Annotated in this window: 51 protein-coding genes, 1 tRNA gene and 2 pseudogenes (2 of these 54 cut by a window edge); 21 read left to right on the top strand and 33 right to left on the bottom strand. The window is 72.1% G+C overall.

The features are described from left to right. The 3 genes from SACE_RS17380 to SACE_RS17370 all read right to left on the bottom strand — a co-directional run. On the bottom strand, positions 1-435 hold the 5' portion of the coding sequence (locus SACE_RS17380; protein ID WP_011874075.1) for an acyl-CoA-like ligand-binding transcription factor. The gene continues 186 nt to the left of window position 1, outside the view; the window shows 435 of its 621 coding nt (coding positions 1-435); the start codon lies at positions 433-435; its stop codon lies beyond the left edge, outside the window. Positions 436-537: 102 nt separating this feature from the next. After that, positions 538-1,374 (bottom strand): nitroreductase/quinone reductase family protein, encoded by an 837-nt coding sequence (locus tag SACE_RS17375; RefSeq protein ID WP_009949050.1) that lies wholly within the window; start codon positions 1,372-1,374, stop codon positions 538-540. Positions 1,375-1,958: 584 nt separating this feature from the next. Beyond that, the gene (locus tag SACE_RS17370) at positions 1,959-2,696 is read right to left on the bottom strand and encodes a TetR family transcriptional regulator (protein WP_011874074.1); all 738 of its coding nucleotides are present in this window, start codon (positions 2,694-2,696) and stop codon (positions 1,959-1,961) included. A gap of 156 nt (positions 2,697-2,852) precedes the next feature. On the opposite strand from SACE_RS17370, the gene SACE_RS17365 reads away from it, so the two are divergent. From SACE_RS17365 to SACE_RS17355, 3 genes are all read left to right on the top strand, one after another. Further along, positions 2,853-4,010 (top strand): acyl-CoA dehydrogenase, encoded by a 1,158-nt coding sequence (locus SACE_RS17365; RefSeq protein ID WP_011874073.1) that lies wholly within the window; start codon positions 2,853-2,855, stop codon positions 4,008-4,010. A gap of 288 nt (positions 4,011-4,298) precedes the next feature. Then, the gene (locus tag SACE_RS17360; protein WP_143538315.1) at positions 4,299-5,483 is read left to right on the top strand and encodes an IS30 family transposase; all 1,185 of its coding nucleotides are present in this window, start codon (positions 4,299-4,301) and stop codon (positions 5,481-5,483) included. A gap of 122 nt (positions 5,484-5,605) precedes the next feature. Next, positions 5,606-6,043: a DoxX family protein gene (locus SACE_RS17355; protein WP_009942111.1), complete on the top strand. Its 438-nt coding sequence runs from the start codon at positions 5,606-5,608 to the stop codon at positions 6,041-6,043. On the opposite strand, the gene SACE_RS17350 is transcribed toward SACE_RS17355, so the two are convergent. Continuing rightward, complete coding sequence (locus SACE_RS17350; protein WP_231850020.1) at positions 6,040-6,543, bottom strand: YkvA family protein; 504 nt, start codon at positions 6,541-6,543, stop codon at positions 6,040-6,042. The two genes, SACE_RS17355 and SACE_RS17350, sit on opposite strands and share 4 nt — an antisense overlap. A 92-nt stretch (positions 6,544-6,635) precedes the next feature. On the opposite strand from SACE_RS17350, the gene murJ reads away from it, so the two are divergent. Beyond that, positions 6,636-8,273, top strand: a complete 1,638-nt coding sequence (gene murJ, locus SACE_RS17345; protein WP_009942114.1) for a murein biosynthesis integral membrane protein MurJ — start codon at positions 6,636-6,638, stop codon at positions 8,271-8,273. A gap of 29 nt (positions 8,274-8,302) precedes the next feature. On the opposite strand, the gene SACE_RS17340 is transcribed toward murJ, so the two are convergent. Next, positions 8,303-9,025, bottom strand: a complete 723-nt coding sequence (locus SACE_RS17340) for a type 1 glutamine amidotransferase (RefSeq protein ID WP_009942116.1) — start codon at positions 9,023-9,025, stop codon at positions 8,303-8,305. After that, positions 9,022-10,365: a DUF1727 domain-containing protein gene (locus SACE_RS17335; protein WP_009942118.1), complete on the bottom strand. Its 1,344-nt coding sequence runs from the start codon at positions 10,363-10,365 to the stop codon at positions 9,022-9,024. The genes SACE_RS17340 and SACE_RS17335 overlap by 4 nt, the downstream gene beginning before the upstream one ends. A 458-nt stretch (positions 10,366-10,823) precedes the next feature. On the opposite strand from SACE_RS17335, the gene SACE_RS36545 reads away from it, so the two are divergent. Beyond that, positions 10,824-10,928, top strand: a complete 105-nt coding sequence (locus tag SACE_RS36545) for a DUF2537 domain-containing protein (RefSeq protein WP_009942120.1) — start codon at positions 10,824-10,826, stop codon at positions 10,926-10,928. Between the two features lie 80 nt (positions 10,929-11,008). Here SACE_RS36545 and SACE_RS17330 read toward each other — a convergent pair whose 3' ends face one another. The 6 genes and pseudogenes from SACE_RS17330 to SACE_RS17310 form a co-directional block, all read right to left on the bottom strand. Beyond that, positions 11,009-11,632: a LysM peptidoglycan-binding domain-containing protein gene (locus SACE_RS17330; RefSeq protein WP_011874070.1), complete on the bottom strand. Its 624-nt coding sequence runs from the start codon at positions 11,630-11,632 to the stop codon at positions 11,009-11,011. Between the two features lie 429 nt (positions 11,633-12,061). Then, a pseudogene (locus SACE_RS38740) lies at positions 12,062-12,542 on the bottom strand (siderophore-interacting protein). 56 nt (positions 12,543-12,598) lie between these two features. Further along, positions 12,599-12,901 (bottom strand): annotated as a pseudogene (locus SACE_RS40175) (siderophore-interacting protein); the annotation flags it as partial. 1,000 nt (positions 12,902-13,901) lie between these two features. Continuing rightward, positions 13,902-16,223 carry an FtsX-like permease family protein gene (locus SACE_RS17320; RefSeq protein ID WP_009942125.1) on the bottom strand — a complete coding sequence of 774 codons (2,322 nt, stop codon included), beginning with the start codon at positions 16,221-16,223 and terminating at the stop codon, positions 13,902-13,904. Further along, entirely contained in the window at positions 16,223-16,933 is a 711-nt protein-coding gene (locus SACE_RS17315; protein WP_009942126.1) for an ABC transporter ATP-binding protein, read from the bottom strand. The genes SACE_RS17320 and SACE_RS17315 overlap by 1 nt, the downstream gene beginning before the upstream one ends. After that, on the bottom strand, positions 16,930-17,454 hold the full coding sequence (locus tag SACE_RS17310; protein WP_009942127.1) for a PadR family transcriptional regulator: 525 nt from the start codon (positions 17,452-17,454) through the stop codon (positions 16,930-16,932). Before SACE_RS17310 ends, SACE_RS17315 begins: the two co-directional genes overlap by 4 nt. A 172-nt stretch (positions 17,455-17,626) precedes the next feature. On the opposite strand from SACE_RS17310, the gene SACE_RS17305 reads away from it, so the two are divergent. Together SACE_RS17305 and SACE_RS17300 are read left to right on the top strand one after the other, a co-directional pair. After that, on the top strand, positions 17,627-18,958 hold the full coding sequence (locus SACE_RS17305; protein ID WP_009942129.1) for an acyl-CoA dehydrogenase family protein: 1,332 nt from the start codon (positions 17,627-17,629) through the stop codon (positions 18,956-18,958). A gap of 207 nt (positions 18,959-19,165) precedes the next feature. After that, entirely contained in the window at positions 19,166-20,374 is a 1,209-nt protein-coding gene (locus SACE_RS17300; RefSeq protein WP_009942130.1) for an acyl-CoA dehydrogenase family protein, read from the top strand. Between the two features lie 96 nt (positions 20,375-20,470). Here SACE_RS17300 and nrfD read toward each other — a convergent pair whose 3' ends face one another. From nrfD to SACE_RS17270, 5 genes are all read right to left on the bottom strand, one after another. Next, entirely contained in the window at positions 20,471-21,391 is a 921-nt protein-coding gene (gene nrfD / locus SACE_RS17295; RefSeq protein ID WP_009942131.1) for an NrfD/PsrC family molybdoenzyme membrane anchor subunit, read from the bottom strand. After that, positions 21,388-22,290 carry a 4Fe-4S dicluster domain-containing protein gene (locus SACE_RS17290; protein ID WP_009942132.1) on the bottom strand — a complete coding sequence of 301 codons (903 nt, stop codon included), beginning with the start codon at positions 22,288-22,290 and terminating at the stop codon, positions 21,388-21,390. The genes nrfD and SACE_RS17290 overlap by 4 nt, the downstream gene beginning before the upstream one ends. A 5-nt stretch (positions 22,291-22,295) precedes the next feature. Then, positions 22,296-25,595: a formate dehydrogenase gene (gene fdh / locus SACE_RS17285; RefSeq protein ID WP_157355911.1), complete on the bottom strand. Its 3,300-nt coding sequence runs from the start codon at positions 25,593-25,595 to the stop codon at positions 22,296-22,298. 100 nt (positions 25,596-25,695) lie between these two features. Then, positions 25,696-26,691 carry a selenide, water dikinase SelD gene (gene selD / locus SACE_RS17275; protein WP_009942137.1) on the bottom strand — a complete coding sequence of 332 codons (996 nt, stop codon included), beginning with the start codon at positions 26,689-26,691 and terminating at the stop codon, positions 25,696-25,698. Between the two features lie 45 nt (positions 26,692-26,736). Beyond that, positions 26,737-27,321: a pyridoxamine 5'-phosphate oxidase family protein gene (locus SACE_RS17270; protein ID WP_173401351.1), complete on the bottom strand. Its 585-nt coding sequence runs from the start codon at positions 27,319-27,321 to the stop codon at positions 26,737-26,739. Between the two features lie 175 nt (positions 27,322-27,496). On the opposite strand from SACE_RS17270, the gene SACE_RS17265 reads away from it, so the two are divergent. Next, a tRNA-Sec gene (locus SACE_RS17265) sits at positions 27,497-27,592 on the top strand. A 47-nt stretch (positions 27,593-27,639) separates the two neighbouring features. Here the strand turns inward: SACE_RS17265 and SACE_RS17260 are convergent. Next, a complete protein-coding gene (locus tag SACE_RS17260; protein ID WP_269453547.1) occupies positions 27,640-28,680 on the bottom strand; it encodes an NAD(P)-dependent oxidoreductase in 1,041 nt (346 codons plus the stop codon). A gap of 91 nt (positions 28,681-28,771) precedes the next feature. Here SACE_RS17260 and SACE_RS17255 point away from each other — a divergent pair, with 91 nt between their 5' ends. Further along, positions 28,772-29,359 carry a CGNR zinc finger domain-containing protein gene (locus SACE_RS17255; RefSeq protein ID WP_009942141.1) on the top strand — a complete coding sequence of 196 codons (588 nt, stop codon included), beginning with the start codon at positions 28,772-28,774 and terminating at the stop codon, positions 29,357-29,359. Positions 29,360-29,379: 20 nt separating this feature from the next. On the opposite strand, the gene SACE_RS17250 is transcribed toward SACE_RS17255, so the two are convergent. Genes SACE_RS17250 through SACE_RS17235 form a run of 4 tightly spaced genes read right to left on the bottom strand, consistent with a single transcriptional unit; the run spans position 29,380 to position 33,941 of the window. Then, positions 29,380-30,462, bottom strand: a complete 1,083-nt coding sequence (locus SACE_RS17250; protein ID WP_009942142.1) for a PDR/VanB family oxidoreductase — start codon at positions 30,460-30,462, stop codon at positions 29,380-29,382. After that, positions 30,462-31,355 carry a metal-dependent hydrolase gene (locus SACE_RS17245; RefSeq protein WP_009942143.1) on the bottom strand — a complete coding sequence of 298 codons (894 nt, stop codon included), beginning with the start codon at positions 31,353-31,355 and terminating at the stop codon, positions 30,462-30,464. The genes SACE_RS17250 and SACE_RS17245 overlap by 1 nt, the downstream gene beginning before the upstream one ends. Before the next feature lie 13 nt (positions 31,356-31,368). Next, a complete protein-coding gene (locus SACE_RS17240; protein ID WP_011874066.1) occupies positions 31,369-33,108 on the bottom strand; it encodes an SDR family oxidoreductase in 1,740 nt (579 codons plus the stop codon). Continuing rightward, entirely contained in the window at positions 33,105-33,941 is an 837-nt protein-coding gene (locus tag SACE_RS17235; protein WP_009942145.1) for a M24 family metallopeptidase, read from the bottom strand. Before SACE_RS17235 ends, SACE_RS17240 begins: the two co-directional genes overlap by 4 nt. Positions 33,942-34,049: 108 nt before the next feature. Between SACE_RS17235 and selA the strand changes: the two genes are divergently transcribed. The 5 genes from selA (at position 34,050) to SACE_RS17210 (ending at position 39,571) form a co-directional block, all read left to right on the top strand. Continuing rightward, positions 34,050-35,342, top strand: coding sequence for an L-seryl-tRNA(Sec) selenium transferase (selA, locus tag SACE_RS17230; RefSeq protein WP_011874065.1), 1,293 nt, complete (start codon positions 34,050-34,052; stop codon positions 35,340-35,342). Further along, positions 35,342-37,105 carry a selenocysteine-specific translation elongation factor gene (gene selB / locus SACE_RS17225; protein WP_029621353.1) on the top strand — a complete coding sequence of 588 codons (1,764 nt, stop codon included), beginning with the start codon at positions 35,342-35,344 and terminating at the stop codon, positions 37,103-37,105. Before selA ends, selB begins: the two co-directional genes overlap by 1 nt. Positions 37,106-37,201: 96 nt before the next feature. Next, the gene (gene ku / locus SACE_RS17220; RefSeq protein WP_009942150.1) at positions 37,202-38,176 is read left to right on the top strand and encodes a non-homologous end joining protein Ku; all 975 of its coding nucleotides are present in this window, start codon (positions 37,202-37,204) and stop codon (positions 38,174-38,176) included. 17 nt (positions 38,177-38,193) lie between these two features. Beyond that, positions 38,194-39,102, top strand: coding sequence for a non-homologous end-joining DNA ligase (ligD, locus tag SACE_RS17215; RefSeq protein ID WP_009942151.1), 909 nt, complete (start codon positions 38,194-38,196; stop codon positions 39,100-39,102). A 115-nt stretch (positions 39,103-39,217) separates the two neighbouring features. Then, positions 39,218-39,571, top strand: a complete 354-nt coding sequence (locus SACE_RS17210; RefSeq protein ID WP_009942152.1) for a hypothetical protein — start codon at positions 39,218-39,220, stop codon at positions 39,569-39,571. A gap of 46 nt (positions 39,572-39,617) precedes the next feature. Here the strand turns inward: SACE_RS17210 and paaE are convergent, their stop codons facing one another. The 6 genes from paaE to paaZ all read right to left on the bottom strand — a co-directional run bounded on the left by paaE (position 39,618) and on the right by paaZ (position 45,525). Next, positions 39,618-40,682, bottom strand: coding sequence for a 1,2-phenylacetyl-CoA epoxidase subunit PaaE (gene paaE, locus SACE_RS17205; RefSeq protein WP_029621354.1), 1,065 nt, complete (start codon positions 40,680-40,682; stop codon positions 39,618-39,620). 70 nt (positions 40,683-40,752) lie between these two features. Then, a complete protein-coding gene (gene paaD, locus SACE_RS17200; protein ID WP_009942155.1) occupies positions 40,753-41,271 on the bottom strand; it encodes a 1,2-phenylacetyl-CoA epoxidase subunit PaaD in 519 nt (172 codons plus the stop codon). Continuing rightward, positions 41,265-42,155: a 1,2-phenylacetyl-CoA epoxidase subunit PaaC gene (gene paaC / locus SACE_RS17195; protein ID WP_009942157.1), complete on the bottom strand. Its 891-nt coding sequence runs from the start codon at positions 42,153-42,155 to the stop codon at positions 41,265-41,267. Before paaC ends, paaD begins: the two co-directional genes overlap by 7 nt. Positions 42,156-42,222: 67 nt before the next feature. Continuing rightward, positions 42,223-42,528, bottom strand: coding sequence for a 1,2-phenylacetyl-CoA epoxidase subunit PaaB (paaB, locus tag SACE_RS17190; RefSeq protein ID WP_009942158.1), 306 nt, complete (start codon positions 42,526-42,528; stop codon positions 42,223-42,225). After that, positions 42,521-43,486 carry a 1,2-phenylacetyl-CoA epoxidase subunit PaaA gene (gene paaA, locus SACE_RS17185; RefSeq protein WP_009942159.1) on the bottom strand — a complete coding sequence of 322 codons (966 nt, stop codon included), beginning with the start codon at positions 43,484-43,486 and terminating at the stop codon, positions 42,521-42,523. The genes paaB and paaA overlap by 8 nt, the downstream gene beginning before the upstream one ends. Further along, positions 43,483-45,525: a phenylacetic acid degradation bifunctional protein PaaZ gene (gene paaZ, locus SACE_RS17180; RefSeq protein WP_009942162.1), complete on the bottom strand. Its 2,043-nt coding sequence runs from the start codon at positions 45,523-45,525 to the stop codon at positions 43,483-43,485. The genes paaA and paaZ overlap by 4 nt, the downstream gene beginning before the upstream one ends. Positions 45,526-45,783: 258 nt before the next feature. On the opposite strand from paaZ, the gene paaK reads away from it, so the two are divergent. From paaK to SACE_RS17160, 4 genes are all read left to right on the top strand, one after another. Continuing rightward, positions 45,784-47,121, top strand: coding sequence for a phenylacetate--CoA ligase PaaK (paaK, locus tag SACE_RS17175; protein ID WP_009942163.1), 1,338 nt, complete (start codon positions 45,784-45,786; stop codon positions 47,119-47,121). A gap of 24 nt (positions 47,122-47,145) precedes the next feature. Next, positions 47,146-47,769, top strand: a complete 624-nt coding sequence (locus SACE_RS17170) for a TetR/AcrR family transcriptional regulator (RefSeq protein ID WP_009942165.1) — start codon at positions 47,146-47,148, stop codon at positions 47,767-47,769. A 664-nt stretch (positions 47,770-48,433) separates the two neighbouring features. Next, positions 48,434-49,066, top strand: coding sequence for a hypothetical protein (locus tag SACE_RS17165; RefSeq protein WP_009942166.1), 633 nt, complete (start codon positions 48,434-48,436; stop codon positions 49,064-49,066). Positions 49,067-49,159: 93 nt separating this feature from the next. Further along, positions 49,160-50,143, top strand: a complete 984-nt coding sequence (locus SACE_RS17160) for a phytoene/squalene synthase family protein (RefSeq protein ID WP_009942167.1) — start codon at positions 49,160-49,162, stop codon at positions 50,141-50,143. A 19-nt stretch (positions 50,144-50,162) separates the two neighbouring features. On the opposite strand, the gene SACE_RS39755 is transcribed toward SACE_RS17160, so the two are convergent. After that, positions 50,163-50,501 carry a hypothetical protein gene (locus tag SACE_RS39755; RefSeq protein WP_009942168.1) on the bottom strand — a complete coding sequence of 113 codons (339 nt, stop codon included), beginning with the start codon at positions 50,499-50,501 and terminating at the stop codon, positions 50,163-50,165. Positions 50,502-50,724: 223 nt separating this feature from the next. Next, positions 50,725-51,909 carry a S8 family peptidase gene (locus SACE_RS17150; protein WP_009942169.1) on the bottom strand — a complete coding sequence of 395 codons (1,185 nt, stop codon included), beginning with the start codon at positions 51,907-51,909 and terminating at the stop codon, positions 50,725-50,727. A 246-nt stretch (positions 51,910-52,155) separates the two neighbouring features. Between SACE_RS17150 and SACE_RS17145 the strand changes: the two genes are divergently transcribed. Further along, positions 52,156-52,590 (top strand): universal stress protein, encoded by a 435-nt coding sequence (locus SACE_RS17145; protein ID WP_009942170.1) that lies wholly within the window; start codon positions 52,156-52,158, stop codon positions 52,588-52,590. A gap of 13 nt (positions 52,591-52,603) precedes the next feature. Here SACE_RS17145 and SACE_RS17140 read toward each other — a convergent pair whose 3' ends face one another. Together SACE_RS17140 and SACE_RS17135 are read right to left on the bottom strand one after the other, a co-directional pair. After that, positions 52,604-53,290: a GAF domain-containing protein gene (locus SACE_RS17140; RefSeq protein ID WP_231850019.1), complete on the bottom strand. Its 687-nt coding sequence runs from the start codon at positions 53,288-53,290 to the stop codon at positions 52,604-52,606. Positions 53,291-53,448: 158 nt separating this feature from the next. After that, positions 53,449-54,219: an IclR family transcriptional regulator gene (locus SACE_RS17135; protein WP_009942173.1), complete on the bottom strand. Its 771-nt coding sequence runs from the start codon at positions 54,217-54,219 to the stop codon at positions 53,449-53,451. Between the two features lie 152 nt (positions 54,220-54,371). On the opposite strand from SACE_RS17135, the gene SACE_RS17130 reads away from it, so the two are divergent. After that, a complete protein-coding gene (locus tag SACE_RS17130) occupies positions 54,372-55,301 on the top strand; it encodes a U32 family peptidase (protein ID WP_009942175.1) in 930 nt (309 codons plus the stop codon). A gap of 192 nt (positions 55,302-55,493) precedes the next feature. Continuing rightward, positions 55,494-55,763, top strand: a complete 270-nt coding sequence (locus SACE_RS38730) for an NUDIX domain-containing protein (RefSeq protein WP_197537772.1) — start codon at positions 55,494-55,496, stop codon at positions 55,761-55,763. 194 nt (positions 55,764-55,957) lie between these two features. Here the strand turns inward: SACE_RS38730 and SACE_RS17120 are convergent, their stop codons facing one another. After that, positions 55,958-56,244: the final stretch of a sulfate adenylyltransferase subunit 1 gene (locus SACE_RS17120; RefSeq protein ID WP_009942183.1), read on the bottom strand. The gene runs 1,015 nt beyond the window's last position; the window shows 287 of its 1,302 coding nt (coding positions 1,016-1,302); the start codon falls outside the window, past its right edge; its stop codon occupies positions 55,958-55,960.

Here is a 56,244-nt window from a genome sequence, read left to right as displayed (position 1 = left end):
CGCGGCGACCGCGGTCCGCGCGGCGTCGTTGGCCCTGGCCAACTCGCCCTGCAGGGACGGATCCGTGAGCATCAGCCGGATCGCGTCGACCCGCTTGCGCTGCGCGTCGTGGTCGGCCTCCGGTTGCCCCGGCGCGAAGTGGGCGATCACCGCCTCGGTGATGGCGTCCCACAGCGGTTCCTCCGCCGGGCGTCCGCGCAAGTCGTCGGCGATCGCCAGCATCCGGTCGAGGTGCATGCCCGCGATCGCCTCGGCCTTGCTGGAGAAGTAGTTGCGGAAGGTCCGCACGGACACGTCGGCCGCCGCGGCGATGTCCTCGATCGTCACGTTGCCCGCCCCGCGCTCGACGCTCAGCCGGATCGCGGCCGTGCTCAGCGCCAGGCGCGTCTGTCGCTTCTTGCGTTCCCGCAGACCGGCTCGGGGCTCCTCGACCATGACCGCCAACCTAGCACTAGTTGCCTTGAAGGCAAAGATGCCGTTTCGGCAACTTGCTGCGGGGGCGGGTACGGCGGAGCCCACACCCGCAGCCGCAGGCGCTCAGGCGGTAACGGCGTCGAGCACCGGGAGCAGTTGCTCCTCCTCGTAGGCCAAGTGAGCCTTCAGCTCTTCCGCCAGCCGGTCGACCTCGCTCGACGTGCGTTCGCGGTCGGCGTGCTCGCCGGAAACGACCGCCTGCAGTTCCGCGAGCAACGCGGCGAGCCTGCGGTGCTCCTGGTCCAGCCGCGCCAGCGCCGACGCCGACTCGGGATGGCGGTCGCGGACGAGGGGGAAGAGCGCGCCGTCCTCACCGGCGTGGTGGTTGCGCAGGCCCTGGCAGAGCGTCAGGCAGTTCACCCGCAGCTGCGCGCCGATTCGCGGACCCGTCGCCGCGACCTCCCCGCGGATCAGCTCGAGCTCGCGGCGGAACGCATCGTGGGTGCGCCTGAGCGTCTCCCCCAGCGATCCCGCCAACGGGGGCCCGCCCGCGACCGCCTCCAGCGCGACCACCGGGATGACGCGCGTGGTTCCGGCCTGGTACTCGCCCCAGCCGGGCTCGAACTCCACCGCGCGGGCGAAGACCCGATCCCGCTCCGGGCCTTCCAGCACCACCGCGTCCGCCTCGTAGGTGAAGACGCCGTCCTCGACCGTCACGCGCGGGTTGGCCACCACGTTGTGGAACCAGTCCGGATGCCTCGGCGAACCGCCGGCCGACGCGATGACGAGGGTCCGCCCGTCGCCGTCCGGCAGGTAGCCCACCGGCGTGGTGTGCCGGGCACCGGTGCGAGCGCCGGTGGTGGTGAGCAGGAGCAACCGGCCGCCCTCGAACGGGCCGCCGACCCGCCCGCCTCTGGCCCGGAACTCCTCGATGATCTTCAGGTTGAAATCGTTCGGCATGACTGTTGTTCTCCAGCATTCAAGGGCCCGCGAACTGTTCGCGGGCATGACGGAATACCGCCGGCACGGCGGAGGAGATCACCACGGCGCGATCGACCGCGGTGCGCAGGAATCGCGAAATCGCACAGGAAAGCGGAAAGGAAGCCGAAAGCGGCTCCGCTCAGGAGGAGGCTTCGCGCGGACAGGGCGGCAACGGCCGCAGCACAAGGGGAAGAACTCGCGCGAAGTGCGGGAACAGGAGGGCGGACCTCTCGGCCGCCCTGCGATCACGCCGCGGCCGGGTGCCTCTCTCGCTCGTGGCCCATGGCCGACCCGGCAGTCACGTGATCGACTCTAGCGCCGCCGACACGTTCGGGCAACGTGATCGCACGAATCTCCGCATCGCTTACCGAGCACAGTTCTTCCGGCATCCCCAAAGCGAGCAGCAACGGCGCAAACCCACGAAGAGGATTTCGTCGCGTCCTGGCTTTTTGGGTTGCCGGACCGCCGTTGGCTTGTGTTTGTTTTAGTCGACACTGAAACCATAGGGGTTACAAAGCATCACGGGCGCGCAGGCGTAGCCCCGGTTCGACACTGAGTGCCGACTACTTGGAGAGCCCCCGCAGGGCGTCCTCGAGCTGCTGAAGAACCACGCCCGGCGAGGCGCCGGTCCGCACGACGCCGACCACCACGTGCTCGTCGGCTCCGGCGCCGGAGTCCCAAGTGGACGACAACGCCTCCCGGACCTGGCCGAGCGCTTCGCGCAGCGCCGCGGGGGCGTCGACCGCTCCCCCGCTGCGCAGCCACTCGCGCAGCACGTGGTTGTGCACCGCGACGACGGATGCCGCGATCACGGCGGCCCGCAGGTCGCCGTTGTCCTCGGATGCCAGTCGCGACCGCAGGTAGCGGGCGAAGACCCGCTGGTACCTGTCGATGCTGGCGATCTCCTTGTCCCGCAAGGCGGGGACCTGCCGGGTGAGCACGAAGCGCTTCAGCGAGACCTCGGGCTCGGACAGGTACATGTCGAGAACCACCTCGGCGGTGCGGCAGACCACGGTCAGCGGCGGCTCGTCGGGTTCCGCGGCATCGAGCAGCTCCACCACCTCGGCCAGCCGCTCGTCGTGGCCGGGGAACACGACGTCCTCCTTGGACCGGAAGTACCGGAAGAAGGTGCGCCGCCCGACACCGGCCGCGTCGGCGATCTGATCCACAGTGGTCGCCTCGAAGCCCTGCGAGGCGAACAGGTCCATCGCCGCCAGCGCGAGCGCGCTGCGCACCCGGCGCCGCCCGTGGGCGGTCCGCCCCGCCCGTGGCCTGGTGGCCGGAGTCGCTGCCTGGGTCATGGCCAGGATGCTACAGGGGAGGATTGCTCGTGGCACTCAGTGCCGTTAGGATTCCGGGCGCAGCGTGCGCCCACTCGGACGCCATCCCGGCCCGACCGCGCACCGAGCTGGTGAACAAACGAGACCGGCGGCGACGCCGGAGACGGGAGGCGCGTGGTGGATCCGAGCTTCGAGACCTACCGACTGGCCGACGAGCACGATGCCCTTCGCGAAGCGGTCCGGGCGCTGGCCGAGAAGGAGATCGCGCCCTTCGCCGCCGAGGTCGACGAGCAGGAACGCTACCCGCGCGAGGCGCTCGACGCGCTGGTCAAGTCGGGTTTCGCGGCCGTGCACGTGCCGGAGGAGTACGGCGGCCAGGGTGCCGACTCGGTGGCGACCTGCATCGTGATCGAGGAGGTCGCCCGGGTGTGCGCGTCCTCGTCGCTGATCCCGGCGGTGAACAAGCTCGGCACGATGCCGATCATCCTGTCGGGCTCCGAGGAGCTCAAGCACAAGGTGCTGTCCTCGGTCGCCTCCGGTGAGACCACCGCCTCCTACGCGCTGTCGGAGCGCGAGGCCGGCTCGGACGCCGGGGCGATGAAGACCCGCGCCCGCCTCGACGGCGACCACTGGGTGCTCAACGGCACCAAGTGCTGGATCACCAACGGCGGTGTCTCGAAGTGGTACACCGTCATGGCGGTCACCGAGCCGGACAAGGGCGCCAACGGCATCAGCGCGTTCGCGGTGCACGCCGACGACCCCGGGTTCACCGTGGGCCCCAAGGAGAAGAAGCTCGGCATCAAGGGTTCGCCCACCGTCGAGCTGTACTTCGAGGACTGCACCATCCCGGCCGACCGCATCATCGGCGAGCCCGGGACCGGCTTCAAGACCGCGCTGCGCACGCTCGACCACACCAGGCCCACGATCGGCGCGCAGGCCCTCGGCATCGCACAGGGCGCGCTCGACGCCGCGCTGGACTACGTCAAGGAGCGCAAGCAGTTCGGCAAGGCGATCTCGGACTTCCAGGGCGTGCAGTTCATGCTCGCCGACATGGCGATGAAGATCGAGGCGGCCCGGCACATGGTCTACGTGTCGGCCGCCCGCGCCGAACGCGGTGAGGGCAACCTCGGGTTCATCTCGGCCGCGGCGAAGTGCTTCGCCTCCGACGTCGCGATGGAGGTCACCACCGACGCGGTGCAGCTGTTCGGCGGCGCGGGCTACACCCGCGACTTCCCGGTCGAGCGCATGATGCGCGACGCCAAGATCACCCAGATCTACGAGGGCACCAACCAGATCCAGCGGATGGTGATGTCCCGGGCCCTGCTCAAGGGCTGACCGCGGCGACGAGGAGGCCCCGGCCGGCGGGGGTTCTAGCGGTCCTCGCAACACCTGCGACCTGTGGGAGTTGCGAGGACCGTGGCATGTGAGGGTGACCGTGCCGAGCTGAAGCAACGCTTCCTGGACCGGCTTGATGCGGTTGGGAGCGTCACTGTGGCGGCCCGTGAGCTGGGCCTGAACCGGAACACGGCCTTTAGTTGGGCCCGGCAGGCTGGGCGGCGGTCGATTCGGGCGTCGCGTCGACACCCACGGCGCGAGGAGTACGAGCGGTTGCGTGCAGAGGGTGTGGCCCGACGTCGGGCGGCCGAGCGGGTGGGCATCAACGAGCGCACGGCGAAGGACTGGGACTACGGGGTCCGCAAGAGCCGGAACGCGCGGACCTACCCGAACGGGGTTCGTGTCGATTACGCGACGGGCACCAGCACGATCGTCGACGTGAACTCCCCAGCGCCCAAGCTGTCCGCACTGGACAAGCAGTTGCATCCCCGGCTGCTGACCTTGGCAGAGCGGGAGCGGATCCGGGACCTGCGGGCCGAGGGCCACTCACTGCGGGACATCGGGAGCGCGTTGGGGCGCTCAGCCAGCACGATCTTGCGGGAGATCCGCGCGAACTCCACCCACGGCGGCTACCAGCCATATGCGGCCCACCGCGCGGCGGCCGCCCGTCGGCCACGCCCGAAGCAACGCAAGCTGATCGTGCAGGGCCCGTTACGCCAGTTCGTGGCCGATGGCCTGCGCGAGCGCTGGTCACCGGAGCAGATCTGCCACGCTCTAGGCAAGGAGCATCCCGGCGACCAGAGGATGCGAGTGAGCGTGGAGACGATCTACCAGGCGCTGTACTTCCAGGCCCGCGGTGGTCTCAAACGCGAAGTACAGGCCGCGATCCGCACCGGCCGGACCCGCCGCAAGCCACGCCGCAACCCGAACCAGCGCACCGCGCGGTTCATCGACCCGATGGTGATGATCAGCGACCGCCCCGCCGAGGTCGCCGACCGGGCCGTGCCCGGCCACTGGGAGGGAGACTTGATCATTGGCGCTGGCAGCCAGTCCGCGATCGGCACCCTGGTAGAGCGCACCACGCGGTACACCATGCTGGTCCACCTACCGAACGGGCACGACGCCGAAACGGTCCGGGACGGACTCGTAGCGACGATCACAACGCTGCCGAATCACCTCCGTGGCTCGCTGACCTGGGACCAGGGAGCCGAGATGGCCCGCCACAAGCAGTTCACCATGACCACCGACATGCCGGTCTACTTCTGCGACCCGGCCAGTCCCTGGCAGCGCGGTACCAACGAAAACACCAACGGACTGCTGCGCCAGTACTTCCCCAAGGGCACCGACCTCGGCACTTACGGACCCGAGGACCTTGAACACGTCGCCCAACAGCTCAACGGGCGACCACGCAAAACGCTCGGCTGGGACTCCCCAGCCGAGCGCCTCGCTATGCTCCTGACCAAAGCCAGTTGACCATCTGTGTTGCGACGACCCCTTGAATCCGCCGAACCCGGGGCCGCTTCGTTCGGGGTGCTGCTCAGCGCACGTGCCACCACACTTGTGGTGCTCGCGTTTCACCCACTGGGGAGGCAGCCATGAACGTCGTTCGCGATCTCTTCGCGTTCCTGGCCCGGCTCGCCATCGGCGTCATCTTCATCGCCCACGGGTCGCAGAAGTTCTTCGTCATGGGCATGGACATGGTCGTCCAGGGCTTCGGGCAGGCAGGCATCCCGCTGGCCCCGGTCTCGGCCTGGTTCAACGCCCTGGTCGAACTGGTAGGCGGCATCCTGTTCATCCTGGGCCTGTTCCTGCCGGTGGTGGGGGTGTTGCTGGCCCTCAACATGCTGGGCGCCCTGGTGCTGGTGCACCTGCCCTACGGCCTGTTCCTGCCGGAGGGGTTCGAGTACGTGCTGACGCTGCTGGTCACCGTGCTCGCGCTCGGCTTCAACGGCGGGCGCTGGACGCTGGACCAGCTCGTCTTCGCCCGCCGGACCCGTCAGCCCGCGCCCGAGCCGGCCTCGCCCGAGGTCTAGCCCGGGCGGCGCTCGACCTGTTCGCGCTGCCTGCCCAGGTAGTTGCCCGACTCGGCGTAGAGGCTGCTGAGCAGCCACGCCCCCACCCCGATGTCGTCGCCGATGCCGATCAGCGGCAGGAACTCGGGGATGAAATCGACCGGCGAGACCAGGTAAACCGCCGCTACCAGCCACAGCACCGCCTGGTAGCGGGGCACTGCGGGGTTCCGGCCGCGCCACGCCTCACCGATCATCGCGGGCACCGCGCGCACGCGCGCCACGGGCCCGCCGGCGGCCGCGCCACCGCCGGCCGCCCGGCGCAGCGGCGCGAGCCTGCGGCGCGCGGTGGCGACCGCACCGGCGATGACGATGCCGATCCCGGCGGCGATCAGCCCGGGCGGCAGCAGCCACCAGCTCCCGGCCGGGTCGCCGAGACCCGCGGCGTAGGCCACCAGCCCCACCACGACGAGCACCACCCCGAAGACAACCATCTCGACCTCCGCGCTCCAGCGTCGTCCCACCGCCACCCTGCCACGCCGGGGCGGGTGCGTGTCCGCCGAAGCGCGCGGCGACCGGTTTCGTGGCACGGTCGACAAGCGGCGACGACTGGAGGATGGGGGCGAGCGTGGTCGAGCAGGCCGAGTCCCGGGCGCGCGGCCAGTCGCTGGCCCGGGCCAGCGGAACCATGGCGCTTGCCACCGCCGTCAGCCGGGTCAGCGGACTGGCCTCGAAGGTGCTGCTGGTGGCCGTGCTGGGCCTGGGCGTGGTCAACGACTCCTACACCGTGGCCAACACCCTGCCGACCGTGGTCAACGAGCTGCTGCTGGGCGGGGTGCTGACCAGCATCGCGGTTCCGCTGCTGGTGCGGGCTCAGCAGGAGGGCACCGAGCAGGGCGAGTCCTACGCGCAGTGGATGGTCACCATGGGAGTGGTGCTGCTCGGCACCGCGACCGTGCTCGCCGTGGCCGCCGCTCCCCTGCTCACCGAGCTCTACCTCGGCTCGGACACCCGCGCCAACGCCGCGCTGACCACGGCCTTCGCCTACCTGGTGCTGCCCGGGATCGTCTTCTACGGCCTCTCTGCGCTGCTGTCGGCGGTGCTCAACGTCCGCGAGGTCTTCGGCATCCCCGCGTGGGCTCCGGTGGTCAACAACCTGGTCGTGATCGCCACCCTGGGCGTGTACGCGGTGGTGCCGGGCGAGATCTCGGCGCACCCGGTGCGCATGGGCGAGGCGAAGCTGCTGGTGCTGGGCATCGGCACGGTCGCGGGCATCGCGGCGCAGAGCCTGGTCATGGTGCTCGCGCTGCGACGCGGCGGTTTCCGCTTCCGGTGGCGCTGGGGCTGGGACCGCCGCCTCTCCGAGTTCGCGGGACTGGCGTTCTGGGTCGTGCTCTACACCGCGATCAGCCAGGCCGGGATGGTGGTGATCACCAGGGTCACCGGGCAGGGCACCGAAGGCAGCGTCGCGACCTTCAACTACGCGTGGCTGCTGTCGCAGGTGCCCTACGGCGTGCTCGGAGTCTCGCTGCTCACCGCCCTGATGCCGCGGCTCAGCCGCGCGGTCGCCGACGGGCGCACCCGCGACTTCGTCGACGACCTCTCCCTCGGAGTGCGCATGAGCGCGGTCCTGCTCATGCCGGTGAGCGCGCTCATGGTCGTGGCGGGCGGCGCGATCGGCGTCGCGCTGTTCTCCACCGGTGCCGCAGGCGTGGAGGCCGCCGGCCGGCTCGGCGTCACCCTCGGTGCGCTCGCGCTGGGCATCGTGCCGTTCGCGATCACGATGCTCCAGCTCCGCGCGTTCTACGCGATGAAGGACGCCCGCACGCCTGCCTGGATCAACGTGGTCATGGTGCTGTTCCGCAGCGTGCTCTGCTACGTCTTCCTGGCGGTGGTGGGACCGGAGGCGCTGGTCACCGGCGTCGCGCTGGCGATGTCGCTGAGCTTCGTCGTAGGCGCGGTCGTCGGCCAGGTGTGGCTGCACCTGCGGGTCGGCAGGCTCGGCACGATGCGCACCCTCGGCGGTGTCCTGCGCGCCCTCGTGGCCTCGGCGGCCGGATGCGGATGCGCAGTCCTGGCCGCCGCGGCCATGAGCGGGGTCGTGGCCGCGGCCGGACCCGTGGGCGGCGCGTGGCTGACGCTGGGCGTGCAGGCGGTCATCGTCCTCGCGGTCGGATTCGGCCTGCTGGCGCTGTTCCGCGCGCCCGAGCTCGCCCCGGCGCTGGCCCGGCTGCGCCGCCTGGTCCGCCGCTAGCGACCGCGCGCGGGCGGCGGACCAGGCGACTACTTGCGGGCCCGTGCGGGCGGTCGCGTGCGCTCGGCGCGCAACGCCTCCAGCACCGGCAGTTCGGGCAGTTCCGGCAGCGGCCGGCCGACGGCCCACTCCAGGAGCAGATCGGCAAGCGTCGGGTTGCGCGCCAGCACCGGCCCGTGCAGGTAGGTGCAGACCACGCGCCCCGTCACCGCCCCCTCGGCGTCGTCGTGCCCGTTCCCGGTCCCCCGAAGGACCCTGCCCAGCGGGCTCGACCCGCTGCCGAGCACCGTGCGGCCGAGGTGGTTCTCGAAGCCGGTCAGCATGCCCACGCCGTCGATCGTCGACTCCGTGCTCACCTCACCGATGGCGCGCCCCTGCCCCGGGCTCGTCACCGCGTCGACCAGCCCCAGACCGTCGTGGCGCACCCCGTCGCCGGTGGTGAACTCCGTCCCGAGCACCTGCAGCCCGCCGCAGATGCCCAGCACCGGAGCCCCGCGCTCGACGGCTCGCCGCAGCCCCTTGCCGCGGTTGAGGAAGCGCACGGCCGCCTGCTGGGCGACGTCCTCTCCCCCGCCGATCACGTAGAGGTCGCACGATGACGGAAGCTGCTCCGACGACGAGAGGATGGTGACCGTCTCGGTCGCGATCCCCCGCCACCGCAGCCGCTTCTCCAGCACGAGCACGTTGCCGCGGTCCCCGTAGGTGCCCAGCAGGTCCGGCAGGACCAGCGCGATCCGCAAAGCCTCCGTCATGCCCCCACGCTCCTCGCGAACAGGTCCCGGAACGCCGTGTAGTTGGCGATGACGTCGGGCACGTCGCCGCCCTCGGGAGGCAGGCCCTCCTCGACGCTGCCCGCGACCCGGCACCGCACACCCGCGTAATGCAGCCGGACGGCCAGGTCCAGCGCGCGCTCACCGGTCACCGCCACCACGCGGCCGCGCAGCGACTCGAAGTCGATGTCCCACAGCCACGACACGTCGTGCCCGTCTGCCTCGCGGCTGTTCACCGACAGCACCAGCGGCCGTTCGTGGGCCGAGACCAGGTCGAGCATCTCCAGCCAGCTCGCCGGGTTCTTGGCCAACAGCAACCGCACCGTGCGGCCGGAAAGCGCGACCGTGCTGTAGCGGCCGCTGGCCTGGTGCACCCGGGAGATGCGCTCCAGCGCCGGTGCCAGCTCGCAGCCGCTCTCCAGCGCCGCCGCCAGCGCGAACGCGGCGTTGATGCGGTTGACGTGGCCGGGCAGGTTCAGCGACAGCGACCGCATCCGCCCGTCCGGGCCGCGCAGGCCGCAGTCGGTGACCGTCCAGTGCGCGTCCGGCCGCGTGAGCCCGCACGCGCACCGCCACTCCTGGTCGCCGTCGCCGAGGTGGGCTCCGCAGCGCGGGCAGTTGACCGCGTCGTCCTTCCAGCGCGCCCCGCCCGAGACCCAGGTGACGTTGGGGTGGTCGAACGCGGCGGAGACGATGTTGGGGTCGTCCCGGTTGGCGACCACGTGCGCCTCGGGCGCCTGCGCCAGCGCACGGCGCAGGCTCGCCTCGACGGTGCGGATCTCGCCGACGCGGTCGAGCTGGTCCCGGCTGAGGTTCAGCAGGACGATCACGGCGGGGCCGAAGCGCTCGGTGACCTGCGCCAGGTGCAGCTCGTCGACCTCCAGCGCCGCGAACGGGGCGTCGAGGTGGGTCATCAGCGCGGCGACGTGGCCGTCGAGCATGTTGGCGCCGGTGGCGTTGCTGACGGCGGGCGCGCGCGAACGCAGCGCCTCGGCCACCATCTGCGTCGTCGTGGTCTTGCCGTTGGTTCCGGTGACCATCACGACCCGGCGTCCGATCGCGAGCTTCTGCAGCGCCTTGGGCTGCAGGCCCAGTGCCAGCCTGCCGCCGATCATGCCGCCGCTGCCCATGCCGAGCCGCCGGGACATCGCCGCCGCGATCCTGCCGAGATCCACCGCCAGCGCGGTCCGGGGATCGTTGCGGTGGAACCGCACGGGACGTCGCACCAGGGGCGGCGCGACGAGCTGCCACCGCTGGTCGGTGGCAGTGCTCTCCGACGGGTCCGCGGCCGTGCTCCCGCGGCCCCACGTGGTTTCTGTCATTCAGCCCTCCCCTTGGCGGGCGGTGCCGCCGGTGCGCGTTGTGGCTGCGCGGGCGCACGGTTCGGCACCGCCGCCCGATGGACTGATCTGGCGCGCGTCGCGTTGCCGTCAGTGTGGCCCGGCAGGCGCGTATTAGCCCGCCGAAAGCAAGTCCGATCCAGCCGACACGCGGGCGATCGCCCGGTCAGATAGCTATTGCAGCCCTTGGGGTCTCTTTCGATCTACGAAGCGTTAGGAGAATTCCCCTGACTACTTTCCGCATTCATACCGAGACCCGCTGCTGATCGCAGCTCAACGCACTGATCACGGCTGTGCGCGGCGAGTGAACTCACAACGCGGAACACTCGTCCGGGTTCAATGACCCTGCACGCACAGCGATCAACGACCGCGCAATTCAGGCTCGGGAGCACAGGACGCCGGGTCGGGAAGCCCGACCGCTCCGGAGGGAGGGACCGCCCGTGACCGAGCTGGTGCTGCTGCTGATGTCGGTCATCGTAGCGGGAGGGGTCGCCTGGACGGTTTGGGACATCCGCAGCGATCTGCGGCGGCACCGACCCAAGTAGGGCGAGAAGAAGAGGGACCCCGCCGGAGAGAGGCTGGCGGGGTCCCTCGTCGCACCCGGTCGCGCGGACCGGGTGAGCAATCACCGGATGTCGAGCTGCTGACCCGGGAAGATCAGATTCGGGTCGCTGACGACGTCCTGGTTGTTCTGGTGGACCGACTGCCAGCTCACGCCGAACTTCTCGGCGATCTTGCCGAGGGTGTCGCCGACCTGGACGGTGTAGTCGTCGCCGGTGGCGGTGCTCGGCTTCGGCGCCGGCTTGGTGGTCTTCTTCTCGGAGTCGTCGTCGGCCTGCGCCGAACCGGAACCGGAGACGTCCTGGTTCTCCAGCGCGCCGGAAATCAGGCCGGCCTTCTTCGAGCACACCGGCCACGCGCCCGGGCCCTGCGCCTGCAGGACGCGCTCGGCCACGGCGATCTGCTGCTCGCGGGTCGCGTTCGCGGCGTTGGAGGCGTACTGGTTGCCGCCGTAGGCGGCCCAGGTCGAGGCGCTGAACTGCAGACCGCCGTAGTAGCCGTTGCCGTTGTTGATCTGCCAGTTGCCGGTGCTCTCGCACTGCGCGACGGCGTCCCAGGTGGACTCCGACGCCGCGTTGGCCGGGAGGGCGACGGCGAACGGGGCCGCGATCACGGCGCCGGTCAGCGCGACCCGCGCGACGTTGCGGCCGGTGCCGGCCGTGCGGTGCTTGCCTCGGTAGCGAGCCATGTGCGTTCTCCAGCCCCGCCTGCAGGACGGCTCCGGCGTGTGTCCACGGGCGTCCGACCGGGCCTGGCCCGGGACGCCACCACGTCGGGGTCGGTTGTCCTGGCCCTGCCCGGTGCCTGTTCGTCGGGGGCGGGAAGCCCGCGGGGCAGGGCGCGGCGCGGCGGGCTTCCGGTTTCGCTTCGCCGGTTTCGGGGACCGACGGGGCGACACGCTACGTAGCGAAACCGCGCGTACAAAACCGTGCCGGAGTGGCCATCGTCATAGAAACACGACGAAGATCGCTGCGATTCAGACGAATTCGCTGGTCAATTCCTGATCGGCCGAACATGGATCTCGAGAAAGCCGATCACTCACGGTGAGATTTGAGCCACGACATAACTCGACCGTGTATCACTCTGCGTTTTCACGCGAATTCGATCAGTTCCGGGATCAGTTCGCGGGGAGGTCCCCGCGAACACCGCGACGCCAGTAGCCCATGAACGTGATCGACTCGCGGTCGAAGCCGCACTCGCCGAGCAGGTGACGCCGCGTCGCGGTCACCATGTCGCGCTCCCCCGCGATCCAGCAGTACGCGCCGGGAGCGGGCCGCGGCCCGGAGCGCGTCGGCCACGAGCACACCGGGCGCCTCGCAGCCCAGCCTCGGCAGCCACTGCACGCGGGCATCGGCGGCGGTCGGGATCGAGAGCACGTCGCCGGAGTCGGGCACCTCGGCGAAGACCTCGGCGCGCACCCCGGACGGCAGCGCCTCCAGGATGCTCGCGATCGCCGGGAGCGCCGTCTCGTCGCCCACGAGCAGGGTCCGCTCCCCCAGCCGGTCGAAGTCGTACTCCACGCCGGCGAAGCGCCTCCCGTGCGGATGTTCGGCGTTCGGCGCGTACACCGCGATGCGGTCGCCGACGCGGGCGCGCATGCCGAACGACGAGCCGGGACCGATGTCGCGTGCAGGACGAAGTCGACGTCGAACTCGCGCTGCTCCGGACGGTGCGCGCGCAGCGTGTAGGTGCGCAGGTGCGGCCGCAGGCCGTCCGGCAGCGCACGAAGCGCCTGGAACGGCTGCTCACCTCCGGGCAGCACCAGGTCCTGCCCCGGCAGCGGGAAGACCAGCTTGATCCGCTGGTCGAGCCCACCGGTGGCCATGGCGCCCAGTTCCGCCCCGCCGAAGGTGATCCGCGCGAGGTTGGTGCCGAGCCGCCGCACACCGGTCACCTCGACCGGGAACAGCCTGAACGCCGTGGAGGTCTTCGGCCGCGGCTGGGTCTGGATGGTCATGCGCGGGCTCCGGCTTCGTTCACGGGAAAGGCTCGGCGGACCGGACGGAGCAAGCGCGCCGACCGGCCGATACCTTGATCAACAAAAGGTAGCCTAGCCTAACCAACCCTCATCCGCGCAAGTGCTTCCCGGATCGAGTGACCGAACACTCCCAACGCTGGAACACATCGACACAGCGGCGGAGCGGGGAAAGCCGCCGTCACAGCGCTGCGGCGTGACGGGCGCATACACAGCGGACACGTGAACAGCGGGCACGCACAGCGGACGCGCGAGGCGGAGCAAGCCGACGGCGCGGAGGTAGCCGACGGGGCGGACGCCCGGCGGCGCAGCGGAAGCCGGCGTGGAGGACGGAACGCGGAGGAAGCGGCTGGCGGCCGCGCCGCTCACCAGCCCGCCGGTCACGCAGGGCCCGCCGACCCGCCCCGTCGCCGGAACTCCCCAGCGGGCGGATTCCGCTCAGCGGCGTCTCTCCCACCGGACTGGCCGCGCGGTGACATCGACCACTCCCGTTACCCGTCGCCCCGCCGCGCTCTCCGTCGATGCATCGCGCGCTCCGTCGGCTCCCCCGGCTCACCGTCGATGTGTTCCGCTATCGGCCAGCCCGCAAGGTCTCACTGGCCTACCCCGCTAGCCGCCGGGTTGCCGCGCTATCGGCCGATCTCCCCGCTAACGGGCGCTTATCCGCCGCTCCCCGCTAGCTGTCGGGCCGCCGCGCCATCCGCTATCCCCCGTTGACCGCAGTTTCGGCAGCGCGTGCCCTTTGAGACGTGCCAGCGCGCCCGGCACCGCGTGCCGCCCACGTTCCGAGAGCCCGCACGCCGCACCCCGGCCGCCGCCGCGCGCCTCCTCGTCCCCCACGCCGCGAGCCGGGCTTCCTGGCTCGACTCCGTGCTTCACGCAACCGGAAGCCCTTCTCCCAATAGGACTGATTTCACTCGTCGCTGAAGCAATAGTCGCTATTGCTTCAGCGACGAGCTGTCCCCCCTCACCCCGCACTTCCCTACTCCGTGCGCAGGCCCTCCGGGTGCATCGCCCGGCCGAGTGCCGGGAGGGTCAGGGCCGTGACCACGGCCACCGCCGCGACCGCGATGCCGAGCAGACCGGCCAGGCCCGGCAGGTCGAACGCGACCCGGCTCGGCTCCAGCACCAGCAGCACCAGGCCGCCGAGCAACGCGCCGACCACCAGCGCCACGACCACCGCCGCGAGCATCGGCAACGCGTTCTGCAACAGCGCCGACCAGGCCAGCGTCCGGCGTTGCACGCCGACGGCCGCCAGCACCGCCATCTGCCTGCGCCGCTGCTGGATCTGCTCGGCGGCGGACACGAACAGGCTGCACCCGATGAGCGCGAAGGTGACCAGCGCGCCGAGCAGCAGCCCGTACCGGATCAGGTCGAAGGCACCGGACTGCGCCGTGTCCGGCCCCTCGCCGCGCGTCACCGACCAGCCGACCAGATGCGCGGCGGCGACGTTGCGGACGTGCTCGACGGTGTCCGGCGAGGAGTCCTCCCCGAGCCGGACGGCGATGTTGACCGATCGCGCCGACACGGGTATCCCTTCCGCGGCTTTCGGGGTGAGCAGGAACCCCGCGGAGCCGGATCCATCCGCGAGGGGGCCGACCTGCCGGATGCCGGCCGGAGTCGTCCAGGTCGTCGCCCGCTCCCCGATGAAGCCCGGTTCGACGCGCATCGGGGTCCCCGCCGCCGGAGCCGGTGCCTGGTCGGTGCCGCTGCTGTAGAAGATGTCCCCGTCCTGGCAGGAACCGACCGCGGCCTTCCTGGCCAGCACGGCGCAGTCGGCGATGAGCGCACCGTGGTAGGGCGCCTGCGGATCCTCGCCCTGGGTTAGCGAGCTGGAGGAGACGGGCTCGACGCCGACGACTCCGGGCACCGCGGACAGCGCCCGGCCAGTGGCTCCGGCCGGGTCGACGGGGATGTCGCGAGCCTGCGAGCCGTTGACCGAGAGCGTCGACGGGTCCGCGGGCGCGCTCCGCCGCACTTCGGTGGCTTCCATGCTCGCCAGGACCGTCTGCAGCCCGATCACCCCGGTCAGCACCACCGCGATGGCGCTGACCGACCGGGCCGCCGAACCACTGCTGAGCTGGAGGCCGCGCACGGCGAGCTGGCCGGGGAGCGAGCCGCCCCGGAGCCTGCCCACGACCCGCTCGAACACCCACGCCAGCACCAGCGGCACTCCGACCAGGATGAGCACGACCGCGGTCACGAACATCAGCTCCCGCTCGTCGCCCGCGCCTTGGCGGACGGCGAGCATCAGGGCGGTGCCCAGCACGATCGGCACGAGACGCCAGAGCAGGCGGCGGCGACCGGCTGGGGTGCGTCGCACGACGCTCAGCGGTTCGATGATCGTGCCGCGCATCGCCATGATCGCGGTGACGACCGCGACCAGCGGTACGCCCGCGGTGACCGCGGCGGCATACCACAACTCCGGCCGGATGTCGGAGCTGAACACGGTGAAGCCGACAACCTCGACCCCGCCGGCGGCCAGTCGTCCGGCCAGGAAGATCCCCCAGCCGAGCACGACCCCCGCCAGGGCCCCCGCGAGCGCCTCGCCCGCGGCGATGCGGCGCACCTGCCTGCGGCTGGAGCCGACCAGCCGCAGGGCGGCCAGCCTGCGCTCCCGGGCCGACTCGGCCAGCCGCGCCGTCGACGCCACGAATACGACCACGGGCACCAGCAGGGCGCTCACCCCGAGAGCGAGGACCATCCACTGCTCGCTGTCGAGTCCCAGGCGCGACGGCGACGACTCGCCGAAGTGGTCGCGGATCACCGACACCGACATGCTCTCTTGCAGCAACCGGTCCGAACCCGCGTAGTAGAACAGCTCGTCCGGTGAGACCAGCGCTTCCTGTCCGACCACTCCGGTGACCGCCCCGGGCAGTCGCGGACGCAGCAGCTCACCGCCGGGGCCGTCGAGGAGGGCCTTCAGCGCGGGTGATACCAGCACCTCTCCCGGCGCCGGGTTGCCGGCGATCCCGGGCGGGTGCGGCGCTCCCGGCCGCTGCGGGTCGACGACGACGCCCACCACCTGGCGCCCGTCGAACACATCCGACTTGTCGACCGCCAGGACAGCCGCGCCCGCGATCGCGGCCGGGTCCTGGACGTACACCTGGCCGCTCCTGGCCTCCTGCCGCGTCCGCCGCTCGTCGTCGACGTGCTGCACCGACGACGCCAACAGCAGCACCGCCACGCCGAGGCCGATGCCCACCGCGGTGAGCGCCAGCCTGCCCCACGGCGTGCGGCCGCCCCCGACCGACAGCCGCACGCCGAAGGCCAGGTCGGCCACCCAGTTGCGGATCGTGCGCATCAGACCAGCTCCCGCGCCTTGGTCCGGCCGTCGCGGATGACGACCTCGCCGTCGGCGTAGGCGGCGACCCGGGGTTCGTGGGTGACCAGGACGACCGCGGCGCCGGTGTTGCGGGCGGCGTCGGAGAGCAGCCGCATGACGTGCTCACCGCCCTCGGAGTCCAGTGCACCGGTCGGCTCGTCGGCGAAGATCACCGAGGGGTTGCCGACCAGGGCGCGCGCCAGCGCGGCCCGCTGGCCCTGACCGCCGGAGACCTCTCCCGGCCGCTGGCCGGCGATCGCGGCGATCTCCAGCTTCTCCAGCCACTCCGCGGCCTGCCGCTCGGCGCGGCGGCGGCCGACGCCGGACAGGCGCAGCGGCAGTGCCACGTTCTCGGCGACCGTGAGCTCGGGTACGAGCTGGCCGAACTGGAAGACGAATCCGAAGTCGCCGCGGCGCAGCTCGCTGCGCTCCTCGTCGGAGGCCCGCGCCAGGTCGCGGCCGCGGTAGCGCACCTCGCCCTTCTCGGGCACCAGGATCCCGGCCAGGCAGTGCAGGAGCGTGGACTTCCCCGAGCCGGACGAGCCCATCACCGCGACCATCTCGCCTGCGGTCACCGCCAGCCCCGCACCGCGCAGCGCCGGAGTGGCCCCGAACGACAGGTGCAGGTCGGAAGCGGTCAGCAGGATCTCGGTACCCGGGGACCGGTCGGTCCGCGAGTCACCCGTCATGAGGGAACCTCCTTGGTGAGTCGACCGAGGCGCCGCACGGCGACTTCGAGCCACCGCAGGTCCGCCTCGAGGTGGAAGAGCGCGAAGTCCAGGACGAGCTGCTCGCCCGGTTCGGCCTCGTTCTTGCGCCGCGTGAGGTCGCGCATGACCTCCAGGTGCGCCTGCCGCTGGGAGTCGAGGACCTCGGTGGCGTCCCGGCCGGAGAGCATCGCCAGCACGAGCTTGGTGTAGAGCGTGTTCTGCAGGCTGGCGACCGGTTTCTCCGGCGTGGCCAGCCATTCCTCGACCTTGCGCACACCCGCGTCGGTGATCGAGTAGCGCTTGCGTTCCGGCCCCTCGCCCGACTCGACTCCCTCGACGGCCACCAGACCGTCCCGCAGCAGCCGGGAGAGGGTCGAGTACACCTGCCCGTAGGCCAGCGACTTGGCGTGGCCGAAGCGCTCGTCGTAGGCGCGCTTGAGGTCGTACCCGTGGCGCGAGCCGCCTTCCAGCAACCCGAGCAAGGTGTGACCGATCGACATGCCGGCGACTATACACACGGTCTATACACCGAGTACATACACTTGAAGAATAGTGCGCCGACCTGCACTTGTACCGTTCGGATCAACATTCTGCGCCCCACCTTGGCGCCTTACCTACTCCTGAGTAGCATTACTTGCAAGTAAAGTGTTGTTCGAGTTCCGGAGGACGCCGATGAGCGGGAAGAACCTGAGCGGCCAGCGCTCGGGACGTGACGCGATCGGGTACGCGCTCGCCGCGCTCAACCGGTTCGCCGGCAACCGCGTCGTGGACCGGTTGGGCCTGCGCAAGCCCGCCGAGCGGGTGATGTTCGAGACCACCAAGGCCGGTTTCCGCACCGTGGGCGCCGCGAGCCGCTCGTTCAAGGCGGTCCGGCGCGGCGGCAAGCCGGCCCGCCTCCCCGCCGCGCCCCGGCAGGACCTGTTCGACCTCACTCCGACCGACGAGCAGGAGATGATCCGGCAGACGGTCCGGGAGTTCGCCGCCGAGAAGCTGCGCCCGGCGGCCGCCGACGCCGACACCAAGTGCGCGCCGCCCGACGGGCTGCTCCAGCAGGCCGCCGAGCTCGGCGTCACGCTCGTCGGGATTCCCGGCGAGGCGGGCGGCATCGGCGACGAACGCTCCGCGGTGACCGGCGTGCTGGTGGCCGAGGCGATGGCGCACGGCGACATGGGCCTGGCGGTGTCGTGCCTGGCGCCCTCGGCGGTGAGCACCGCGCTGGTCGCCTGGGGCGACGAGACGCAACAGGCGCAGTACCTGCCCTCGTTCGTCGGTGACGACGTCCCCGCGGCCGCACTGGCCGTGCTCGAGCCGCGCCCGCTGTTCGACCCCTTCGACCTGCGCACGCGCGCTCGCCGCACGGGCGGCGGCTTCGTGCTGGACGGGGTCAAGTCGCTGGTGCCGCGCGCGGCGGACGCGGAGCTGTTCGTCGTGGCCGCCGAGCTCGACGGCGCGCCCCGGCTGTTCCTGGTGGAGTCCGGCACCGCGGGGCTGTCGATCGAGGCCGAGCCGTCGATGGGGCTGCGCGGTGCGGCCATGGGCCGCGTCGTGCTCGACGGCGTGCACCTGCCCGCGACGGCGCTGCTGGGCGAGCGCGAGTCCTATGTGGAGTGCGTCCGCTCGGCTCGGATCGCGTGGTGCGCGCTGGCGGTCGGAACCGGGCAGGCGGTGCTGGACTACGTCATCCCCTACGTCAACGACCGGGTCGCCTTCGGCGAGCCGATCAGCCACCGCCAGGGCGTCGCGTTCAGGGTCGCCGACATCGCCACCGAGCTGGAGGGCATGCGGCTGGCGACCTACCGCGCCGCGAGCCGCGCCGAACAGGGGCTGCCGCACGCACGCGAGACCGCGCTCGCCCGCCGCCTGTGCGCCGCCAAGGGCATGGCCATCGGCAGCGACGGCGTCCAGCTGCTCGGCGGCCACGGCTTCGTCAAGGAACACCCCGTCGAACGCTGGTACCGCGACCTCCGCGCCATCGGCGTGGCGGAGGGAATCGTGATGGTTTGAGGCTCCAGATGGAGCCTCAAACGGCGCTCCGCACCATCCGCCGCAGGCGGATCCACTGAGCCTCCCCTCCCCGAAACGGATGCCCTCCCCGCAGGCGGATCCACTGGCCCCGCGGCCGATGGCGCTGCGCCCCGGCCGGATCGCCACAGCCGCACCAGCCCCTCCCCTCCCCCAACATCCAGACCTGACCAGCTCTAGGGAGCCGTCTTGATCAACCTGGAAGTGCCGAAGAAGTTCGCCGCGCTGGTGAACCAGGCGCGGCAGTCGGCGGCCGAGGTATTCCGGCCCAACTCGCGCAAGTACGACCACGCCGAGCACAGCTATCCGCACGAGCTGGACATGCTCGCGGCGGTGCTCGACGGGCTCAATTCCTCCGGGCAGGGCGGCGCCTCCGGCGCCGGCGGTGTCCGGCGCGCCTCGGACAAGGGCGACGGGGTCCGCAACGGCGGCAACATGTCCACCGCGCTCGGCACGATCGAGCTGTGCTGGGGCGATGTGGGGCTGCTGCTGTCGCTGCCCAGGCAGGGGCTGGGCAACGCGGCGATCGCCTCGGTCGCCGACGACGAGCAGCTCGAGCGCTTCGCGGGCAAGTGGGCGGCGATGGCCATCACCGAGCCCGACTGCGGTTCGGACTCCGCGGCAATCCGCACCACCGCCCGGCTCGACGGCGACGAGTACGTGCTCAACGGGCAGAAGATCTTCGTGACCTCCGGCGAGCGCGCCGACGCCGTCGTGGTGTGGGCGACGCTGGACCGCTCGAAGGGCCGTGGCGCGATCAAGTCGTTCGTCGTGGAGAAGGGCACGCCGGGATTCGAGCTGGTCCGGCTGGAGCACAAGCTCGGCATCCGCGCGTCCGACACCGCCGAGTTCCGGCTCGACGACGTGCGGGTCCCGAAGGAGAACCTGCTCGGCAGTCCGGAGATCAACACCGAGCAGGGCTTCGCCGGGGTCATGCAGACCTTCGACAACACCCGGCCGCTTGTCGCGGCGATGGCCGTCGGCGTGGCCAGGGCGGCGCTGGACGAGACGCGGGAAAAGCTCACCGAGGCAGGTCTGGCCCCCGACTACGACCGCCCGCCGCACCGGCAGTCCTCGGCCGCGGCGACCTTCCTGGAGCTGGAGGCGGACTGGGAGGCGGGATACCTGCTGACGTTGCAGGCGGCGTGGATGGCCGACAACGGCAGGCCGAACTCGCTGCAGGCGTCGATGGCCAAGGCCAAGGCGGGACGCACCGGCACCGACGTGACGCTGCGCTGCGTCGAGCTGTGCGGCACGCTGGGCTACTCCGAGAACAGCCTGCTGGAGAAGTGGAGCCGGGACGCCAAGATCCTGGACATCTTCGAGGGAACGCAGCAGATCCAGCAGCTGGTGATCGCGCGCAGGCTGCTCGGCAAGTCCTCCAAGGACCTGAAGTAGCCGGCACGGTGGCGAAGAGCGGCGCTGCCCGGCGGGATCGTCCACTGCGGACATCCCGGCCGGTGCGCCGTTCCGGGACCTGGCTGATGCTCGGGCCTAGCTGCTCACCCCGAGGCGTTCCTCGGCGCTTTTGCGCTCGCGCTGCGGGACGATGGTGTAGCGGGGATCCCGGGCCGAGACCCGGCCGGCGTCGAAGATGCCGTAGCGGGTGGCCACGCCCGCGGCCGTCAGGCACAGCCCGGAGGCGACCGCGAGCGTCCTGCTGCGGCCGGCGAACAGCGCCGTGGCCGCACCCGCCACGGTCAGGGCCTTGGCCATCCGCAGCACCTTGCCCGCACGCCCCTTCTCGTAGACCTCCCCGACGATCCCCTCGCGCCGGTGGATCCGCTCGGTGGCGGCCAGCTCCAGCGCCGAACCCGCCACCGCCATCCGGCGGGCGGGCCCGGCCTGGGCCACCGGCGTGGTGATCATCCCCATGCCGCCCGCGCTCGCCACCGCGCTGCCCGCGAAGACGAACGGCAGCTCCCGGTACATCTCGTGCCAGGCGGGCACCGCCGTGTCGGCCAGCAGCACCGCGGTGTAGGTGGTCATCGCCGGGGCGATGACGCCCGCCGCCCCGGCGCTCAGCCGCCCCAGCGCCGGCAGGTACCCGGTGAGGTCGCTCGCCGCGGCGGCGCCGGCCAGCGCGGAGAACGGCGCCAGGATCCACGAACCGACGCTCAGCGGCGAGGTCGGCTTGAAAACGCGCAGCATGTTGAGGAAGCGGGTCGGCCGGCCCAGGTCGTGCACCAGCGCGACCACGCTCGCCGCGGCGCCCGCGGCCGCGGCGATGCGGCCGTTGCGCGCCAGCTCCGGCCTACCGGTGAGATCCGCCAGCAGCGCCATCGTCGACGACGAGCCCGCCAGACCGCCCATGTAGAGGTAGGCCGGGACGTCGGGGACCTTCCACACCGGCTCCTTGAGCACCGGTTTGCCGTAGTACGAGCGGAAGTCGGTGCCGGTGTCCACTTCGGTCACTTCTTCCTCCCCAGGAAGCAGCCCGCGACGAGCGCGGCGCCGGTGGCCGCCGCTGCCGCCGCGCACCGCCACATCGACGGCAGGTCCCGCGTGGTGACCACCGGGTCCGGCGGCAGCCCGTAGACCTCGGGCTCGTCGAGCAGCAGGAAGAACGCGCCGTCACCGCCGACGCCGTCGTCGGGCTCGTGCCCGTAGAGCCTGGCTTCGGTCACGCCCTGGGCGTGCAGCTCGTCCACCCTGGCCGCGGCGCGCTCCCGCAGCTCCTCCAGCGGGCCGTACTGGATCGACTCGGTCGGGCAAGCCGTCGCGCACGCCGGTGCCAGCCTGGCGCCCTGCCGGTCGTAGCACATCGTGCACTTGAACGCGCCGCCGTCGCCGGGCCGGATGTCGATCACGCCGTAGGGGCAGGCGGGCACGCAGTACCCGCAGCCGTTGCACACGTCGTCCTGGACGACGACGGTTCCGTACTCGGTGCGGAAGAGAGCGCCGGTGGGGCAGACGTCCAGGCACGCGGCGTGGGTGCAGTGCTTGCACACGTCCGACGACATCAGCCAGCGCACCGACCCGTCGCCGCCCGAGGGGCCCATGCCCGGCATCCCGAGGTCCACCGACTCCGGGGCCGCGGCAGCCGCGGCCTCGGAGTCCACGTGCTGCTCGATGAACGCGACGTGGCGCCACGTGCTCGCGCCCAGCGCACCGGTGTTGTCGTAGGACATGCCGGTCAGCTCCACGCCGTCCTCGGGCAGCAGGTTCCACTGCTTGCAGGCGACCTCGCACGCCTTGCACCCGATGCAGACGCTGGTGTCGGTGAAGAACCCGACCCGTTCCGGGTGGTCGGCCGGGTAGCCCGCATCGCCCGCGGGGTCGGCCAGCGGCCCGCTGAGCCGGTTGTCGGTCACTGCCGTCACTCCCCTCGTCCTTCGCCGGTGCGCCGCGGGTCGTCGGAGTACTCGGTGCCGGTGAGCTCGGTGATGCCCGCCCGCCTGCGGTAGTCCTCGACGAACCTGGCCAGCTCCGGGCCCCGCGGTCGCCGGCCGGGACGGATGTCGCAGGTGCCCGCCTTGGTCTCCATGATGTGCACGTTGGGGTCCAGCGCCACGTTGATCAGCTCGTTGGCCGCGTCGCCGGTGGTCAGGCCGTTGGACCCCCAGTGCCACGGGATCCCGATCTGGTGGATCGTGCGGCCCCCGAGGCGCAGCGGACGCATCCGCGGGGTCACCAGCACGCGGCCCTCGATGGCGCTGCGCGCGGTGACGACCGTCGCCCAGCCCAGGTGCTCCAGGCCGCGTTCGGCGGCCAGCTCCGGGGAGACCTCCAGGAACATCGCCGGCGCCAGCTCCGACAGGTGCGCCAGCCAGCGGCTCATCCCGCCCGCGGTGTGGTGCTCGGTGAGCCGGAAGGTGGTGAACACGTACGGGTAGACCTCCGCGCCCGGTTCGTCGCCGCTGGGCTGGTAGCGGTTCTCCGGCCGCGAGTACACCTGGCGCGCCGGGTTGCGCTGCTGGTGGGTGTGCAGCCGGTTGGACAGCGGCGACTCCTGCGGCTCGTAGTGCGCGGGCAGCGGGCCGTCGACGAGTCCGGCGGGCACGTAGAGCCACCCGCGGCCGTCGCTCTGCATGATGAACGGGTCCGTGCCGGAGATGCCGTCGGGTCCGACGGCGCCTTCGGGCGGCACGTAGTCCGGGCGCTTGCCCTTGTCGAAGTCCGGCACGTCGTGGCCGGTCCACTCGCCGCGCGCCTCGTCCCACCAGACGTAGGCCTTGCGCTCGCTCCAGGGCCTGCCTGCGGGGTCGGCCGAGGCGCGGTTGTAGATGATCCGCCGGTTGGCCGGCCAGGCCCAGCCCCACTCCGGTGCGACCGGGCTCTGCTCGCGGCCCGGCTTGCGCCGCGCGGACTGGTTGACGCCGTCGGCGAAGACACCGCAGTAGATCCAGCACCCGCAGCGGGTGGATCCGTCGCTGCGCAGCTGGGTGTAGCTGGACAGCGACCCGTCCGGGCCGAAGCCGTTGATCTCGCGCAGCACCGCCGCCGCGCTCGGCTCGTCGAGCTCGCCCTCGGTCGGGTAGTCCCAGGTCAGCTCCAGCAGCGCCCGGTCGCGTTCGCGCAGCTCGGTGGTGCGTTCGGCGGTGCGCAGCTTCTCGCGGAGCTTGCGGCCGAGGTGGTAGTAGAACCACAGGTCGCTGCGCTGATCCTCCTTGGGCTCCACCGCCTTGTGGTGCCACTGCAGCAGCCGCTGGGTGTTGGTGAACGTGCCGTCCTTCTCGGTGTGGGCGGCGGCGGGCAGGAAGAACACCTCGGTGCCGATGTCCTCCGGAGCCGTCTCGCCGTTCTCGATCTCCGGGCCGTCCTTCCAGAAGGTGGCGGTCTCGATCATGTTCAGGTCGCGCACCACGAGCCAGTCCAGGTTGGCCAGCCCCAGCCGCTGCTGGCGCGCGTTGGCGGTGCCCACCGCGGGGTTCTCGCCGATGACGAAGTAGCCCTTGACCTTGCCCTCGATCTGGTCGATCACGGTCTGGAAGGAGCCGTGGTCGCCGGTCAGGCGCGGCAGCCGGTCGAAGCAGAAGTCGTTGTCCTCCGTGGCGTGCTCGCCCCACCACGCCTTGAGCAGGCTGACGATGTAGGAGCGCATGTTGCCCCAGTACCCGCTGGCGTACTCGTCCTGGGCCACGAAGGCGTCCAGGTCGGTGTCGGTGTGGGCGTGCGGCATCGGGATGTAGCCGGGCAGCAGGTTGAACAGCGTCGGGATGTCGGTGGAGCCCTGGATGCTGGCGTGCCCGCGCAGCGCGAGGATGCCGCCGCCGGGCCTGCCGATGTTGCCCAGCAGGAGCTGCAGGATCGACGCCGCCCGGATGTACTGGACCCCGACCGTGTGGTGGGTCCAGCCGACCGCGTAGGCGAAGGCGGTCGTGCGTTCGCGCCCGGAGTTGGCCACGATCGTCTCGGCCACCGCGAGGAACTGCTCGCGCGGGACCCCGCAGACCTCCTCGACCATCTCCGGCGTGTAGCGGGCGTAGTGGCGCTTGAGAATCTGGAAGACGCACCGCGGGTGCCGCAACGTCGGGTCCGTCTCGGGCTGCCCGTGGTAGACCGGCCCGCCCGATCCGGTGCGCTCGGGGCGGCTGGCCTCCCGCTCCCGCGAGTGGCTCTTCGACGGCTCCCGCTCGGGCCCGTGCCCGCCGACCGCCGACATCGCGTCGCTGCCCTCGTACTGCCAGGTCTGGATGTCGTAGCTGCCGGCCTCGGCGTCGAAGCCGGAGAACACCCCGTCGAGATCCTCGGTGTCCTCGAACTCCTCCGAGACGATCATCGCGGCGTTGGTGTAGGCGACGACGTAGTCGTGGAAGTAGGCGTCGTTGGTCAGCACGTGGTTGATCAGCGCGCCGAGGAACGCGATGTCGCTACCCGCGCGCAGCGGCACGAACTGGTGCGCCATGGCCGAGGTCCGGGTGAACCTCGGGTCCACGTGGATGATCCTGGCGCCGCGCCGCTTGGCCTCCATCACCCACTGGAAGCCGACCGGGTGCGCCTCGGCCATGTTGGACCCCTGGATGACGATGCAGTCGGCGTTGGCGAGGTCCTGCTGGAAGGTGGTGGCGCCGCCGCGCCCGAAGGAGGTCCCCAGACCGGGAACCGTGGAGGAGTGTCAAATGCGGGCCTGGTTCTCGACCTGCAGCGCGCCCAGGGCGGTGTAGAGCTTCTTCATGAGGTAGTTCTCCTCGTTGTCGAGGGTCGCTCCTCCGAGGCTCGCGATGCCCATCGTGCGGCGCAGGCGCCTGCCGTTGCCGTCGGTGTCCTGCCAGGTCTGGTCGCGGGTCGCAAGGACCCGGTCGGCGATCATGTCCATCGCCGTGTCGAGGTCGAGGTCCTCCCACTCGGTGCCGTGCGGCCTGCGGTAGCGCACCCTGGTCTGCCGGGACGGCGAGGTGACCAGCTCGCGGCTCGCCGAGCCCTTCGGGCAGAGCCTGCCGCGGCTGATGGGCGAGTCGGGATCACCCTCGATCTGGGTGACTTCGCCGTCGCGGACGAAGACGCGCTGGCCGCAGCCGACCGCGCAGTACGGGCAGACCGAGCGCACGACCCCGTCGGCGTCCTCGGTCCGGGAACGCAGGGCATCGGTGCGCCGCGACCGCGCCGCCGAGCCGCGACCCAGCGGGTCGGACCCGGTCAGCTGGCGGATCACCGGCCACCGCAGCCACTCGGCCATGTACCACTCCTCGAACCGCTTGATCTCCAGGAGACCACCACCTCCCACCGCTCGCAACGCGAGGAGGGGACGGATTCCGTGATCGCAGGTCGGGCGCCGCTCAGCGAATCGTGACGACGTGCCCGCCGCGCGGCACCAGCTCGCCGACGACCGGAGCACCCGGGACCTCACCGGCGACCAGCAGACCTCCCGAGGTCTGCGCGTCGGCCAGCAGCAGCGCCTCGTCCTCGTCGACCGCCGACAGGTCGGTGTGCGGGCGCACCCAGTCAAGGTTGCGCTTGGTGCCGCCGCTGACGTAGCCGTCGCGCAGCGCCCCGCGCGCACCGGGCAGGTACGGCACGGCCGCGGCGTCGACCACCGCCGACACCCCGCTGGCCCTGGCCAGCTTGAACAGGTGGCCGAGCAGCCCGAAGCCGGTCACGTCGGTCGCACAGCGCACCCCGGCCGCCACCGCGTCGGCGGCGGCCTTCGCGTTGAGCGTCGTCATCGCCTCGACCGCCTGCGGGAAGACCTCACCCGTCGCCTTGTGCCGCGTGTTGAGCACACCGATCCCCAGCGGCTTGGTCAGCGACAGCGGCAGCCCCGGGCGCCCGGCGTCGTTGCGCAGCAGCGCGTCCGGATCGCACAGTCCGGTCACCGCCATGCCGTACTTGGGTTCGGGGTCGTCGACGCTGTGCCCGCCCGCGACCGGGCAGCCCGCCGCCCGGGCGACGTCGGCGCCGCCGCGCAGCACCTCACGCGCCAGCTCGACCGGCAGCACGTCCCTGGGCCAGCAGAGCAGGTTGATCGCCAGGACCGGACGCCCTCCCATGGCGTAGATGTCGGAGAGCGCGTTGGCCGCGGCGATCCGCCCCCAGTCGTAGGCGTCGTCGACGACGGGGGTGAAGAAGTCCGCCGTGCTCAGCACGGCCCCGTCCACGCCGATACGCACGGCCGCGGCGTCGTCACCGCCGTCCAGTCCGACCAGCAGCTCCGGGTGCGGCTCGGCCAGGCCCGAGACCATGGCTTCGAGCTCGCCCGGCGGGATCTTGCAGGCGCAGCCGCCGCCGTGCGCGTACTGCGTGAGCCGGTGCGTGGTCGCAGCTTCGAGGTCCATGCCCCGACGCTATTCGCCGCGGGCCCACGGCGCATCGCTGATCGCTCAGTACAGGTTCCTGGCGTAGTCCGGGCCGTAGTAGCGCTCGAGTTCCTCCAGCGAGAGGTCCGGTGTCTCCAGCGCCTTGGCGATCCGGGCGCGGGACGGCACGGACTCGCCGTTCCAGGTCTCCTGCTTCCACAGGCCGGAGCGCAGGAACGCCTTGGAGCAGTGGTGGAACACCTCGTCGATCTCCACCAGCAGCGCCAGCGACGGGCGGACTCCCTCGACCGCCATCCGGTCGAAGAACGGCGCGTCGCGCAGGAGCCTCGCCCTGCCGTTGACGCGCAGCGTGTCACCGCGGCCCGGCAGCAGGTAGATGAGCCCGACGTGCGGGTTGGCCAGCACGTTGCGGAACCCGTCGACGCGGCGGTTGCCCTTGCGGTCGGGGATGGCGATAGTGCGGTCGTCGAGCACCACGGTGAAACCGGCCGGGTCGCCCTTGGGCGAGACGTCGCACGAGCCGTCCGCCCCGGAGGTCGCGATCAGGCAGAACGGCGACTCCGCCAGCCACTGGCGGTCCAGCTCGTGCAGCGCGGGCCGGGTCTTGTCCACCGCCCGCCGCAACGGCGGGCCGACGAGCTCGCGCATCTCGGCTTCGGAGTTGATCTCGACGAATTGATCGGTGTGCACCAGGTGCCCCCTCTTCTCCCAGCACGAGCCTACGACAAATGATCACGTCTCCTGAGCGGATTTCCGGCGGCGTCCGGCCTCTGTGGAAGGCCCGCTCCGACGCGGCGGCGCGGCAGCTCATATGCTCGGCGGCGGAGGCGTAAGGGCTCCTGGTGGACCCCGCGGTCTTCAAAACCGACGTGGCCGGGCATCTCGGTCAGGCGGGTTCGATTCCCGTCCGCCTCCGCCAGCTCCGCGGGCCGGCGGGATCGCAGGGTGATCCCGCCGGCCCGCCGGTCATCCGAAGCTCGCCAGGTAGCTGGCGGCCATGTCCTTGCCGCCGTGCCCGGCCTCGGCCGCCCTGCGGTAGCGCCGCAGGCCCGCCTCCACCAGGTCGGCCCGGACACCGGCCTGCTCGGCGGCTTCCACGATCAGCCGCGAGTCCTTCTCGGCGTTGTCGACGGTGAAGCTCGGCGTGTAGTCCTCGCCGAGGATCGCCGCACCCTTGAGCTGCAGGTAGGCGTTGTCCATAGGACCACCCGCGATCACGTCGAGGACCTGTCGGGGATCGACGCCCAGGCCCTCGGCGATGGCCAGCGACTCCGCGGTGCCGTGGGTCAGCGCGAACGCCCAGCTCATCAGCGCGAGCTTGAGCCGGGAGCTCGCCCCGCCCGCACCGTCGTCGGAGACCCACAGCGTGCGCTTGCCGATCACCTCGAACACCGGACGCAAAGCCTCGCGCACCGGCTCCGGCCCCGAGGCCATCACCACCAACTGGCCCTGCTCGGCCGGCTGGCGGGTTCCCACGACCGGCGAGTCGACGAAGACCAGGCCGTGCTTCTCGGCGAACGCCGCCAGCGGCCCCACCGCGTCGACGCCGACGGTGCTGAGCTGAGCCCAGACGGTGCCCTCGGCCAGGCCGGGCGCGGCGGCCTCGACCGCCTCCAGCACCCGAGGTCCGTCGTTGAGCGCGGTCAGCACGATTTCCGCTCCCCGGACGGCATCCGCCGGGGTGGCCGCGACGACCGCACCCGCGTCGGTCAGCGGTTCGGCCTTCGAGCGCGTGCGGTTCCAGACCCGCACGTCGAACGAGGCCCGGGCGAGGTTGCGCGCAACGGCGGCGCCGATGATGCCGGTGCCCAGCACCGCCACGGTGCGCCCACGTTCGGTCGACATCGGACTTCCCTTCTTCGTTGTCGTTCTCGCACTTCGCTGCTCCCGGCGCGACCTGCCGGGACGAGGAGGGCCGCAGGCGGGACCGCTCTCCCGGCCCGCAGCCGAGGAGCACGACCACCAGCGCGCCCGCCGCGAACGACCCGCGCCGGGGCGGCGTAGCAGGCGCGGCGCGAGGCCGGCTCTGATCGAATAATTGCGACACTAGCAAACCGCGTATGCTGGTGTCAGCTAGCATCGCGGAAGGAGGTCGCCCATGCCGCCCGGACACGGAATCCGCTGGTCCGAGCACCACCAGGTGCCAGAGGCGCGGGTGGTGCTCTTCGACTTCCTCAACACGCTCGACGAGCGCACCTTCGGCGGGCTGACCCCGTACGACGAGCTGACCTCACCCGCCGAACTGGCCGGCTGGCTCTCCGCTCGCGACCTGGTGCCGCCCGGCACGAACGCCGACGCGACCGACTTCCGGATCGCGCTGCGGCTGCGCGAGGTGCTGCGGGACTGCGCGGACGCCAACCGGACCCGCGAAAGCCCGCCCGAAGACGCGATGGCAGAACTCGGCCGGGAGCTCCCGCTGCGCGCCGTGGTCGGCGACGACGGCGGCGTTGGCCTGCGGCCCGTCCAGGACGGCGTGCGCGGCGCACTCGCCCGGCTGCTCGCCGACGCCGTCCGCGCGAGCATCGACGGGACGTGGGCCCGGATCAAGATGTGCGCGGCCGACAACTGCCGGAACGTCTTCTACGACCACTCCAAGCCCCGCAACGGGCGCTGGTGCGCGAGCAGCGGCTGCGGGAACCGGATGAAGACGCGGTCCTACCGCCGGCGCAGGCAGGAGCGCGGCTGAGGCTCGGGCCCGGCCGCGAACTACAGGTCCACCACCAGGCGGTCGCCGCGGGCTCGGGACACGCAGATCATCATGTGCCCGCCGCGCTCGTCGTCGGTCAGCACGTGGTCGCGGTGCTCGACCGCGCCGGAGACGACCTCGACCCGGCAGGTGCCGCAGAATCCCTGACGGCAGGAATAGGCGACCTGCGGGCGGAGCTCGCGGATCACGTCGAGGGCCGAGCGGTCGGCGGGCACGTCCAGGACCCGGCCGTCGGTTGCCAGCTCCACCTGGAACGGCCTGCCGTCGACGACCGGTGGAGCCGAGAACCGCTCCCAGTGCACCGCGCACTGCCCGGTGCGCCGGGCGTCGATCCGCACCCCGGTGATCATGGGTGTAGGCCCGCAGCAGTAGATCGCCGGGTCGGAGGGGGCGTGCTCCAGCAACTCGCTGCCGGAGGCGGGCACGCCGTACTCGCGGTCGGGGCGGATCCACACCCGCGCGGGGTCGAGCGCGGCGAGCTCGTCCAGGAAGGGCATCGAGTCCCGCGACCGTCCGGTGTAGACAAGCCGCCAGTCGGCGCCGCGAGCCGCGGCGGTGCGCACCATCGGCAGGATCGGGGTGATCCCGATGCCGCCGGCCACGAACAGGTAGCGCGCGGCGGTGACGAAGGGGAAGGCGTTGCGCGGCCCGCGGACCACCAGCGCGCTGCCCTCCCCCAGTTCGTCGTGGACCTCGCGGGACCCACCGCCGCCGTCTGCGATCCGCCGGACGGCGACGCGGTAGTGGTGGCGGTCGGCGGTGCTGCCGCACAGCGAGTACTGGCGGATCCGGCCCGACGGCAGCACGACGTCGAGGTGCGCGCCCGGCTGCCATGCGGGAAGCGCCGAGCCGTCGGCCGCCCGGAGCCGGAGGCTGACCACCTCCTCGGCCTCGGCGCGGACCCGGTCGACGACCACGCGCAGATCCCGGTCGACGGCCACCACCGGCGGCCTGCGCCGCGAACCGCGCCGGTTGAGCCATTCCAGTCCCGCCGAGGCGCGGGCGAGGAACCGCAGGAACGGGTCCGCGCCGCGCCCGGTGTGCAGGTGCGGCGGGACCTCGCCGCCGAACGTGGCGTCCATCAGTGCTCGGCGGCCTGGGCCGCGGGCGACTTGGCCAGGTAGGCGATCGCCTGGCTGGTCGACCCGTGCTGCGAGGGGTGGTAGGAGCGGCGGAAGAACGCCGGGAACGCACGCAGAAGCTGCCACAGCGACGGCGTGATGCCCAGCCGGCCGGAGCGGATCAGGTCGCGCCAGCGCGCCTTGCGCGAACCGCGCAGCACCGGGTCGTGGCGCATCAGGTACCGCACTCCCCGCGTCCACAGCACGAACAGCGCGAACCCGGCGATCACCATCGCCCGCGCCCGGCGCCCGTACCGGCCGTCCACGTGCATGTAGAGGTCGTAGGCCACCGACCGGTGCTCGACCTCCTCCGCTCCGTGCCAGCGCAGCAGGTCCAGCATCGTCGGGTCGGCGCCGGCCTCGTCGAGCGCGTCGGCGTCGAGGATCCACTGCCCGAGGAAGGCGGTGAAGTGCTCGATGGCCGCGACCAGCGCCAGCCGCTCGACCAGCCACTCCTCCCGCCGCTCCCCCTCGTACGGGCGGTCGCCGAGCACCTTGCGGAACATCCAGGTGACCTGCTCGACGTAGCGGGTGGTGTCCAGGCCGTGGGCGTCGAAGTGGTCGATGACGCCCTGGTGGGACTCGGCGTGCACGGCCTCCTGGCCGATGAAGCCCCGCACGTCCTCCAGCAGGTGCTCGTCCCTGATGAGCGGCAGCGCCTGCTTGAACACCTCGACGAACCACCGCTCGCCCTCGGGCAGCAGCAGGTGCAGCACGTTGATCATGTGGGTGGCGAAGGGCTCGCCGGGGATCCAGTGCATCGGCAGGTCCGCCCAGTCGAAATCGACGTCGCGGGCGTGCAGCGCGACCCGGTCCGGCTCACCGGGGTCGAGGTGCCGGTCCTGATCGGACATCGCTGTTCCTCCCTTACCTCGGGTTCGCCTCGATGCGCGCTGCGGCGCGCAGCAGACCGGGTGTCAGCCGTGACAGCACCAGGCCGGCGCGGGCCTCGGCGGTGATCGGCGCGACGGCGGCGTCCCGTTCGATGGCGCGGACGATGCCCGCCGCGGCCCGCTCCGGGGTGAAGCCGCGCCGCCGGTACAGCGCGGTCGCGGCCAGCCTGCGCCTGCCCTGCTCCTCCTCGCCGGTGCCGACGAACCTGGTCGTCGACGTGATGCCGGTGTTGACCAGCCCCGGGCAGACCGCCGTGATTCCGATGCCCGCGGATGCCAGCTCGGCGCGCAGGCACTGGCTCAGCGCCAGCACCGCGGCCTTGGTCGTGGAGTAGGCGGGCAGCGTGCGCGAGGGCAGGTACGCCGCGGCGGAGGCGATGTTGACGATCCGGCCTCCTTCGCCGCGCTCGGTCATCTGCCGCGCGAACAGGCGGCAGCCGTGGATGACGCCCCACAGGTTGACGTCGATGACCCGTTCCCAGTCCTCGGTCGTGGTGTCGGCGAAGGCGCCGGCCATCCCGATCCCGGCGTTGTTGACGACGATGTCGGGCACGCCGAGCCGGGTGCGGACGTCCTCGGCGAAGCGTTGCATCGCCTCGCCGTCGGAGACGTCGACCTGGTACGGCGTCGCACCGGGGCCGAGCAGCGCCGCCAGCTCGGCCGTGCGCGCGGCGGCCTTCTCGTCGACGTCGGCGGCGACGATCTCGGCGCCCCGCTCGGCCAGCTCCAGCGCGGTCGCGCGCCCGATGCCGCTGCCCGCGCCGGTGATCACGACCAGCCGGTCGGCGAACCGGCCCGAACCCACCCGGGCCTGCCGCAGCGACCTCGGTTCGGCGCCGGACTCCACGTTCTCGACCAGCTCGGCGGCGCACCGGGCGATCAGCTCGGGCCGGGTGCGGGGCAGCCAGTGCCCTCCGGGCAGCCGCCGGAGCCGCATCTCCGGCACCCAGCGCGCCGCGGCGGCCTGCAGCGGAGTGCTCACGAACGGGTCGCCGGTCGGCGCCAGGACCTGGACCGGCACGCTGGTGCGCCGGACGCGGGGAGCGGACAGGCGAGGCATCATGTTCGCCCGGTACAGCTCCAGCCCGCGCACGCCGTCGGCGATCCGCGGCCGCGGCGGGGTCCCGTCCGCCACCGGGTCCATCTTCTCCACAGTGGACAGCAGCCGCGACATCGCGCCGCTGTACCAGGCCAGCTCCGGCAGGACCGGCAGCTGGAAGAAACCGATGTAGCCGGAGAAGGCCAGCTGAGTGAGCAACTGGCGCAGGTTGCGGGGCGTCGGCCTGCGCCACTGCCCGCGCATCCACGCCCCGGCGTGGTCCAGGCACGGCCCGGAGATGGAGGTGAACGAGGCGATGCGCGCCCGGAGCTGCTCCTCGGTGACCGCCTGCCAGGCCTGGATCGAGCCCCAGTCGTGGGCGAGCAGGTGCGCGGGCCGGTCCGGGCTCACCGCGTCGAGCACCGCGGCGAGGTCGCCGACGAGCCGGTCGAGCCGGTAGGCCGCCCGCTCACGGGGCTTGTCCGACTCCCCCGCGCCGCGGACGTCGTAGGTGACGACGTGGTAGTGCTCGGCGAGCACGCGAACGACGCCGTCCCACACCGAGTGGTCGTCGGGGTAGCCGTGCACCGCGACCACGGTCGGCCGGTCCGGGTCGCCGTGCTCCCAGACCGCGAGGGAGAGCCCGTCGCCGGTGGTCACCACTCGGCGCGTCATCGCGTCACCTTCCTGTCCTGCCTGCGGCGCACGTGCGGGAGGTCGTCGTCGAGCCAGAACGCGTCACCGTCCTGCTCGACCACGAGGATCTCCTCGAACTTGACTCCCACGCCGCGGAATCCGATGTGCGGCTCGACCGCCCACATGCCCGGCGTCGCCGGGTGCCGGGAGATCCTGCCGTCCGCCCACAGCGGTGAGCGGTGGTGCATGCGCTCGACGAGGAGGTCCTGCGCGAGCGTCTGCAGCGCCCGGACGCCGAAGCCCGCCGCGACGAACCTCGGCAGCCGGGAGCGGACCATGCCGACCTGGTGGGCGATCACCCGCCCCGGGTAGACCCGGTGCCGGTTGTCGTAGCCCTGCTCGCTGATCAGCGCGTCCACGGCGCGGTAGATGTCGCTGAGCCTGCGCCCGGCCCGAACCTGCTCGACGATCAGCTCGCGGTAGGCGGCGAGGTCGTCCATCAGCTTGTCGTGGATCCGGTTGGCGCCGAGGCATCCCGAGTAGCCGATGTCGGCGACGTAGCCGTCGCGCACCGGTGCGCAGTCCAGGATGAACGGCATGCCCTCCTCGAGCCGCCTGCGGGTCGGGAAGAACTGCAGCGGCACCTTGAACCCGCGGAAGGCGGTGCGGTCGCCGAACCAGGCGAACGGGGTGTGGAACCAGTCCTGCACCCCGCGCTCCACGAGGTGGTGCCGCAGCCGCGCGGCCGCCTCCCGTTCGGTGACGCCGGGCTCGAGTCCGCGCGCGACGGCCTCGGCCGCCGAGTACGCGAGCTGCTGGAGTTCCCGGAACCGGGCGTACTGCGCCGGGTCGGGAACAGGGCTGCTGGACATGCCTGGGACAGTACCAACGTTGTCAATGTCTGTTGTAACAATATGCGTTGGTCCAATGTGGCGTTGATCTTCGTGCCCGCTACCGCCGGAGCACATATAGTGCGGCGCATGGGTGACCCGCGCAGGCGCGTACCGGCCACCGACGACGTCCTCGGCGCCGCGCCGGTGGCGGCGGCCGCCTCCCGCCTCGGCCGCGATCTGGTCAAGCGGGCGGTGCACGACGCCCAGCGAAGAGCGCGTGCCGGGGAGATCGAGCCCGAGCAGGTGCTCGCCGCGACGCTGGAGGCGCTGCCGGAGTCGGCCTCGGGCATCCGGCCGGTGCTCAACGCGACCGGCGTCGTGCTGCACACCAACCTCGGCCGGGCACCGCTGTCGCAGGCGGCGATCGACGCGGTGCGCGAGGCCGCGGGCACCACGAACGTCGAGCTCGACCTGACGACCGGCGCGCGCGGCAAGCGCGGCGAGTCGGCTCTGGCGGCGCTGCTGGAGGCCGTGCCGGGCGCCGAGGCCGCGCACGTGGTCAACAACGGAGCCGCCGCCCTGGCCCTGGCGGCGACCGCGCTGGCGCGGGACCGGGAGATCGTGCTGGCGCGCGGCGAACTGGTCGAGATCGGCGACGGGTTCCGCATCCCCGAACTGCTCACCTCCACCGGCGCCCGGCTGCGCGAGGTCGGCGCCACCAACCGGGTCCACCGCGCCGACTACCTCGACGCCGTCGGACCGGAGACCGGGTTCGTCCTCAAAGTCCACCCGTCCAACTTCGTGATCAGCGGTTTCACCTCCTCGGTCCCGGTGGCCGAGCTGAGCGGCCTGGACGTACCGCTGGTCGTCGACATCGGCTCCGGGCTGCTGCGACCGCACCCCGCGCTGCCCGGCGAACCCGACGCGGCGACCACGCTCGCCGCGGGCGCCGACCTGGTGATCGCCAGCGGCGACAAGCTGCTGGGCGGGCCGCAGGCCGGCATCGTCCTCGGCCGCGCCGAGCTCGTGCGCAGGCTCGCCCGGCACCCGCTCGCCCGCGCCCTGCGGGTCGGCAAGCTCACGCTCGCCGCGCTGGAGGCCACGCTGCGCGGACCCGACACGCCCGTCGAGAACGCGCTGCGCCGGGACCGGGCGAGCCTGCTGGGCCGCGCGGAGAAGATCGCCGCGGCGCTCAACGAGGCGGGCGTCGACGCCCACGTGCAGCACTCGTCGGCGACCGTGGGCGGGGGTGGCGCGCCGGGCGTGGAGCTGGCGAGCGCCGCGGTGCGGCTACCGCGCTTGTTCGCCGAGCGGCTGCGCGCCGGGCACCCGCCGGTGCTGGCCCGGCTCGAACGCGGCCACTGCCTGCTCGACCTGGCCGCCCTGGACCCCGAACACGACGAGGTGCTCGTCCGCGCGGTGCGGGAGGCGGCGCTGTGATGCACGTCGTCGCCACCGCCGGACACGTCGACCACGGCAAGTCGACCCTGGTCAGGGCACTGACCGGGATGGAGCCCGACCGCTGGTCGGAGGAACGGCGCCGCGGTCTGACCATCGACCTGGGCTTCGCCTGGACCACGCTGGCCGACGGCTGCACCGTCGCCTTCGTCGACGTGCCCGGGCACCACCGCTTCGTGCCGAACATGCTCGCCGGGATCGGGCCGGTGCCCGCGGTGCTGTTCGTCGTGGCCGCCGACGAGGGCTGGATGCCCCAGTCGACCGAGCACCTCGAGGCCCTCGACGCGCTCGGGGTGCGCCACGGCCTGCTGGCGGTGACCCGCTGCGACCTCGCCGACCCGGAGCCGGCGATCGCCGAGGCGCGGGACCGGCTGGACCAGAGCTCGCTGGCGCACAGCCCGGTCGTGCGGGTCAGCGGCGCGACCGGCGCGGGGCTCGACGACCTGCGCGGCGCGCTCGACGAGTTGCTGCACCGCCTGCCCGCGCCTGACCCCGACGCCGACGTCCGGCTGTGGGTCGACCGCGCTTTCACGATCCGGGGCGCGGGCACGGTCGTCACCGCCACGCTGGCCGCGGGCACGCTGCGCACCGGCATGCGGCTGCGGCTCGGGTCGTCGGGACGTGGGGTGGCGATCCGGGGCATGCAGGCGCTGGGCTCCCCGGTGCAGGAGGCGCGCGCGGTGTCCCGCGTGGCGGTGAACCTGCGCGGCGTGGAGGCCGACGACATCGGCCGGGGCGACGTGCTGCTCTCACCCGGCCGCTGGCTGGACACCGATCTGGTCGACGTCCGGCTGAGCGGATCGGTCGCCAAGGAGCTGCCGCGCGAGCTAGCGCTGCACATCGGTTCGGCCTCGGTGCCGGTCCGTGTCCGCCCGCTCGACGTCGACACCGCGCGCCTCGCGCTGCGCGCGCCGCTGCCGCTGCGCATCGGCGACCGCGCGCTCCTGCGCGAGTCCGGTGGGCGGCAGGCACGCGCGGGCGCGCTCGTCCTGGACGTCCGGCCGCCCGCGCTCGACCGGCGCGGAGCCGCGCAGCGGCGGGCGCTGGAGCTGGCCACGATGGACGGCCGCCCCGACGGCGCGGCCGAGCTGCGCAGGCGCCGCGTGGTCCGCGCCGACGAGCTGCGCGCGATGGGCGCCGTCCCGCCCGCCGGAGGCGACTGGCTGATCGACCCCGCCCACCGCGACCAGCTGGCCGCCGAGCTGACCGGCCTGCTCGACCGCCACCGGCGCGAGCACCCGCTGGAGGACGGCGTCCCGGCCGAGATGGCCCGGCGCGCGCTCGACCTTCCCGACCCGGACCTGCTGCCCGTCGTGCTGGCCGCACCCGCGGCCTCCGGTATCTCCCTGGACGGCGGCCGGCTCCGGCTGGGCCCGGCCCCGCTGCCGGAGCCGCTGCGCCGGGCGCTGGCCACCGTCCGCGACAAGCTCACCGCCCGCCCGTTCGAAGCGCCGACAGCCGACGAGCTCACCGAGCTGGGCGTGGGCGAGAAGGAGCTCGCCGCGGCCGAACGCGCGGGCGAACTGCTGCGGATCGCGCCGGGAATCGTGCTGCTGCCGGGTGCCGACGACCACGCCGTCGACCTGCTGTCCGAACTGCCCGCGCCGTTCACCGTCAGCCAGGCTCGCCGCGCGCTGGGCACCACCCGGCGGGTCGCGGTCGTGCTGCTGGAGTTCCTCGCCCGCCGCGGGCGCACGAGGCGACTGCCCGACGGCACCCACCAGGTCGTTTCGCGCACCCGCTGACCGGGCATTTCGAGGTACCGACCGCGACGGTGGCTGGTGCTGCGATCTTGCGCGGCGGGCCGCATGGTTGAAGCGCGATGGCAAGGGAGGCGCGCCATGCCGCGAAAGATCTGGACCGGTTCGATCAACTTCGGCCTGGTGACCATCCCGGTCGGGCTCTACGCCGCGACCGAGGACCACTCGATCCAGTTCCACCAGTACGAGCGCGGGACCACCGACCGGGTGCGGATGAAGCGGGTAAACGAACGCACCGGTGACGAGGTGGGCTACAACGACATCGTCAAGGGCCGGGAGGTCGGCGGCGTGCTGGTCGCCGTCGAACCGTCCGAGCTGGACGAGATCGCACCCAAGCTCTCCCGCACCATCGACATCAACACCTTCGTCGACCTCAACGCGATCGACCCGGTGTACTTCCAGAAGACCTACTGGCTCGCGCCCGGCAGCAAGGAGCACTTCCGCCCCTACAACCTGCTGCGGCGGGCGATGGACGAGACCAACCAGGTCGGCATCGCCACCTTCGTCATGCGCGGCCGGGAGTACCTGACCGCGGTGCGCGCCGAGGACTCGGTGCTGGCGCTGAACACGATGTTCTTCGCCGACGAGATCCGCGACCCCGGCGAGCTGGTCGGCGACGCGTCCTCGGTGGCCAAGCCCAGCGACAAGGAGATCCAGATGGCCACCATGATCATCGAGTCGATGAGCGGGGACTGGGAGCCCGAGCAGTACGAGGACACCTACACCGCGCGGGTGGAGAAGCTGCTGGAGGACAAGGCCGAGGGCCGCGCCCCGGAGGTCGAGGAGGCGCCCGCCGAGCCCAGCGACGTCATCGACCTGACCGAGGCCCTGCGCCGCAGCGTCGACCAGGCCCGCCGCGGGCGGGGCGGCCAGGTTCCCCGCCAGCGCGACGAGGAGCAGGACGTCTCCGCGCTGAGCAAGGCCGAGCTCGACAAGAAGGCCAAGGAGCTCGGCATCAAGGGCCGCTCCAAGATGAAGCGCGCCGACCTGGAGGCCGCGGTCGCCGAGTCGCAGGGCTCGGCTTCGGGCGGCAGGCGCCGCCGCAGGGCGTCATGAGCGGGCAGGAGGCGGCGATGGCGGGCAGCGACGTCACCGTCGAGGTGTCGGGCCGCCGGCTCAAGCTGTCCAATCTGGACAAGGTCCTCTACCCCGTGACCGGGTTCACCAAGCGCGACGTGGTCGACTACTACCAGCGGGTCGCGCCCGCGATGCTGCCGCACCTGCGCGACCGCGCCGCCACGCTGATCCGGTTCCCGGACGGCGTGGGCGGGTTCTCCTTCTACGAGAAGAACGTCGGCCGCCACGCGCCCGACTGGCTGCCCACCGTCGCCCTGATCAGCGGCGCCGAGGGCACCGGGCGCGCGCTCAACCACCACGTGGTGGTCAACGACCTGCCGACGCTGGTGTGGACGGCGAACCTGGCCGCGCTGGAGCTGCACGTGCTGCAGTGGAAGGTCGACGCCGACGGGACCCGAAACCCGCCCGACATCCTGGTGTTCGACCTCGACCCCGGCGAACCCGCCACCATCGTGGACTGCTGCCGGGTGGCCGAGCTGCTGCACGACGTCCTGCGCGCGGAGGGGCTGCGCCCCTACCCCAAGACCAGCGGCTCCAAGGGACTCCAGCTCTACTGCCCGGTGCGCGTGGACTCGCCGAAGCGCACCTCGGAGTACGCCAAGGAGATCGCCCAGCACATGCAGGCCGAACACCCGGAGTCGGTCGTGGCGAAGATGGCCAAGGCCGAGCGCGAGGGCAAGGTGTTCATCGACTGGAGCCAGAACAACACCGCCAAGACCACCGTCGCCCCGTACTCGCTGCGCGCACGGGCCAGGCCGACGGTGTCCACACCGGTCACCTGGGACGAGGTCCGCGGCTGCACCAAACCGGACGAGCTGGTCTTCACCAGCGACGACGTGCTGCGGCGGCTGGACCGCCACGGCGACCTCATGGCCGACATGGAGGACTCGCCCACCCCGCTGTGATGCGCGAGGCGAACTTGCTCGTGTGGCGGTGCCGGTTGCCTGGACGAGCAGTTCTCAAGTCCATCCCGATGATTTGTTGCCTGGGCACTCGCCCACAGGGGTAACCTCACGCGGCATGAGTTTCGCCGAAGTCGTGTTCCTGCTCGGGCCCGTCGGTGCTGTTGTGATCGCGCCTGCAGCCATAGTGGTGCTGGGCGTTCGCCCGCGCCGTCGGTGGGCAGTGCGGCTCGGTGTGGCGCTGACGTTCGTCGTGGCAGCCGGCTTCGTGGGGTACTGGATCCTGTGGCGGGTGGCATATGACTATGAGGAGGCGTTCCAACCGACGCCTGCGGCGTTGGAAATCGGCCTGGATGTGACGATGACCGCGGCCGCTGTCGGCAGCCTTGGTCTGGTAGCAATCGCCCTCACCGCGTTGGTCCTTCCGCGCCAAGTCCGGAAGGCCACGCTGGGCGAACCCTCGAACCCTTGAAGGTCTCGCCCCCGCATCACGCCGGATCAGTGATCCCCAGCGTCGCCTAGGAGTCGAAGTCCACCGTGACGGTGTCGGTTACCGGCAGCGACTGGCAGGTCAGGACGAATCCCTGCTCGACCTCGGACTCCTCCAGGGCGAAGTTGCGCCGCATGCGGACCTCGCCGTCGGTGACCCTCGCCCGGCACGTCCCGCACACGCCGCCCTTGCAGGCGAACGGCAGGTCCGGGCGGACCCGCTGGGCGGCGTCGAGCACCGGCACGTCCCTGGGCAGCGACAGCGGCGTCGCCCTGCCGTCGAGCACCACGGTGACCTCGCTGGTCGGGCCCTCGAAGGCGGGCTCCTCGTGCCGGACCGGCTCCGGCGGGACGTCGTCGACGAAGAACAGTTCCTGGTGGACCGACCGGTTCGCCACGCCGCGCTCGCGCAGCACCTGCTGGGCGTCGCGGACCATCCCGTACGGACCGCACAGCCACCAGTGGTCCACTTCGGACGGTTCGACGACCGCGTCCAGGATCGCGCGCAGCTTCGCGGCGTCGAGCCTGCCGGTGAACAGCTCGGACTCGCGGGGCTCGCGGGAGAGCACGTGGACCAGCTCCAGCCGGGCCGGGTAGGTGTCCTTCAGGTCGGCCAGCTCGTCGGCGAACATCACCGTGTCGCTGCGGCGGTTGCCGTAGAGCAGCGTCACGGTCGCTGCGGTCTCGCGCAGCACCGAGCTCGCGATCGACAGCACCGGCGTGATGCCCGACCCCGCCGCGACCAGCACGTGCCGCTCGTCGGCGCCGAGGTCCGGGGTGAAGCCGCCCGTGGGCGGCATGACGTCGATCCGGTCCCCGGCCTGGACCTCGTGCACCAGCCACGACGAGAACAGCCCGCCGGGGACGTGGCGCACGCCGATGCGCGGCGCGCTGCCGTGCGGCGCGCAGATGGAGTAGGAGCGGCGTTCCTCGCGTCCGCCGACCTCGCGCCGCAGCGTCAGCGACTGGCCGGGCCGGAAGTCGTACTCGCCCGCGAGCTCACCGGGCACGTCGAAGCTGACGGCGACCGCGTCGTCGCACAGCCGCTCCACCCGGCTGACCGTGAGCGTGTGGAAGGCCGTGCGGCGGCGCACCGGGGCCTGGGTGACCGGATGCGCACCGGCGTCGGAGGCGTCGGCCGCGACGGGAGCGGAACGGGGCACGTCAGATCTCCTTGATGTGCTCGAAAGGTTCGGAACACGCGCGGCACCGCCGCAGCGCCTTGCAGGCCGTCGCGCTGAACCGCGAGACCTCCTCGGTGTCGGCCGATCCGCAGTGCGGGCACGGCACGCGCGGCGCCGGTGCGCTCAGCGTCAGCGGTACGGGTCCGGGCCCGTGCCGCGGGGCGCTGCCGGGCGGTGCGATGCCGTACTCGGCGAGCTTGCGCCTGCCCTCCTCGCTGATCCAGTCGGTGGTCCACGCCGGGTGCAGGACGGTGCGGACCTCGACGTCGTCGAACCCGGCGTCGTGCAACCGCCTGCGCAGGTCGGCGCGCATCTCGGCCATCGCCGGGCAGCCGGAGTAGGTCGGCGTGATCGAGACGACGACCCCGCCGCCCTCGGTGGTCTCGACCTCGCGCAGCACCCCGAGGTCGGCCAGCGTCAGCACGGGCAGCTCGGGATCGGGCACCGTGCGCGCGATCTCCAGCGCACGCCGCGCGTCGATGCTGGTGCCGGTCACCACGTCGCCTCCGGGTGCGCTCGTGCCAGGCTCTGCATCTCGGCGAGCAGATAGGCCAGGTGCTCGGTGTGGATGCCGTCGCGCCCGGCGGCACCGTTGACTCCCGACAGCGGCGCGATCTCCGGCAGCGGCAGCAGTGCGGTCCGCAGCACCTGCGCCAGCACCTCGTCGAACTCCGCGCGCACCTGCGCCGGGTCCACTCCGGCCCCGGCCTCGGTCATGCGCCGCTCGACGTCGTGGGTGGTGAACAGCTCGTCGACGAACGGCCACACCGCCTCGATCCCCGCCCGCATGCGCTCGTGGGAGAGCTCGGTGCCGTCGCCGAGGCGCACGACCCACCGCGCGGCGTACTCCCGGTGGTAGGCCAGCTCCTTGACGCCCTTGGCCGCGATCGCGGCCACGACCGGGTCGCGGGAGTCCGCCAGCCGGCTGAACAGCGCCAGCCGCCAGGTCGAGAAGACCAGCAGCCGGGCGAGGGTCTCGGCGAAGTCGCCGTTGGGCACCTCCACCAGCCGGACGTTGCGGTAGGCGCGATCCTCCCGGAAGTAGGCCAGCTCGTCCTCGCCGCGCCCGGAACCGTCGGCCTGCCCGGCCCGCGACAGCAGGAGTCGGGCCTGGCCGAGCAGGTCGAGCGCGATGTTGGCCAGCGCCAGCTCGTCCTCCAGCTCCGGCGCGTTGGTCACCCACTCGGTGAGCCGGTGCGAGAGCACCAGCGCGTCGTCGCCGAGCATCGTGCAGTACTCGCCCAGCGCGGCGCCGTCGACGCCGTCCGGCAGCGTGGTGTCCACACCGGACAGCGGGTCGTCGAACCCGGTGCCGAAGGCCCACCGCGACTCGCCGTCCGGCTCGGCCTCGGTCAGCGCCTGGTATGCGTTCTCGTCGCTCATCGACACGTCTTCCCGTCTGAAAACCAGCTCCGCCCTCGGAGCGTCCGACTCGCCGCGATCCGGCCGGTCACATGTGCGGGACCTCGTCCGGGATGGCGTAGAACGTCGGGTGGCGGTACACCTTGTCCCCGCTGGGCGCGAAGAACGGGTCCTTCTCGTCGGGGCTCGACGCGGTGATCGCGTCGGCCCGCACCACCCAGATGCTCACGCCCTCGTTGCGCCGCGTGTAGAGGTTGCGCGCGTTGTGCAGCGCCATCTCCTCGTCGGCGGCGTGCAGCGACCCCACGTGCACGTGGTTGAGCCCACGCTTGCCGCGGACGAACACCTCGAACAGCGGCCAGGACGACCGGGGCGCCCCGCTTCCCTCACTCATCGCCGGCCTCCCGTCGTGCGGCGTGCTTGGCGGCGTGCGCCGCGGCCGCGTCGCGGACCCACTGCCCTTCCTCGTGCGCGCGGCGGCGGCGCGCCAGCCGTTGCGCGTTGCACGGCCCGTTGCCGCCGATGACCCGCTTGAGCTCCGACCAGTCCGGCTCGCCGAAGTCGTAGTGCCCGCGCTCGGCGTTCCAGCGCAGGTTCGGGTCCGGCAGGGTCACACCGAGCGCGTCGGCCTGCGGCACCGTCATGTCGACGAACTTCTGCCGCAGCTCGTCGTTGGTGTGCCGCTTGATGCCCCACGCCATCGACTGCCGTGTGTTCGGCGAGTCGCCGTCGGGCGGGCCGAACATCATCAGCGACGGCCACCACCAGCGGTCGGTCGACTCCTGCACCATCTCCCGCTGCTCGGCGGTGCCGCGCATCATCGTCATCAGCAGCTCGTAGCCCTGGCGCTGGTGGAACGACTCCTCCTTGCAGATGCGCACCATCGCCCGCGCGTAGGGCCCGTAGGAGCTGCGGCACAGCGGCACCTGGTTGCAGATCGCCGCGCCGTCGACCAGCCAGCCGATGACCCCGATGTCGGCGAAGCTCAGCGTCGGGTAGTTGAAGATCGACGAGTACTTCTGCCTGCTGCTGATCAGCTTGCCGGTCAGCTCGGCGCGGTCGGCGCCGAGGGTCTCGGCCGCCGAGTACAGGTACAGGCCGTGCCCGGCCTCGTCCTGCACCTTGGCCAGCAGGATCGCCTTGCGCCGCAGGCTGGGCGCGCGGGTCAGCCAGTTGCCCTCCGGCTGCATGCCGATGATCTCGGAGTGCGCGTGCTGGGCGATCTGGCGCACGAGGGTCCTGCGGTAGCCCTCGGGCATCCAGTCGCGGGGCTCGATGCGCTGGTCGTGGGCGATCCTGCGGTCGAAGTGCTCCTGCAGCACCTCGTCGCCGGACTCCTGCACCGCGGTCATGCCTTCTCCTCGGGTCGCTTGGCCACGAGCGTGAGCACGTCGTACTTGGCCACCGACTCGCCGACCTGGTTGGTCACGTCGGCGTCCCACCGGACCTCGCCGTGCTCGGCGTTGACGCGCGGGGTGATCTGCTTGGCGGTCAGCGTCACGGTCAGCTCGTCGCCGGGGTAGGTCGGCGTGAGGAACCGCAGGTTCTCCAGCCCGTAGTTGGCCAGCACCGGGCCCGGCGAGGGCTCGACGAACAGACCCGCGGCGAAGGACACCACGAGGTAGCCGTGGGCGACCCGGCCCTCGAAGAACGGGTTGGCCTTCGCGGCCTCCTCGTCGGTGTGGGCGTAGAAGGTGTCACCGGTGAACTCGGCGAAGTGCTCGACGTCCTCCAGGGTCACCGCGCGCGGGCCCGCCATCACGGTGTCGCCGACGCGCAGGTCCTCCAGGTGCTTGCGGAACGGGTGCACGTCGGTGACGCTGCGGCCGGAGCCGGGCACCCACTGACCGGTGACGGCGGTCAGCGTGTCGGGGTCGGCCTGGACCGCGGTCCGCTGCATGTGGTGCAGCACGCCGCGCACGCCGCCCATCTCCTCGCCGCCGCCCGCGCGGCCCGGCCCGCCGTGGACCAGGGCGGGCAGCGGGGAGCCGTGCCCGGTCGACTCCCGGGCGTTGTGCCGGTTGAGCACCAGCAGCCTGCCGTGGCGGGAGGCCGCACCCAGGACGACCTCGCGGGCGAAGTCGGCGTCGGCGCTGACCACCGAGCCCGCCAGGCTGCCCAGGCCGCGCCGGGCCAGCTCGACCGCGTGCGCGGCGGAGTCGTACGGCATGATCGTGCTGACCGGCCCGAACGCCTCCACCTCGTGCGGCTCGGCGCGGTCGGGGTCGTCGCAACGCACCAGCATCGGGGGCAGGAACGCGCCCCGCTCGGCGTCGGCGCCGGCCACCTCCACCCGCTCGGGATCGCCGTGCACCAGCGTCCCGGCCGCCAGAAGCGCCTTCAGCGAGCGGCGGACCTCCTCGCGCTGTTCGAGGCTGGCCAGCGCGCCCATCCGGACCTCGGGCGAGGCCGGGTTGCCGACCACGACCTTCGACAGCCGCTCCGAGGCCGCCTGCACGACGTCGTCGACGCGTCCGGCCGGGACCAGCGCCCGCCGGATCGCGGTGCACTTCTGCCCCGCCTTGACCGTCATCTCGGTGACGAGCTGCTTGACGAACAGGTCGAACTCGTCGGTGCCGGGCGCCGCGTCGGGCCCCAGGACCGAGCAGTTCAGCGAGTCGGCCTCCACGTTGAACCGCACCGAACGGGCGGCCACGTTCGGGTGCGCCCGCAGCCGCTGGCCGGTGGCCGCCGAGCCGGTGAAGGACACCAGGTCCTGGTCGGTGAGGTGGTCGAGCAGGTCGCCCACCCCGCCGCAGACCAGTTGCAGCGAGCCCTCCGGCAGCACGCCGGACTCCACGATCAGCTCGACCAGCCGGTGGGTCAGGTAGGCGGTCTGGCTGGCGGGCTTGACCAGGGTCGGCACCCCGGCCAGGAACGCCGGCGCGAACTTCTCCAGCGGGCCCCACACCGGGAAGTTGAAGGCGTTGATCTGCACCGCGACGCCCCGCAGGGGCGTGCAGATGTGCTGGCCGACGAAGGTGCCGCCCTTGCCCAGCGGTTCCACCGCGCCGTCGACGTAGACCTTGGCGTTGGGCATCTCGCGGCGGCCCTTGCCCGAGTAGCCGAACAGCACGCCGATGCCGCCGTCGATGTCGAACTTGGAGTCGCCGAGCGTCGCGCCGGTGCGCGCCGACAGGGCGTAGAGCTCCTCGCGGTGTTCGAGCAGGTGCGAGGCGAGCACCTTCAGCAGCGCCGCGCGCTGGTGGAAGGTCAGCTCTCCCAGCACCGGGCCCCCGCGGGCACGCCCGTACTCCAGGGCACCGGCAATGTCGATCCCGGCCGAGGAGATCCGCGCGACCTCCTCACCGGTCACCGCGTCGTGCAGTGGCGCCCCATCCTCGGAAGGGACGTGCCAGTCACCGTTGACGAAGCTCCGCAGGGCGGCCATCCAGCCAACCTCCTCAGCACGAATTCTTTTACCGACCGTTCGTTCGGTAACGATAGCAGCGAGCGGGCCGGTCCGACAGCTCCGCGGCCGCCGGATCCCCCGCTGTACCGAGCAAGAACCGCGCACGTGAGCGCCCTATTGACATCCCGGTCCGGCACTGCATAAATAACCGACTACTCGGTCAGTAACCGGGGCCGCGCGGCTACCGCGGGCACCGGGCGGGCCGCCGAGCGCACCAGCACGTCGAGGGAGCACGCCATGACGGGGACGACGGGGTCTCGCACACCGCGCCGGCTGGGAGCCGCGCCCGCGCGATCGGAGCTCGACCCCGCGGAGCGGTACTCGGCCGACGAGCTGGCCCACGTCCAGCTCGAACGCCTGCGCCGGACGCTGCGGCACGCCTACGACAACGTCGAGCACTACCGCAGCCGCTTCGACGAGGCGGGCCTGCGCCCCGAGGACTGCAAGAGCCTGGACGATCTGGCCCGCCTGCCCTTCACCACCAAGCACGATCTGCGCGACAACTACCCGTTCGGGATGTTCGCGGTGCCGATGTCGCAGGTGCGCCGGGTGCACGCCTCCAGCGGCACCACCGGCAGGCCGACCGTGGTCGGCTACACCGACGACGACCTCGACGTCTGGTCCGACGTCGTGGCCCGCACGATCCGCGCCGCGGGCGGCAGGCCGGGCGACAAGGTCCACGTCGCCTACGGCTACGGCCTGTTCACCGGCGGCCTCGGGGCGCACTACGGCGCCGAACGCCTCGGCTGCACCGTCATCCCGGCCTCCGGCGGGATGACCGCCCGCCAGGTGCAGATCATCCAGGACTTCCGGCCCGAGATCATCATGGTCACCCCGTCGTACATGCTCACCCTCATCGACGAGTTCGAGCGCCAGGGCATCGACCCGCGCACCACCTCGCTGCGCACCGGCATCTTCGGCGCCGAGCCTTGGACCGAGCAGATGCGCCTGGAGATCGAGGAACGGCTCGACATCGACGCCGTGGACATCTACGGGCTCTCGGAGGTGATGGGCCCCGGGGTGGCGGGCGAGTGCGTGGAGACCAAGGACGGCCTGCACGTCTGGGAGGACCACTTCTACCCCGAGGTGATCGACCCGTTCACCGGCGAGGTGCTGCCCGACGGCGAGGAGGGCGAGCTGGTGTTCACCTCGCTGACCAAGCAGGCGCTGCCGATCATCCGCTACCGCACCCGCGACCTGGCCAGGCTGCTGCCGGGCACCGCACGCCCGATGCGCCGGATGACCAAGGTCACCGGCCGCAGCGACGACATGATCATCCTGCGCGGCGTCAACGTCTACCCCACCCAGATCGAGGAGATCGTGCTGCGCACCAGCGGGATGTCCCCGCACTTCCAGCTCGTGCTGAGCAAGCACGAGCGGATGGACCACATGACCGTGCGGGTCGAGGCGCGGCCGGACTGCCCGGGCCCGCGCCGGGTCAGCGCCGCCGACGAGCTGGTCCGCGCCATCAAGGACGCGGTGGGTGTCAGCGCCGACGTCGCGGTGGTGGACCCCGACACCCTGGAGCGGTCGGTCGGCAAGCTCCAGCGGATCGTGGACACCCGCGGCCGCTGACCGGCGGCTGGAATACTCCGGGCCATGCAGGGCAACGCCGGTCAGCGCAACCGCCGAGGTCGGCCGGGATACGACCTCGGGAAACTCCTCGACGTCTCGGTGCAGGTGTTCATCGAGCGCGGCTACGAGGGCACCAGCATGGAGGACCTGTCCAACCGGCTGGGCATCACCAAGTCCGCGATCTACCACCACGTCTCGGGCAAGGACGAGCTGCTGCGGCTCAGCGTCAACCGGGCGCTGGACGCCCTGTTCGCGGTCATCGAGGAGGAGCGCTCCACCACCGGCAAGGCCATCGACCGGCTCGAACACGTGGTCCGGCGCAGCGTCGAGGTGCTGGTGGAGGACCTGCCCTTCGTGACGCTGCTGCTGCGGGTGCGGGGCAACACCAAGGTGGAGCGGCAGGCGCTGACCCGGCGGCGCGAGTTCGACCGCATCGTCAGCGACCTGGTCAAGCAGGCCGAGGCCGAGGGCAGCATCCGCCCGGACGTCGATCCGGCGCTGACCGCGCGGCTGCTGTTCGGCATGGTCAACTCCATCATCGAGTGGTACCGGCCGAACCGGGGGCTGCGGGCCCCGGCCATCGCCGACGCGGTCACCAAGATCGCCTTCGACGGACTGCGCAACGGTGCGGGCGAACCCGGCGGATGAGTTGGGCTCTGTTCTACAAGCGGCGGAGCCGCTTGCGGTGTGGGACTCAGCCTTTGACCACCCGCCACCCGCGTCCCCAACCTCCCCTGGCAGTACACCTAGTGGCGGGCGCCGCGTCATAACGGCCGCGCTGGTTCGTCTCGTTGTCGTGCGGGCGATCTGGAGCGCCCGCACCGCGCGCGGGACGTTGAGGGGCTTCCGCGCGTGCCAGGCCGCCGGCCGCGCCGGAGTCCAGTCCCGTGCTGCGGCCGGCGGCCCCGCGCCGTGCCACCCGAGTCGGCGCCCGCCTCACCTAGGATGGAGGCAGCCTTACCGGGGCCCGGTGTTGGCGCACCGGGCGTGCAGCCCGGGTCGGCGGAGTCCTCGATCCAAGCGGTCGGGGACTCTTTTCATGTGCGGGACCTGGAAGTTCCCGTTGGGACGCCTGTGACTTCTGCGCCGCGATGGACTCACGCCCGCGGTGCTGTGACGTAAACCACGAAGGCCGCCGTTCGTGCCTGGGCGCGATCGACACCGCGGCGACCGGGCCGAAAGCCTCCTGCGATCTAGCGGAGCGGCCCCTACCGTCGGCCGGGCAAGTCGCACTGGGGAACTGCAACGCCCACCGGGCATCGCCCTCGCGCAGCGCGTTCGCAGCACATGCACACAGCACCCGGAGGCCTCCGTGTCACGTTCGGAGACGATAGCCCGCGCCTTCCTCCGCTACCTCTACGAAGACAGCCACTTCCGCCCGGAGGTCGCCGGCTTCCTCGACGGGTCGGGGCCGCAGGCCGGCATCAGCCACGCCGAGTTCGCCGCGATCGTGGAGTCGCTGCGGGAGAAGGAGCTCATCGCCACCAGCGGGCCCGACGCCGAGGGTCTGCCCCTGCGCGCGGGGCTGACCGGATCCGGGCTGATCTGCGCGGGCTACCACGACGGCGACGTCGAGGCGTGGGCCCGCTCCCGCGAGGCCCCGGTCGGCGTGCTCGAACAGCCCGAGCCGTCCGAACCGGTGATCCCGTCCCAGGCCGCTCCGCCGACGCGCGCCGACTTCGCGGGCCTGGCCCGCGTCGCGCGGGTGGTGTTGCTGACGCTGCCCACCGTGCAGGCCCGCGCCGGCGACGGCGACCTCGTCGAGCACACCGCGCGCCAGCTGTGGGAATGCGCGCGCCGCCCGGATCCCGACGCCCGCCGGGTGCGGCTGTTCGCCCGCAGGCTCCGCGAGGAGCTGCGCACCGGCCCGGTCGCCGACACGCTGGGGATAGTGCTGCTCGACGGCCTGGACGAGGAGATGGCCCAGGCGGGCATCGACCGCTGACGGTGACCGGCTTCACGATGCCGTCGGCCCGGCGCGGTGCGCGCCCGCGGTGTGCTGAGATTCCGGTATGCACTCCGCTGCCGGAAGCCGTCGATGACCCGTCGCGAGCTCGACGCGGCCGGGATCCGGCAACCGGCGATGCGGGCGGCCTACCGGCGCTGCCGGCGGCTCAACGCCGAGCACGGCCGCACCTACTTCCTCGCCACCCGCCTGCTGAGCCCCGCGCGGCGACCGGCTGTGCACGCGCTCTACGGCTTCGCGCGGTGGGTCGACGACGTCGTGGACGAGCCCGCGCGCGGAACCGACGACCGCGAACGCCGTCTCGGGCGGCTCGACCGGGCGCTGCGGGCGGGACTGGACACCGGGCGCAGCGACCACCCGATCCTGGCCGCCCTGGTCGACACGGTGCGCCGCCACGCCATCGACCGCGCGCTGTTCACCGACTTCATGACCTCGATGCGGATGGACCTGACCGTCCGCGACTACCCCGACCGCGCCGCGCTGGAGCGCTACGTGCACGGCTCGGCGGCGGTCATCGGCCTGCAGGTGCTGCCGGTGCTCGGCACCGTTTCCGAGGTGGCGGCCGCCGCGCCCTACGCCGCCGAGCTCGGCCGGGCCTTCCAGCTCACCAACTTCATCCGCGACGTCGGCGAGGATCTCGACCGCGGACGCGTCTACCTGCCCGCCGACGAGCTCGCGGCGTTCGGAGTGGACCGGGAGCGACTCGCGTGGTGCCGCCGCCACGGTGGTCCCGACGCACGCGTGCGGCGGGCACTGGCCGACCAGGTGGCACGCACCAAGGCCGCGTACCGGGCGGCCGAGCCGGGCATCGCGCTGCTCGCGGAGGCTTCGCGGCCGTGCGTGGCCACCGCGTTCACCCTGTACGGGGAGATCCTGGACCGGGTGGTGGAATCCGGCTACGAGGTGTTCGGCTCGCGGCTCGCCGTCGCGAACTCGCGGAGGTTGAGCATCGGTCTCACCGCCGCCTCCGCGGCAACCGCCGCGCGGGTGACCTCCGGGCTGCGCTTGCGAAGCGGTTCCTCGTCCCGAGCCGGCCGACAGCGCGCTCGCGCCTGAACAAGAGGCTGGCCGCGGCTCAGCGTTCGTCCTGCTCGCCCGTGCGCTGCGGCCCGGGCCCTGAGGGAGGTGCGTCGGCCCGCGGCTCGCGTTCGTCCTCGATCGCCTGCGCGGCGACCTTCGTGCAGTTGCCGAGGTCCTCGGCGGCCGCGGCCGCCTGGTCGAGCGCGACCTGCACCTCCGACGGCTGCACCAGGCCCGAACCCGAGTAGCGGTGGGCCAGCAGGTCGAGCTGCCGCGCGAGCTTGTTGCCCGCCGCGGTCACCACCAGCAGCGCCTCCTGGGCCGCGGCCAGCTCCTCGGGGGTCCCCGGCGTCGGGCCTGCGGCTTCCTCCAGCCCCTCCGTCGCACGCGCCATGGCCCGCGCGGTGGCGTCCAGATCCCGCCACCCCGAGGACGCCGCCCTGCCTGTCATCGATCTCGGCCCCCACCACGTGTGCCCGCGCTCCTGCGGGTCCCATCACCCGGCGGGCGTACCCGCCGATGATGCCGCTCTCCACCCCGGCGCGCCCGTCAGAGGCGCGCCGAACCGCTACCGGTGGCTACCCCGCCGGGGGCGCGGGCACACGTGAGGAGGAGGTTCAGGGCACCTGCACCAGCCCGGCACCGACGTCGGTGGACGGCAGCGGGAGCCGCCTGGCCTTCTGCGCGAGCCGCGCCCACAGTCCCCACGCCCGCTCGTGGTGCTGCTGGGCGTAGAGGGTGGCCACGCCCGCCACGTGCGGGGTGGCCATGCTCGTGCCGCTCAGCGACTTGGAGCCCGCGCCCGGCCAGCTCGAGTGCACGTCGACGCCCGGGCCGACCAGGTCGACCTGGCCGATCTGGTCCACGGTGCCGCAGGAGAACTCGGCGATCGCGTTCCGGGCGTCCACGGCACCGACCGCCATGATCGACGGGCAGTTCGCCGGGTGCCCGACCGGGGCGATGGTGCCCGACCCGCGGCTGCTCTCGTTGCCCGCCGCGGCGATGATCAGCGTGCCGCGGGCCATGGCGCGCTGCGCGACCCGTTCGAAGGCCTGCGAGAACGGCTGACCGGGCTCGGTCGCCGCGCCGAGCGACATCGACACCACCGAGCAGCCGTTGGAGATCGCCCACGAGATGCCGGACAGGATGCCGCCGTCGCTGCCGGTGCCGCCGTTGGCCAGGACCTTGCCCGCGTAGATGCTGGCCTCCGAGGCGATCCCGTAACCGGGCCCCTGGGCCGGGGTGCGCGGGCCGCACGCCGTGCCGATCACGTGGGTGCCGTGGCCGTGGCCGTCGTGGACATCCTCACCCGGCACGAACGAGCCGGTCACGATGTCACGCCCGGCGAAGTCCGGGTGCTGCAGGTCAAGCCCGGTGTCGAGCACCGCCACCCGCACGCCGGCGCCTGTGGGGGTCGAGCCGTTGACGCCGACCGCCTGCAGTCCCCAGGTGAGCGCCCCGTCCACGGGAGCCGGGGGTGCCTCGGCCGCCGGCGCGGCGTCGTCGATGGCGTAGACCGTGCGTTCGGCCTCGAACGCCGCGATCGGTCCGGACGAGCGCACGGCCTCGCTCAGCGCGCTGGCCTGGTCCGATCCGGCGGTGACCAGCGCGATGCCGAGCTCGTTGAGCACGACGCCGTCGGCGGCGCCGAACAGCTCCGCGGCCGACGCGCCGACCACGTCGGCGGTGTTGACCGTGCGGATACCGGCCAGCCTGGTCAGTTCACGTGCGCCGACGACGGTCGCGTCGTCTTCGAGCAGTACGAGATAACGCCCGGTGGATGAGCTTTCCGTTCCGGCCACAGCGCCCCCTTGGTCGCGGTGCTCCTACGGCACACCTGTCACAGGTGTATCGCGCGTCACAGCCCCGAGCAAGCGGCCGGACGGGTACGCGTACCCCGGGTCCGGCTGTCCTCAGTGGATCGAATCGCCGATCGTGGCGGGAAGTCCGCGTCCTCCGGGGATGGCCATCGGACCGGTTGATCCCCACACTGGTCGGTGAAGCCCCGTTCCAGCGACGCGGGGGCGAGTGGCAGGGAGGTATGCGCCATGAGCAACCCGACCGAGCGCGAGATCGTCGTCGGCGTGGACGGTTCCTCGTCGTCGAAGTCGGCGCTGCAGTGGGCCGTCGGCCAGGCCGCGCTCACCGGTGCCCGGGTGCGCGCCGTGGTGGCGTGGGAGTTCCCCGCCTTCTACAGCTGGGAGGGCGGCCCGATGCCGCCCGAGGAGTTCGAGCAGACCGCGCGCAAGGGTCTCAACGACGTGGTCGACGAGGTCGAGCGCGAGACCGAGCAGCCGGTGCGCATCGACCGGGAGATCATGCACGGCCACTCCGCGCAGGTGTTGCTCGACGCCGCGAGGCACGCCGAGCTGCTGGTCGTCGGAAGCCGCGGGCACGGCAGCTTCTACGGTGTGCTGCTCGGCTCGGTGAGCCAGCGGTGCGCGCAGCACGCCGAGTGCCCGGTGGTGATCGTCCGCGCGTGAGCGGCCGGCGTTCTCACTCGCGCCAGCTCTCCGCCAGCGACAGCGACGCGCGCCAGAGGACGTCGTAGGCGTCCTCCGGTTCCAGGCCGCGCTTGCCGATCAGGACCTCGGCCGCACGGGTGATCACGTCGCTGCTGCGCAGCGGTTCGCCGATGGCGGCGCGCTCGGGCTCCTCCTCCCCCGCCGCGTCCAGGGCGACCGCGCCGTGGGCGGCCAGCACGAGCACCACGTCGGGGTCGGCGGCGGCCAGGCCCCTGGGTTCGGTCGAGCACACCGTGAGCGCGGCGTGCCGATCCGCCCCGGTGGCCAGGAAAACGCCCGCCGCGAGCACGCTGCGGATCCCGTGCCGGGCCGCCCGCTTCCCGAACCGCTCCCAGGACGGTTCGGTGGCGACGTCGGTGCTGTAGGAGAGGCCGGTGCCGTCGGCTCGCGTGGCGTCGGCGACCGGCCCTTCGGCGCACTCCTGCTGGAGGGCGTCGAGCTCGCCCGCCTTCGCGTCGGTCTGCGCGGCCGTGGAGAGCTTCCCGCCCGCCTCGTGCACCGTCAGGCCCGCCATCGCCGCGCCGGGTACGGTCACCGCCGCCACGTCGACCACGAGTTGCAGGACCGCGGCGACCGAGCCGACCGCGAACAGGTCGCGTCCCAGGTCGGCGAACTGCAGCGCCAGCGGCGACCAGAGCTGCTCGCGGGTGTCGGCCACTCGCGGCCAGTGGGCGGCGCCGGGGGCGCGTTCCCCGAAGTGCCGCGCGAAACGCCGTCGGTCCGCATGGTCCGGCTCGGTGTCCACCTCACCGCTTTACCCAGCGGTGGGCCACCCCAACCGCGGGCCGATTCCGGTTGGCCCCCAACCGATCGCGCTCATCCGGCCGGACGGTGCCCGAGGCGCTCCGACAGCAGCCTGGCGCCCTCGCATGCCAGTTCGCGCAGCGCCGGCTCGGTCTCTTCGTTCCAGCGCAGGATGGGCGCCGAGATGCTCAGCGCGGCCACCACCTCGCCGGACTGGTCGCGCACCGGGGCCGCCACGCACGCCACCGCGTCGTTGGACTCGCAGTACTCGCGCGCCACTCCCCCGTCGGCGGCGATGGTGTCGAGCTCGCGGCGCAGCGCCCTGCGGTTGGTGATGCTGTTGTCGGTCATCGCGGTGAGCCGGACGCTGGCGTAGAGCTCGTCGAGCCGCTGCCGGGGCAGGGCCGCCAGCAGCACCTTGCCGACCGCGGTGCAGTGGGCGGGCAGCCGCTTTCCGACCGCCGAGACCATCCGCACCGGGTGGCTGCTGTCGACCTTGGCGACGTAGAAGACGTCGGTGCCGTCCAGCACGCCGATGTGGACGGTCTCGCTGCAGCGCTCGGCGACGGTCTCGGCCACGACGCGCCCTTCGCGCGCGAGGTCGAGCCGCTCGGCGTAGGCGGAGCCGAGCTGGAAGCCGCGCACGCCGAGGCGGAACCTGTTGCTGCCGCCGCCCGCCGGGGTCAGGTAGCCCCGCTCGGCGAGGGTGCCGACGAGCTCGTGCACCGTCGTGCGGGGCAGACCCAGCTTCGCGGTGATCTCCGGCGCGCTCAGCTCGTGCTCGTCGAGGAAGAGCTCCAGGACGTCGAATGCGCGTTCCACCGCGGGTACCGCTCGTGCCACCGAGACGCTCCTCACTGGCACCGGCCGCTGCCGGTGCCGCTGTCCGGTATTTCGAACATGGTATCGGCGAGCGGGTGGCGCGGCTTGACCGGCACGCGCGGGCCTACCTACGATCACCGAACACTGTCCGATATTTCGAACGGAGGCGGTTCGTGCGCGCCACCCGGGAGTTCCTGCGTTCGGCCGGCTTGCCCGGCGGTGATCCGGACGCACCCGCCACCAGCGGCAAGCGCTTCCCCGACGGAGCCCAGTACCGGGTCGAGATCCCGAGCGTGGAGGGCCCCGACGTGCTGGAGGCGGTGCTGGCCGAGGCCGCGGCGCGGCGGGTGGTGGTCCACCGCGTCTCGCAGGGCAGCGGCGGCATGCTGCTCACCGACGGCGAGCTGCGCGCGATGGCGTCGACGGCCGTCGACGCCGCGGTCGAGCTGAGCCTGTTCGCCCGCCCGGTGGCGGCGTGGGACACCTCGGCGCTGTCGACGGCACCAGGCGGCGGTCCGGTCGCCGCGCAGGCGCGCGGGACCGAGCAGCTCGTGCACGCGCTGGAGGACGTGCGCCGCACCGCCGAGGCCGGGATCCGCAGCGTGCTGATCACCGATCTCGGGGTGCTCTCGGTCGCATCGAGGATGCGGGAGGCCGGTGAGCTGCCCGCCGACATGCGGTTCAAGATCAGCGTCCAGATGGGACTGGCGAACCCGGCCTCCATCCGCATCGCCGAGGACCTCGGCGCCGACTCCTACAACGTGCCGACCGACTTCACCGTCGCCCAGCTCGCGGCCGTCCGCGCCGCGACCGACCTGCCGCTGGACGTCTACGTCGAGGCGCCCGACGACATGGGCGGCTTCGTGCGCCACTACGAGATCGCCGAGATCGTGCGCGTGGCGGCGCCGGTGTACGTCAAGTTCGGGCTCCGCAACGCGCCGAACATCTACCCGAGCGGCCTGCACCTCACGCCCACCGCGGTCGCGCTGGGGCGGGAGCGGGTGCGCCGGGCGCGCATCGGCCTGGACCTGCTGCACCGCTACGCACCGGACGCGGTGGCCTCGACCTTGCCCGCCGAAGGCCTGGCGGTTCCGGTGCGCTGAGGTTTTCTCCTCGCGGCGATGCCGGCTACGGACGCAGGGCGTGATCGACACGAGGTGGGACCGCCGGGACGTTCTCAGCCACGTTCGAACCGAACATCATCGAGGATGAGAAGGTACGGGCACCGCCACGACGAAGGGGTCGATGCGTTGACGCATCCGAGCGCGACACGCCTCCGCGTCGCCGCCTAGGTCATCCGACGCACCGGAACCGGCCATCAGCTCCTCGTCTTCGACCAGGTCGGCGTCCCCGGAGCCGGTACCCAGGTACCCGCTGGTGGCGTCGAACCCGGTGAGGCTCTGTCCGACGCGGTGGTCCGCGAGATCGCCGAAGAGACCGGCCTGACCGACGTCACCGTCGTCGCTGAACTCGGCGCGGAAGACAAGCCCCACCCCGAAACCGGGCTGCCCCGTCACACCACCTACTTCCACGTGCACGTGCCTTCCCGCAGCCGGAGCAGCTGATCCACCGCGTCCGTGCGGCCGGCCAGGACAACGGCCTGCGGTTCGCCTGCCGGTTCACGGCCCTGCCGCTGTCGGCGCACCTGGCCGACCACCAGGACGTCTTCCTCGATCGCATCGGCCCCGCATCGGTCACGACCACACACCACAGCCGGTGACGAAGCCCGCTCGACCAGCACTACCGCGATGGAAACGGTTCACTGAGCCGCTCGCGGCGCACCTTCGTCCACTGTGGAGGCACGGTCGATCATGACCGCCGCGACCGTCGCGTTGGTGGACTCGTCGATGAGCACTCCGCCGCCGGTGAACCGGTTGCGGGCGTACGGATCGCAGTGCACCGGCTCGTCGAGCCGGAGGCCGACGCCGCCGATGTCGTTGAGCGCCAGCTCGTCGGCCGGTTCGCGGCGCAGAGTCGTGACGTCCAGCCGGTGGTGCACGGCGGTGGCGGTCGCCCCGACGGTCTTGGTCGTGTGCTTCAGCAGCA

It is taken from the genome of Saccharopolyspora erythraea NRRL 2338 (genome assembly GCF_000062885.1).
Lineage (GTDB): Bacteria > Actinomycetota > Actinomycetes > Mycobacteriales > Pseudonocardiaceae > Saccharopolyspora_D > Saccharopolyspora_D erythraea.
Note: the sequence above shows the minus strand (reverse complement) of the source record. Positions and strands in the feature narration are given on the sequence as shown.

What these genes read in the sequence shown, in the direction of transcription:
- ku (WP_009942150.1), top strand. Translation starts at nt 37,202, where the DNA reads ATGCCGCGAAAGATCTGGACCGGTTCGATCAACTTCGGCCTGGTGACC.
- SACE_RS17305 (WP_009942129.1), top strand. Translation starts at nt 17,627, where the DNA reads ATGAGCGGGAAGAACCTGAGCGGCCAGCGCTCGGGACGTGACGCGATC.
- paaZ (WP_009942162.1), bottom strand. Translation starts at nt 45,525, where the DNA reads ATGGCCGCCCTGCGGAGCTTCGTCAACGGTGACTGGCACGTCCCTTCC.
- selD (WP_009942137.1), bottom strand. Translation starts at nt 26,691, where the DNA reads ATGGACCTCGAAGCTGCGACCACGCACCGGCTCACGCAGTACGCGCAC.
- SACE_RS17335 (WP_009942118.1), bottom strand. Translation starts at nt 10,365, where the DNA reads ATGACAGAAACCACGTGGGGCCGCGGGAGCACGGCCGCGGACCCGTCG.
- SACE_RS17340 (WP_009942116.1), bottom strand. Translation starts at nt 9,025, where the DNA reads ATGACGGAGGCTTTGCGGATCGCGCTGGTCCTGCCGGACCTGCTGGGC.
- paaK (WP_009942163.1), top strand. Translation starts at nt 45,784, where the DNA reads ATGACGGGGACGACGGGGTCTCGCACACCGCGCCGGCTGGGAGCCGCG.
- SACE_RS17270 (WP_173401351.1), bottom strand. Translation starts at nt 27,321, where the DNA reads ATGCGCGAGCTCGTCGGCCCGCCGTTGCGGCGGGCGGTGGACAAGACC.
- SACE_RS17210 (WP_009942152.1), top strand. Translation starts at nt 39,218, where the DNA reads ATGAGTTTCGCCGAAGTCGTGTTCCTGCTCGGGCCCGTCGGTGCTGTT.
- SACE_RS17235 (WP_009942145.1), bottom strand. Translation starts at nt 33,941, where the DNA reads ATGTCCAGCAGCCCTGTTCCCGACCCGGCGCAGTACGCCCGGTTCCGG.
- SACE_RS17310 (WP_009942127.1), bottom strand. Translation starts at nt 17,454, where the DNA reads ATGTCGATCGGTCACACCTTGCTCGGGTTGCTGGAAGGCGGCTCGCGC.
- SACE_RS17160 (WP_009942167.1), top strand. Translation starts at nt 49,160, where the DNA reads ATGACCCGTCGCGAGCTCGACGCGGCCGGGATCCGGCAACCGGCGATG.
- SACE_RS39755 (WP_009942168.1), bottom strand. Translation starts at nt 50,501, where the DNA reads ATGGCGCGTGCGACGGAGGGGCTGGAGGAAGCCGCAGGCCCGACGCCG.
- SACE_RS17245 (WP_009942143.1), bottom strand. Translation starts at nt 31,355, where the DNA reads ATGTCCGATCAGGACCGGCACCTCGACCCCGGTGAGCCGGACCGGGTC.
- SACE_RS17250 (WP_009942142.1), bottom strand. Translation starts at nt 30,462, where the DNA reads ATGGACGCCACGTTCGGCGGCGAGGTCCCGCCGCACCTGCACACCGGG.
- paaB (WP_009942158.1), bottom strand. Translation starts at nt 42,528, where the DNA reads ATGAGTGAGGGAAGCGGGGCGCCCCGGTCGTCCTGGCCGCTGTTCGAG.
- SACE_RS17330 (WP_011874070.1), bottom strand. Translation starts at nt 11,632, where the DNA reads ATGGCTCGCTACCGAGGCAAGCACCGCACGGCCGGCACCGGCCGCAAC.
- SACE_RS17355 (WP_009942111.1), top strand. Translation starts at nt 5,606, where the DNA reads ATGAACGTCGTTCGCGATCTCTTCGCGTTCCTGGCCCGGCTCGCCATC.
- selA (WP_011874065.1), top strand. Translation starts at nt 34,050, where the DNA reads ATGGGTGACCCGCGCAGGCGCGTACCGGCCACCGACGACGTCCTCGGC.
- SACE_RS17145 (WP_009942170.1), top strand. Translation starts at nt 52,156, where the DNA reads ATGAGCAACCCGACCGAGCGCGAGATCGTCGTCGGCGTGGACGGTTCC.
- SACE_RS17170 (WP_009942165.1), top strand. Translation starts at nt 47,146, where the DNA reads ATGCAGGGCAACGCCGGTCAGCGCAACCGCCGAGGTCGGCCGGGATAC.
- paaC (WP_009942157.1), bottom strand. Translation starts at nt 42,155, where the DNA reads ATGAGCGACGAGAACGCATACCAGGCGCTGACCGAGGCCGAGCCGGAC.
- SACE_RS17320 (WP_009942125.1), bottom strand. Translation starts at nt 16,223, where the DNA reads ATGCGCACGATCCGCAACTGGGTGGCCGACCTGGCCTTCGGCGTGCGG.
- ligD (WP_009942151.1), top strand. Translation starts at nt 38,194, where the DNA reads ATGGCGGGCAGCGACGTCACCGTCGAGGTGTCGGGCCGCCGGCTCAAG.
- selB (WP_029621353.1), top strand. Translation starts at nt 35,342, where the DNA reads ATGCACGTCGTCGCCACCGCCGGACACGTCGACCACGGCAAGTCGACC.
- SACE_RS17255 (WP_009942141.1), top strand. Translation starts at nt 28,772, where the DNA reads ATGCCGCCCGGACACGGAATCCGCTGGTCCGAGCACCACCAGGTGCCA.
- murJ (WP_009942114.1), top strand. Translation starts at nt 6,636, where the DNA reads ATGGGGGCGAGCGTGGTCGAGCAGGCCGAGTCCCGGGCGCGCGGCCAG.
- SACE_RS17240 (WP_011874066.1), bottom strand. Translation starts at nt 33,108, where the DNA reads ATGACGCGCCGAGTGGTGACCACCGGCGACGGGCTCTCCCTCGCGGTC.
- paaA (WP_009942159.1), bottom strand. Translation starts at nt 43,486, where the DNA reads ATGACCGCGGTGCAGGAGTCCGGCGACGAGGTGCTGCAGGAGCACTTC.
- SACE_RS17370 (WP_011874074.1), bottom strand. Translation starts at nt 2,696, where the DNA reads ATGACCCAGGCAGCGACTCCGGCCACCAGGCCACGGGCGGGGCGGACC.
- SACE_RS17315 (WP_009942126.1), bottom strand. Translation starts at nt 16,933, where the DNA reads ATGACGGGTGACTCGCGGACCGACCGGTCCCCGGGTACCGAGATCCTG.
- SACE_RS17375 (WP_009949050.1), bottom strand. Translation starts at nt 1,374, where the DNA reads ATGCCGAACGATTTCAACCTGAAGATCATCGAGGAGTTCCGGGCCAGA.